General features: G+C 58.5%; 45 protein-coding genes (2 of these 45 cut by a window edge). 37 read left to right on the top strand and 8 right to left on the bottom strand.

Annotation, left to right across the window (positions count from 1 at the left end; translation table 11 throughout):
• Both ABD837_RS12385 and ABD837_RS12380 read left to right on the top strand, forming a co-directional pair.
• On the top strand, positions 1-1272 hold the 3' portion of the coding sequence (locus ABD837_RS12385) for a T9SS type A sorting domain-containing protein (RefSeq protein WP_345054815.1). Its footprint begins 993 nt before the window's first position; only the last 1272 of its 2265 coding nucleotides appear in the window; the start codon falls outside the window, past its left edge; it ends in the stop codon at positions 1270-1272.
• A 280-nt stretch (positions 1273-1552) separates the two neighbouring features.
• The gene (locus tag ABD837_RS12380; RefSeq protein ID WP_345054813.1) at positions 1553-2377 is read left to right on the top strand and encodes a porin family protein; all 825 of its coding nucleotides are present in this window, start codon (positions 1553-1555) and stop codon (positions 2375-2377) included.
• A 185-nt stretch (positions 2378-2562) separates the two neighbouring features.
• On the opposite strand, the gene ABD837_RS12375 is transcribed toward ABD837_RS12380, so the two are convergent.
• On the bottom strand, positions 2563-4584 hold the full coding sequence (locus ABD837_RS12375) for a vWA domain-containing protein (protein WP_345054812.1): 2022 nt from the start codon (positions 4582-4584) through the stop codon (positions 2563-2565).
• Positions 4585-4699: 115 nt separating this feature from the next.
• On the opposite strand from ABD837_RS12375, the gene ABD837_RS12370 reads away from it, so the two are divergent.
• Positions 4700-5389: an RNA polymerase sigma factor gene (locus ABD837_RS12370; RefSeq protein ID WP_345054810.1), complete on the top strand. Its 690-nt coding sequence runs from the start codon at positions 4700-4702 to the stop codon at positions 5387-5389.
• Positions 5376-6596 carry a TonB family protein gene (locus ABD837_RS12365; RefSeq protein ID WP_345054807.1) on the top strand — a complete coding sequence of 407 codons (1221 nt, stop codon included), beginning with the start codon at positions 5376-5378 and terminating at the stop codon, positions 6594-6596. Before ABD837_RS12370 ends, ABD837_RS12365 begins: the two co-directional genes overlap by 14 nt.
• A gap of 60 nt (positions 6597-6656) precedes the next feature.
• Here the strand turns inward: ABD837_RS12365 and ABD837_RS12360 are convergent, their stop codons facing one another.
• Positions 6657-7733 carry a proline iminopeptidase-family hydrolase gene (locus ABD837_RS12360; protein ID WP_345054804.1) on the bottom strand — a complete coding sequence of 359 codons (1077 nt, stop codon included), beginning with the start codon at positions 7731-7733 and terminating at the stop codon, positions 6657-6659.
• A 172-nt stretch (positions 7734-7905) separates the two neighbouring features.
• On the opposite strand from ABD837_RS12360, the gene ABD837_RS12355 reads away from it, so the two are divergent.
• Positions 7906-8673: a hypothetical protein gene (locus tag ABD837_RS12355; RefSeq protein ID WP_345054801.1), complete on the top strand. Its 768-nt coding sequence runs from the start codon at positions 7906-7908 to the stop codon at positions 8671-8673.
• A 98-nt stretch (positions 8674-8771) separates the two neighbouring features.
• Positions 8772-10886, top strand: a complete 2115-nt coding sequence (locus ABD837_RS12350) for a T9SS type A sorting domain-containing protein (protein WP_345054799.1) — start codon at positions 8772-8774, stop codon at positions 10884-10886.
• A 79-nt stretch (positions 10887-10965) separates the two neighbouring features.
• Here the strand turns inward: ABD837_RS12350 and ABD837_RS12345 are convergent, their stop codons facing one another.
• The gene (locus ABD837_RS12345; RefSeq protein WP_345054797.1) at positions 10966-11340 is read right to left on the bottom strand and encodes a dodecin family protein; all 375 of its coding nucleotides are present in this window, start codon (positions 11338-11340) and stop codon (positions 10966-10968) included.
• A 218-nt stretch (positions 11341-11558) separates the two neighbouring features.
• Between ABD837_RS12345 and fumC the strand changes: the two genes are divergently transcribed.
• Positions 11559-12953: a class II fumarate hydratase gene (gene fumC / locus ABD837_RS12340; protein WP_345054795.1), complete on the top strand. Its 1395-nt coding sequence runs from the start codon at positions 11559-11561 to the stop codon at positions 12951-12953.
• Between the two features lie 170 nt (positions 12954-13123).
• Here fumC and ABD837_RS12335 read toward each other — a convergent pair whose 3' ends face one another.
• Complete coding sequence (locus tag ABD837_RS12335; protein ID WP_345054792.1) at positions 13124-13945, bottom strand: hypothetical protein; 822 nt, start codon at positions 13943-13945, stop codon at positions 13124-13126.
• A 147-nt stretch (positions 13946-14092) separates the two neighbouring features.
• On the opposite strand from ABD837_RS12335, the gene ABD837_RS12330 reads away from it, so the two are divergent.
• The 5 genes from ABD837_RS12330 to ABD837_RS12310 all read left to right on the top strand — a co-directional run bounded on the left by ABD837_RS12330 (position 14093) and on the right by ABD837_RS12310 (position 16782).
• Entirely contained in the window at positions 14093-14686 is a 594-nt protein-coding gene (locus ABD837_RS12330; protein WP_345054789.1) for a GNAT family N-acetyltransferase, read from the top strand.
• Positions 14679-15086, top strand: coding sequence for a diacylglycerol kinase family protein (locus ABD837_RS12325; RefSeq protein ID WP_345054786.1), 408 nt, complete (start codon positions 14679-14681; stop codon positions 15084-15086). Before ABD837_RS12330 ends, ABD837_RS12325 begins: the two co-directional genes overlap by 8 nt.
• A gap of 87 nt (positions 15087-15173) precedes the next feature.
• The gene (locus ABD837_RS12320; protein ID WP_345054783.1) at positions 15174-15632 is read left to right on the top strand and encodes a DUF6970 domain-containing protein; all 459 of its coding nucleotides are present in this window, start codon (positions 15174-15176) and stop codon (positions 15630-15632) included.
• Positions 15633-15727: 95 nt separating this feature from the next.
• On the top strand, positions 15728-16219 hold the full coding sequence (locus ABD837_RS12315) for a DinB family protein (protein ID WP_345054780.1): 492 nt from the start codon (positions 15728-15730) through the stop codon (positions 16217-16219).
• 38 nt (positions 16220-16257) lie between these two features.
• Positions 16258-16782 carry a gluconokinase gene (locus ABD837_RS12310; protein ID WP_345054778.1) on the top strand — a complete coding sequence of 175 codons (525 nt, stop codon included), beginning with the start codon at positions 16258-16260 and terminating at the stop codon, positions 16780-16782.
• A gap of 76 nt (positions 16783-16858) precedes the next feature.
• Here ABD837_RS12310 and ABD837_RS12305 read toward each other — a convergent pair whose 3' ends face one another.
• Together ABD837_RS12305 and ABD837_RS12300 are read right to left on the bottom strand one after the other, a co-directional pair.
• Positions 16859-17698: a DUF4382 domain-containing protein gene (locus ABD837_RS12305; RefSeq protein WP_345054775.1), complete on the bottom strand. Its 840-nt coding sequence runs from the start codon at positions 17696-17698 to the stop codon at positions 16859-16861.
• 101 nt (positions 17699-17799) lie between these two features.
• Positions 17800-20832 carry an AsmA family protein gene (locus tag ABD837_RS12300; protein WP_345054772.1) on the bottom strand — a complete coding sequence of 1011 codons (3033 nt, stop codon included), beginning with the start codon at positions 20830-20832 and terminating at the stop codon, positions 17800-17802.
• A 372-nt stretch (positions 20833-21204) separates the two neighbouring features.
• On the opposite strand from ABD837_RS12300, the gene ABD837_RS12295 reads away from it, so the two are divergent.
• The 3 genes from ABD837_RS12295 to ABD837_RS12285 all read left to right on the top strand — a co-directional run bounded on the left by ABD837_RS12295 (position 21205) and on the right by ABD837_RS12285 (position 24945).
• Positions 21205-22452 (top strand): OmpA family protein, encoded by a 1248-nt coding sequence (locus ABD837_RS12295; RefSeq protein ID WP_345054770.1) that lies wholly within the window; start codon positions 21205-21207, stop codon positions 22450-22452.
• A gap of 168 nt (positions 22453-22620) precedes the next feature.
• Complete coding sequence (locus ABD837_RS12290) at positions 22621-23604, top strand: PorP/SprF family type IX secretion system membrane protein (RefSeq protein ID WP_345054767.1); 984 nt, start codon at positions 22621-22623, stop codon at positions 23602-23604.
• A gap of 69 nt (positions 23605-23673) precedes the next feature.
• Positions 23674-24945, top strand: a complete 1272-nt coding sequence (locus ABD837_RS12285; protein WP_345054764.1) for an SUMF1/EgtB/PvdO family nonheme iron enzyme — start codon at positions 23674-23676, stop codon at positions 24943-24945.
• A 62-nt stretch (positions 24946-25007) separates the two neighbouring features.
• Here ABD837_RS12285 and ABD837_RS12280 read toward each other — a convergent pair whose 3' ends face one another.
• Positions 25008-25703, bottom strand: a complete 696-nt coding sequence (locus ABD837_RS12280; RefSeq protein ID WP_345054762.1) for a ComF family protein — start codon at positions 25701-25703, stop codon at positions 25008-25010.
• Positions 25704-25910: 207 nt separating this feature from the next.
• On the opposite strand from ABD837_RS12280, the gene ABD837_RS12275 reads away from it, so the two are divergent.
• The 13 genes from ABD837_RS12275 to ABD837_RS12215 all read left to right on the top strand — a co-directional run bounded on the left by ABD837_RS12275 (position 25911) and on the right by ABD837_RS12215 (position 40455).
• Positions 25911-26324: a carboxymuconolactone decarboxylase family protein gene (locus tag ABD837_RS12275; protein WP_345054759.1), complete on the top strand. Its 414-nt coding sequence runs from the start codon at positions 25911-25913 to the stop codon at positions 26322-26324.
• Positions 26321-26713, top strand: a complete 393-nt coding sequence (locus ABD837_RS12270) for a hypothetical protein (protein WP_345054757.1) — start codon at positions 26321-26323, stop codon at positions 26711-26713. The genes ABD837_RS12275 and ABD837_RS12270 overlap by 4 nt, the downstream gene beginning before the upstream one ends.
• A gap of 55 nt (positions 26714-26768) precedes the next feature.
• The gene (locus tag ABD837_RS12265) at positions 26769-27539 is read left to right on the top strand and encodes an exodeoxyribonuclease III (RefSeq protein WP_345054754.1); all 771 of its coding nucleotides are present in this window, start codon (positions 26769-26771) and stop codon (positions 27537-27539) included.
• Between the two features lie 160 nt (positions 27540-27699).
• The gene (locus tag ABD837_RS12260) at positions 27700-31245 is read left to right on the top strand and encodes a DUF4175 family protein (protein WP_345054752.1); all 3546 of its coding nucleotides are present in this window, start codon (positions 27700-27702) and stop codon (positions 31243-31245) included.
• Between the two features lie 162 nt (positions 31246-31407).
• Complete coding sequence (locus tag ABD837_RS12255) at positions 31408-31854, top strand: ATP-binding protein (RefSeq protein WP_345054750.1); 447 nt, start codon at positions 31408-31410, stop codon at positions 31852-31854.
• 34 nt (positions 31855-31888) lie between these two features.
• Positions 31889-32368 (top strand): rRNA maturation RNase YbeY, encoded by a 480-nt coding sequence (ybeY, locus tag ABD837_RS12250; protein WP_345054747.1) that lies wholly within the window; start codon positions 31889-31891, stop codon positions 32366-32368.
• Positions 32369-32478: 110 nt separating this feature from the next.
• Positions 32479-33204: an arginine-tRNA-protein transferase gene (locus ABD837_RS12245; protein ID WP_345054744.1), complete on the top strand. Its 726-nt coding sequence runs from the start codon at positions 32479-32481 to the stop codon at positions 33202-33204.
• A 203-nt stretch (positions 33205-33407) separates the two neighbouring features.
• A complete protein-coding gene (gene mnmG / locus ABD837_RS12240; RefSeq protein ID WP_345054742.1) occupies positions 33408-35276 on the top strand; it encodes a tRNA uridine-5-carboxymethylaminomethyl(34) synthesis enzyme MnmG in 1869 nt (622 codons plus the stop codon).
• A gap of 229 nt (positions 35277-35505) precedes the next feature.
• Positions 35506-36411, top strand: coding sequence for a class I SAM-dependent methyltransferase (locus ABD837_RS12235; protein ID WP_345054739.1), 906 nt, complete (start codon positions 35506-35508; stop codon positions 36409-36411).
• A gap of 35 nt (positions 36412-36446) precedes the next feature.
• Entirely contained in the window at positions 36447-36677 is a 231-nt protein-coding gene (locus tag ABD837_RS12230) for a hypothetical protein (RefSeq protein ID WP_345054736.1), read from the top strand.
• Positions 36661-38295, top strand: a complete 1635-nt coding sequence (locus ABD837_RS12225; protein WP_345054733.1) for an Ig-like domain-containing protein — start codon at positions 36661-36663, stop codon at positions 38293-38295. Before ABD837_RS12230 ends, ABD837_RS12225 begins: the two co-directional genes overlap by 17 nt.
• Positions 38296-39357: 1062 nt before the next feature.
• Positions 39358-39852 carry a DUF4385 domain-containing protein gene (locus ABD837_RS12220; RefSeq protein WP_345054730.1) on the top strand — a complete coding sequence of 165 codons (495 nt, stop codon included), beginning with the start codon at positions 39358-39360 and terminating at the stop codon, positions 39850-39852.
• A gap of 117 nt (positions 39853-39969) precedes the next feature.
• Entirely contained in the window at positions 39970-40455 is a 486-nt protein-coding gene (locus ABD837_RS12215) for a hypothetical protein (protein WP_345054727.1), read from the top strand.
• A 184-nt stretch (positions 40456-40639) separates the two neighbouring features.
• On the opposite strand, the gene ABD837_RS12210 is transcribed toward ABD837_RS12215, so the two are convergent.
• Positions 40640-42040, bottom strand: a complete 1401-nt coding sequence (locus ABD837_RS12210) for an inorganic phosphate transporter (protein ID WP_345054724.1) — start codon at positions 42038-42040, stop codon at positions 40640-40642.
• Positions 42041-42317: 277 nt separating this feature from the next.
• Between ABD837_RS12210 and ABD837_RS12205 the strand changes: the two genes are divergently transcribed.
• The 9 genes from ABD837_RS12205 to ABD837_RS12165 all read left to right on the top strand — a co-directional run.
• Positions 42318-43820, top strand: coding sequence for a glycine--tRNA ligase (locus ABD837_RS12205; RefSeq protein ID WP_345054721.1), 1503 nt, complete (start codon positions 42318-42320; stop codon positions 43818-43820).
• Positions 43821-44044: 224 nt separating this feature from the next.
• Positions 44045-46492 carry an efflux RND transporter permease subunit gene (locus tag ABD837_RS12200; protein ID WP_345054719.1) on the top strand — a complete coding sequence of 816 codons (2448 nt, stop codon included), beginning with the start codon at positions 44045-44047 and terminating at the stop codon, positions 46490-46492.
• Positions 46493-46659: 167 nt separating this feature from the next.
• Entirely contained in the window at positions 46660-50079 is a 3420-nt protein-coding gene (gene ileS / locus ABD837_RS12195) for an isoleucine--tRNA ligase (protein WP_345054716.1), read from the top strand.
• Positions 50080-50246: 167 nt separating this feature from the next.
• Positions 50247-50918 carry a lipoprotein signal peptidase gene (locus ABD837_RS12190; RefSeq protein WP_345054714.1) on the top strand — a complete coding sequence of 224 codons (672 nt, stop codon included), beginning with the start codon at positions 50247-50249 and terminating at the stop codon, positions 50916-50918.
• Positions 50919-51060: 142 nt separating this feature from the next.
• Positions 51061-51732 carry a lipoprotein signal peptidase gene (locus ABD837_RS12185; protein ID WP_345054711.1) on the top strand — a complete coding sequence of 224 codons (672 nt, stop codon included), beginning with the start codon at positions 51061-51063 and terminating at the stop codon, positions 51730-51732.
• Between the two features lie 164 nt (positions 51733-51896).
• Positions 51897-52301, top strand: a complete 405-nt coding sequence (locus ABD837_RS12180) for a hypothetical protein (RefSeq protein WP_345054709.1) — start codon at positions 51897-51899, stop codon at positions 52299-52301.
• A gap of 143 nt (positions 52302-52444) precedes the next feature.
• Complete coding sequence (locus tag ABD837_RS12175) at positions 52445-54349, top strand: ABC transporter ATP-binding protein (RefSeq protein WP_345054707.1); 1905 nt, start codon at positions 52445-52447, stop codon at positions 54347-54349.
• Positions 54350-54605: 256 nt separating this feature from the next.
• Positions 54606-57101, top strand: a complete 2496-nt coding sequence (gene rnr, locus ABD837_RS12170; RefSeq protein ID WP_345054704.1) for a ribonuclease R — start codon at positions 54606-54608, stop codon at positions 57099-57101.
• A 360-nt stretch (positions 57102-57461) separates the two neighbouring features.
• A protein-coding gene (locus tag ABD837_RS12165; RefSeq protein WP_345054701.1) for a polyprenyl synthetase family protein crosses the window boundary here: on the top strand, positions 57462-57671 show its 5' portion. The gene runs 762 nt beyond the window's last position; the window shows 210 of its 972 coding nt (coding positions 1-210); the start codon lies at positions 57462-57464; the stop codon falls past the right edge of the window.

The raw sequence follows: 57671 nt of genomic DNA, 5'->3' as shown, positions 1-57671 counted from the left end.
TACTCGTCTGTAGGGACTGACGGGGTGCTCCAGGCCTACGCCGAGCAGGGGGCCTACTCCCTAACCCTGGCGGGAATACCAAATCACTACGTGGTGACACAGCCAACCAGCAGCGGGACCTATACAGGCAACTTCAGCGGCACCAGCCAGCTGGTGGATAACCAGGATTTTGGTGTGGCGCCCACCGTCAACCAAACCGACCTGCGCCTAACCCTCACGCCCTACAGTGGGGCGCGAGCCGGCCTCACCACGCGCTACCGCCTCAGCCTGGAGAACGTGGGCACTACCACCATTCCGGCCGGTACGGCGACCCTTACCCTCGCTGCCCAGGCCCAGTATGTGAGCAGCACGCCCACTGGTACAATAGCCGGCCGCGTGGTAAGCCTGGACTATGCTGCGCTGGCTCCTTTTGCCGCGGTGAGCTACGAAGTGCTCTTTAGCTTACCAACCAACACTGCTTTAGGCACCGCGTTATCGTCGTCGGCAGCGGCGCCGGTAACCGGCGATGTGGCCCCAGCCGACAATTCCGCCACGCTGGCCCAAACCGTGGTAGGCCCCTACGACCCCAACAGCATGGAGGTAAACTACCAGCGCCTGACCCCGGCCCAGGTGGCAGCCAAACAGCCCCTCGACTACACCATTCACTTTCAGAACCTGGGGACGGCGTACGCTCAAAACGTCATCCTCAGCGATACCCTCGATTTCCAGAAGCTGAACCCGGCCACCCTCATGCTGGTGGCGCAGTCGCATAACTGTAGCTGGAGCCTCACCAGTATCGGCGCTAACACTGGGCTGCTCACCGTACGCTTTCTAGGCATCAATCTGCCCGAGCAAAACGCCGACGTCATCCGCTCGATGGGCTTCGTGCGATTCCGGGTGCAGCCCCGGCCGACGTTGGCCGTGGGCGAGGTTATTCCGAACCACGCGCGCATCGTGTTCGACTACAACGACGCCATTCGTACCAACACGGCGACTACCACGGTTTTTGTAGCTACCGCCGCGCTGGCCAGCCGCCTCGCTCCTGCCTGGGAAACCTACCCCAACCCCGCCGCCGATGTGCTCAACGTGACTACTTCCCTACCCGCTGCTGGCCTGGTACGCATCCAATTGTTCGATGGGCTGGGTCGGGCCGTTCGCCAGCAAGCCCTAACCGCTCCGGCCGGCCCCCTGCGTCAGCAGCTCGACCTGAGCGGCCTTGCTCCCGGCGCCTACGTGTTGCGCATCACCCCGCCCACCGGCCCGGCCCTGAGCCGCCAGGTGGTGCGCGAATAAGCTTTCCTTCCTCTCCACGGTTGCGAGCCGGGTTGTCCAAGTGGGCAGCTCGGCTTTTTTGTTGTAGCGGTGGGCCAGTACTGGTCGATGCAAGTGGGAGTTTCATCCGTAAACTGCGGAGATTGGTCTGATGGCCGGCAGAAAATACGAGGGGCAGCAAGCGAGCCCCGCTGTTTTTGGCACGGTTTTGCAATACATCCTTGCATCGGCCAAACACCTGGTGCTGCTTCTAGCGCTGCCCCCGGCCGGATTCTTTCACTCGCTCCAACCATTCTTGGTTATGAAAATTTCACGCCTTTCGGGCGGCCTGGCTGTGGCTTGCCTGTTCGTTTCCGCCGCTCTCTCCACTGCCTCGGCCCAAGGTGCCCGCGATGCTTACGGCAACCCCAAGGCTGCGCCTTCGCCCCGCCCCATGGGTTCGTCGACAACCCGCCGCGCTCCCAGCTACTCCAATCAGCCCACGTCTTCTTCGTCGAGCAGCAACTCGGGTAGCAGCGGCGTACGCTTCGGCTTCCGGGCCGGTTTGAATGTGGCCGACCTGCAAGGCGATGCCGTGCAGAGCTTCACTACCCTGGCGGGCTATGCTCCCGACGGTGCCATCAGCAAGCAAATGCGCCCAGGCTTTTATGCTGGTGTGTTCGCCACGCTGCCGCTGGGTCCTGGCTTCGCCATCGAGCCCGGCATTACCTACGCCGAAAAAGGCGCGGTGCTGAAAGGCAACCTGCCCTTCCCGGCCCTCGATTTCCTGAAGGCCAACGTGACGGGCACGGCCCGCCTGGCTTATATCGATGTGCCGGTGCTGGCGAAGGTGTTTATCACCCCAGGTTTCTACCTCTACGCTGGACCGCAGGCGTCGTTCCTGGTGAACGGCAAGGCGCGGGTTGATGCCAGCGTACTGGGCTTCTCGGCTTACAAAGAAGATTTCGATGTGGCGGACCAGCTGCGCAAAGTTGACTTTGCCGCGGTGGGCGGCCTGGGTTACCAGTTCAACAACGGCCTAGGCCTGAGCGCCGGCTACGACTACGGCTTCACCTCGCTCGACGCCAACAACCGCTTCCAGGCCTACAACCGCGTTGCCAAAATAGGCCTAAGCTATTCCTTATAATTCAGCCGATTATCGGCTATTCTATCCCTGCTATTCCTCGTTGCCGATATATTAGTCACTATCCGAGATATGTTAATAAAAGGCCCCACCGCTGCAACGGTGGGGCCTTTCTGGTTCGTAGCGTGGACTTTTAGTCCGCGTCACGTTTGGGCAACACGCGGACTAAAAGTCCACGCTACAGGCTCCTAGCGTATGCCAACGGCGCCGTTGCCGCTCAGGCCCTCGGCCAGCCGCACCAGGCGCACCAGTTCGGCGCGGTAGCCGTCGGCATCGGTACCGCGGGCGCCATTGGCCAGCTTCTCGGTGGCAGCCCAGGTGGCGGCGCCGCGCTGCTCGCTCTGGCGCAACAGCATGCCGAATTGCGCCACCGCGGCGGCAAAGCGGAAATCGGGCGAGGCCTGCTCGATGCTGGCAGGCGTGCCGCCCAGCGCCTGGGCCAGGAGCCTGCTGCTGCTACCCTGCGGCTCTTTGTAGCGCAGCTTCACGGTCAGGATTTCGCCGGCTGTAGTGGCCGAGGCATTGGTAACCGGGGTCTGGTATTTCAGCTTATCAACCAGTGGGTGGGAGCTGCCTACGGGTACAATTTCGTAGAGTGCCGTCACGGTGTGGCCCGCCCCAAGCTCGCCGGCATCCTTGCGGTCGTTGTTGAAATCTTCGGCGGCGAGCAGGCGGTTTTCATAGCCCACCAAGCGGTAGTTGGCCACACGAGCAGGGTTGAATTCGACCTGCAGCTTTACGTCCTTGGCTACGGTGAAAAGCGTGCCGCCGAACTGCGCTACCAGCACCCGGCCGGCTTCGTCGAGGTTGTCGAGGTATGCGTAGTTGCCATTGCCTTTGTCGGCCAGGGTTTCCATGCGGCTGTCGCGCAGGTTGCCGCGCCCGCAACCCAGCACCGTCAGAAACACGCCGCTTTCGCGCTGGTCCACAATCAATTGTTCCATTGCCGCATCCGAGCTTTCGCCCACGTTGAAGTCGCCGTCGGTAGCCAGAATTACGCGGTTGTTGCCTTCCTTTTTGAAGGCTTGCCGGGCCGTGGAGTAGGCCAGGCGCAAGCCCGCGCCACCAGCCGTCGAGCCCCCGGCCTGCAGCCAGTCGATGGCATCGAGGATGACCTGCGGCTGCGAGCCGGGCGTGGGCGGCAGTACCAGGCCCGCAGCCCCGGCGTACACCACCAGCGCCACGTGGTCTTGAGGCCGCAGGTGTTTCACCAGCAGCTTCAGGCCGGCCTGCACCAGGAGCAGGCGGTCGGGGCCGTACATCGAGCCCGATACATCGACCAGAAACACGAGGTTGGCCGGCGGCAGCTGCGCCGTTTCGATGCGCTTGGCCTGCACGCCGATTCGGGCCAGCTGGTGCGCCGGGTTCCAGGGGCACACGGCCAGCTCGGTGCTGATGCGCACGGGGTCGGGCGAAGTGGTGGCGGGTGCGGCGTAGTCGTAACGGAAGTAGTTCAGCATTTCTTCTACCCGCACTGCATCGCGCGGCGGCAGCTGGCCTTCGTTCAGAAAGCGGCGCACATTGCTGTACGAGGCATTGTCCACGTCGAGGGCGAAGGTGCTGAGCGGGTCTTTCTTCGCCTCAAAAAAGACGTTTTCGGACACGTGGACGTAGGTATCGCCGGCGCCAGCCTCGGTCCGGGCGGGCATAACCACCGAGGGGTAAGGCGCAATAATGGCAATGCCCGCAATTTGACCTTGCAGTGCCGGAGCCGGCGCGGCATAAAGCCCATCGGCAGCCGTTTGGGCTGATTTAATTTTGCGTTTTGAGGGCCTAGCCGGCGACGAATAGCCCGCCGCTTTGCTATCGTAGCCCCTTACCACAACCTCACTCAACCGCTTTAAATCGGAGAACAAAGCCAAGTTGATAACCCGACTGCCGCCGATGCGACGCTCCTGCGTGGTGTACCCCAGGCTGGAAATAACGAGGGTTGCCGTCGCTGCATTGGGCACCCAAAGCGAGTAGCGGCCATTGGCATCGGTGCTTATGCCCAAGACAGTGCCTTTCACCAGAACCGTAGCGCCAGGTATGCCCTGCTTCGATTGCCCATCAACCACCAGGCCCGTAATGGTGCGGTGCCGGGTGGTATCGGCGGGCTCGGGCGTGGCGCGCATGGTTGGCGCTTTTGGTTTTTTTTGAGCGAGCACGGACTCCAATGGTGCGAGCAACGCAACGATACCGAGCAGGGGAAGCATCAATAGGTTTTTCATGGCAGCGGGTTTTGGTGAAACGTGCTGACCTGATGCGGGCCCCTGGCCAAATGCACACGTCGGCCGGAAAGAAGGTTCTGCGCATCCCCCGAAATTGCCCTAACTTCCCACCCTTATGTTTTTCCGCCGCTCGCCGTCGCCTTCCGCTGCCGCGCCCCTCTCCGACCAGGAGTTGCTGGCCCGGTACCGCGCGCACGGCGAGGTAGCCGACCTCGGGCTCCTCTACGACCGCTACCTGCCCGAAGCCTTTGCCGTGTGCCGCCGCTACCTCGCCCCACCCGACGAAGACGCCCAGGATGCGACCATGCAGCTCTTCGAGCACTTGGTGAAGGTGCTGCGTACCCATGCCCCCGACAACTTCCCGGCCTGGCTGCACACTACTGCCCGCAACCATTGCCTGATGCAGCTGCGGGCCCGCAAGCGCGCCGGCCCCAGTGCCGGCCCCCTGATTCTCAGCTTTCCGGACGCCGCCGATGTGGAATTGGCCGCCGCTCGGCATCTGCCCAATGCCAGCGAAGCCGCCAACGATGCCGAAGGCGCCGAACAACGCCTCCAAAGCGTAGAAGCAGCGCTGGCTGAATTGCCCCCGGCCCAACGCCGCTGCCTCGAAATGTTTTACCTCGAAAAGAAAAGCTACCGCGAAATTGCCCTCGGTACCGGCCTCGACCTGAACCTGGTACGTAGCCACCTGCAAAACGGCAAGCGCATGTTGCGCCGCCAGCTCGAACCACCCGAAAAAGCCAAACCTACTTCTCCCCTCTCGCTTCCGGCTTCCGACCCCTCGCCCCGCCATGCTGCCCGCTGATTCGCCTTTTGCTTCGCTGCCCACACCCGGCCCGCACCCGGCTACGGTGGAACTGCGTGCCTACGCGGCCGGCACCCTGAGCCAGACCGATGAACACCGCATTGAGGCCCATAGCCTCGATTGTGAGCGCTGCGCCGAGCTGCTCGAAGGCTTCTCGATGAGCGACGCCGCCACTACTGACCAGGCCCTGGCCGGGCTGCGCACGCGCCTACAGGCCCGCATAGCCGAAGACGTGCCGCTCCCCATTGTGCTGCCAGCTGGCCGGTCCCTGTGGCCTCGCCTGGCGGCAGCCGTTGCGCTGCTCGGCGTGGTAAGCGGCGGCATCTGGAGCTGGGAACAACGCTCCGCGCCCGCACCGGTGGCAGTGCAGCATCCGACGGTGAAAAAATCGGTCAAACCTATTGCATCAACCACCACCGTAGCCAGCGTAGCACCCAGCCTTCCGCCCCAGCCTGTTCTCGTTCTTACTGAGAGACCCATCCTTCCCACCCCTCCTATTAATCGGCCACCAATCTGCCCGCCGCTGGACTTGGGGCGTCAGGCCGACTACGCCGCCGTTAGGCGCCCTCAGGCCGCTGGCCCAGACCTTTCCCGCCGCGCGGCCCAGCCCGTTGCATCCGTATTGGCTGAACAAAAAGCCGAGGCCGCCGAAACCACCGACGGCCTGGCTAGTCAGTCCGCCCCTCCTGCTACCGGCACGGAGGCCCTTGCCAGCCGCGTAGCGACTTCCCCGGCTCCCAAGCCAGAGGCAAGCGTAGCCGTTAGGGAAACCGCTGCACCTGCAACGGTTGCTTCAATGGCCGATTCTATCGCAACTCGGCAGCAGGAAGCTATTGCCAGCCGAATGATGAAGGCGAAAGCAGCGCCTGCTAACTCTGCCGCCCTGGTCGCTAATACCCCCATGCCAGCCACGGTGGCTATTGCGCCAGCCCCGGTAGCGGGTACGCCGGCCTTCAATACCTACCTGCGCCACGAAGCCGCCAAATTCGAACCCGAAGAAGGAGCCAAACCTATAAACGGCGTGGTACGCCTGCGCTTCATTGTGGGAGCCGATGGCAAGCTGAGCAACCTGCAAGTGGTGCGCAGCATGCGCGCCGACTACGACGAGGAAGCCCTGCGCCTGGTGTGCGAGGGGCCGGCCTGGCGGCCTGGCATCGCCAACGGCCGCCGGGCGGCCCTACCCATGGAAATCACGATTTCGTTTTGAGGTAGCGCGGACTTTTAGTCCGCGAGTTCTTGGCTAATACTCGCGGACCAAAGGTCCGCGCTACAGCTCAGCACCGGGCTTCAGAGTGCCGGCGTCGACTGACTTCAGGAAGGTGAGCAGGCCTTTGAAATAGGTTTGCTGGTCGTCGTACATGCTCATATGGCTGCCGTTGGGGCAGATGAGGGAGTTGCCACGCTGCACCTTGGTGGCAATCATGCGCATGTGGTTGGGGTCCATGGTGTCGTGCTTGCCGCCGATGCTGAGCACGGGCACGCGCAGCTTGGGCAGGTCGGGCACGCGGTTCCAGTTGGTGAGCTTGCCCAAAATGCCGAATTCGCTGGGGCCCTGCATGGTCACGTACAGCGACTGGTTAATCTTGCCCAGCGAGCGGGTAACCGGCTCGGGGTTGGGCACAATGCGGCACAGGTGCTCGGCATAGAAATTGGGCTCGAGCAAGCCCATGTAGCGCGGGTTGCCGAAGTCCTTTTTGGCTTCCAGCTGCCGTATTTCGGCCAGCACTTCCGGCTTCATTTGCTTGGCTAGCACTTCGTCGGCATACTTGCCATAATCCGGGCAGCTCATCATCATGTTCGAGATAATGAGCCCCTTGAGGTGTTGCTGGTACTTGAAAGCGTACTCCGCGGCCAGAATGCCGCCCCAGCTGTGGCCCAGCAGGAAAAAGTTTGAACTGTCCAGTTTCAGGGCTTGGCGCACCTGCTCTACTTCCTCCACGTAGCGCGGCAGGCTCCACATGGCCGTGTCCTTGGGGTTGTCGGAATTGCCGCACCCCAGCTGGTCGTAATAAATGAACTCGATGCCTTCCTTGGGCAGGAAATTCTCGAAGCACTCAAAATACTCGTGCGTCGCGCCCGGCCCGCCATTCAGCAGCAGCACCTTGATTTTGGGGTTGTTGCCGTACTGCTTGGTCCAGACGTTGAACTTGCCCTTGGGTGTGCTGATGGGAATTACGCGCACATTCCCATCCTGCAGGCCGGTTTCGGAGTTTTCGAAGTAGCTGGCCAGCGTGCCCGAAGCGGCGGGCGTTTCGGCAGTGGGGTTAGGCTGGTTGCAGCCCGGCAGGGCGGCTGTGCCGATTGCCAGCATGGCCAGCAGCACAAGAAGAGTAAGCTTTTTCATGAACTTGAGCGGGAGCAAAGTGGTGGGCATCGGCCGCTGGCGCAAGGTGCCAACAGAGCCATAGCCCGAAAGTGTACTTTTATTTTTAAATATTTTGCTTTGGCATTGCAAATGCGAGGGGGGGGGGGGAATACTTTTGCCCCATCATTCGTCTACCCTGAACTGATATTATATGAAAACCCCAGTTGTACTGGCCCTATTAGGCGGTGCTATGCTTTGGGCAGGCTGCCACAAAGATGCCCCGGTAACACCCACGCCTGATCCCTGCCTCGGCGCCAAGGCCAACCCGCTCAGCTTTCGATTTCTCGAAAATTACGGTACCCCCACCCCCGATACGGCCTTTACCAAGCAAACCATTACGTTTGAGGGGCCTGGTGCGCCTTACACTGCTTACCAGTGGCAGGTGGGCGGTGACCCGCGCAGCTTCACCCAGCGCAAGTTCAGCCTCTACTTCCCCGAGGCAGCCAATGGCACTTACACCGTGCGTTTGATTGCTACCCGCCCGCCCAATCGCCAGTGCTTTGCCAAGGACGACGGTGTGGACACCCTCACACAGACGCTCACGCTCGTGAACCGCACCCAGCAGCGGGCCGCCGTTTATGGCAAATTTCTGGGCAGCAACACCGATGCCCCCCGCGATACATTCACCGTTCGCGTTTTCAGCGGCCCCGACTACCACCAGCCCAACGACCCGGCTGCTGCCCCCTACGACTACCTGCGCAACCTAGGCAAAGGCTGCCAGTCACCTTACTTCGAGCTTGGCCTCACTTGGCGCGGTTTTGACTTCAACTACGGGCGCAACGATTTTAATTGCCTCACAGAAATTGGTACGGGCTACCTCATTACCCGCGACTCGATTCGCATCGATTACTCGCAGTTTGAATCTGACCACACCTTCAAACGCGTGAATCGCGTGTTCAAAGGCCGGCGCGTGCGCTAACACTTCAATTTTACGGGTTTGCGTGTTCAACCGGCTCCGTCTGCAGCTCCGGAGCCGGTTGAACACGCCCCATTTTTTCTTCCATTTCCCTCATTCCTATGAAAAAAATGATACCCGCCCTGGCGGGAGTGCTGGCTATTGCCTTCACCCAACCCTTCGCGACCAAGGCGCAGGCCCCTTGCGACATCAAAGGCATCTATACTGACCCAGCCCAGCCAGCTGTAAACCCCGAGTACCCGGCCCGCACCAATACCTTCAACTGGTATACAGGCCAGGAAAACAGCGGAATGGCCTGGAAGCTGAATAGCCAAGCCATTAATGAACCGAATATTTGGATGCCATGGTGGCAAACCGACAACGCCCAGATAACCCATATTCAGGGTAAGGTCGACTTGCCCAAAGACGGCTGGGAGTTGATGAAGCGCGACTTGGGTTACAACGATGCTGCGCAGCCCATCACGGGGACGCGCAACCCCTATGTCATTCTTTACAACAAGCGTACCGGCATGTTGCGCGTGTTTACGGCCATTGGCGACTTGTTCAACAGCTATCAGTTTGCTGAAATCAAGTTGAAGTTCAACACGAGCGGTTCCTCGCACAAATCGGCCACGCTCAACCGTATGGAAGGCATTGGTACGGCTTTGCTCGATACACCTACGGGAACAGGAGCTGAGTTTGTATCAATCGCGCCTTTCCTTAACTACAAATCGAAGTGGTTTATGGCCGATTTCCCGATGGAATACGACCCGTGCGCCTGCCAGTTTGATTCTAAACTCAAGATAGAAGTTAACCTCATTAGCCAAGCTGATGTAAAGGAACAATCGACGACGACTGGCACACTCGTCACGACCAATTCCAGTAACCCAAGTGCCACTCAAACCGGCTCTGGATTCGACCAGGCTTTGGCAATGGGCAAAAAAGCCTATGGCGCGGTTTCGGCCGGTCAAAAAACTTATAAGTCTCTTGACAGCTGGGCTTCCGGCGTAAAAGGCAAGCTGGGCATAAGCACGGACAAAACGGCCAAATCAGATGCAATTGATGCTCTGAAAAATGTCATGAAGAACAACCAGTTTCTGAAGGCGGGCCTGAACTCGATTCCCTATGTCGGGCTGGCCGTCAGCGCGTTTGATGCTTTCTTCGGTGGCGGCAAGGAGGAAAGCGGCCCACAGCCGGTGGCCCTGCAGCCAATGACGATTGAGATGAATACCGTTACTACGGGCACCATCACAGCGAATTCGCTCTACAGCAATCCCACTTTCAACAACCCGGGCACACGCACCATTAACACGGCCTTGGACTACCCGTATTACAACGAGGCAATGGGCGTATTCAGTCTGGTTGAAAAGCCGGTAGTAGAATATCAGAGCTTTACCACGACCGACGGAACCTTCTACGGGCGCACCACGACTTATCACATCCCCACCAATCTCAAGTACGCCATCAACCCGGCTTCGGGGCTAGAGGTGCAGGATTTCCAAGTGGCCCTCATGCAGGGCGGTAGCAAACTCATCGACCCCGCCCCCGGCGGATGGAACTACGAAGGGTTTGCACCTGTGCCGGGCAGCACCTTTAAAAAATATTTTCTGCGCACCGACTACGTGGATTCAGGCTGCCTGACCAACCAGGTATTTACGCTCGAAACGGATTCTAAAACGGCCTACACGCCTTCGACCCAGCCAGTTTACCTGAAGTTCATTCTCAACCTGAAGCCACGCGTAACGACGGCCACCACCCAGAATGTGCTGGTTGTGCTAAAGTACCCCGTAACCATGCGCTCGGTCAACGAAATCATTGTCGACAACACGGCACCCTGCTTGGCGGTACAGCCACAAATGGCCACGGCCGACGTGCAGGCTGTGTGCTCGGGCAGCACCTACCAAACGGCCGTGGCCCTGCGCCCAACCGGCCCGGCCAGCGCGGGAGTAGTTGCAGCCAACACGGCCGCCATTATCGGCGAGGTGCAAGTGTACCCCAACCCCGCCGCCAATGCCACCACCATTCGATTTGCGGGCACCGCCGCAGGTCAGGCATCGGCCTATGTTACGGACATGTTCGGAAATCAGGTATTGACCATTATGCAGAACGCACCAGTAACCGAAGGGCTGCAGGAGAAAGCATTCGATACGTCGGCACTGCCGCCGGGCCTCTATCAATGCGTGATAACAACCCCGGATGGCAAACGCGTAAGTACTCGCTTAAGTATTACCCGCTAGTTATTACAATTACACAAACCACAAAAAAAGCCCTTGCTTAATCACAAGGGCTTTTTTTTACGTTGCTAATTCTACAAGGCTAGCCGCTGTAGCCGCCGCCGCTTTCGGGCTCGGTGGCGCTGCCGCCCGGCTCCACGTTGAGCCCGGGTATGGCATGGAAATCCACGTCGCTGTAGTCGGGCACGCCGTTGCTGCCGGGCTCCGGGGCTTCGTCGAACGTGCGGTCGATTTCTGACATATCCAGCGCCTCGGTCGGTGTGCCAAAGCTCACTTTAGCTGTGATGCGGTACTCCACGATGCGGTTGTCGCGCACCTTGCAGCTCTGGTCTTTGATGTAGATAGACGAAATATTGGGAATGGACTTGCTGGTTTCGGCCACCGCGCGCTGCAGGGCGTCTTCAAAGCTTTTTTCGGACGAGGCCAGGATTTCAATGACTTGCTTGATGGAGGACATTCTTAAAATGTGAAAATGTGATGGATGAGAAAATGTGAGGATGAAAAACGCCTAGACGCCGCTTTTGCTTATTGGCCTGTACGCTGGGCGGGCTTTTGTGGCTACCCTCGGCCTAATAAATGACATGCTTCTGCATAGGTGTACTTTTGCACCTGGCGCATGCGTCGGCTTTTGCATTTCCATATCCTCACATTAGCACATTTTCACATTTAATTAAAATGGCTTTCCGCACCGAAAAGGACACCATGGGCACCGTGCAGGTGCCTGCTACCGCCTACTGGGGCGCCCAAACCCAGCGCAGCATCGAGAACTTTCCTATTGCCCAGGACATCAACCGGATGCCCAAGGAAATCATCGCCGCCTTCGCTTACCTCAAAAAAGCCGCCGCCTACACCAACCGCGACGCGGGCATCCTCACGGCCGACAAGGCTGACCTCATTGGCCAGGTAGCCGACGAGATTCTGGCCGGCAAGCTCGCCGACTCGTTCCCGCTGGTGGTGTGGCAAACCGGCTCGGGCACCCAGAGCAACATGAACGTGAACGAGGTGATTGCCTACCGCGGCCACGTGCTGAACGGTGGCCAGCTCACCGACGAGAAGAAGGCCCTGGCCCCCAACGACGACGTGAACAAGAGCCAAAGCTCGAACGACACGTTCCCGACGGCCATGCACATCGCGGCCTACAAAATCCTGGTAGAAACCACTATTCCCGGTATCGAGAAGCTGCGCGATGCACTGAAGGCGAAGTCGAAGGATTTCATGCACGTGGTAAAAATCGGCCGCACCCACTTCATGGATGCCACGCCGCTCACCCTGGGGCAGGAGTTTTCGGGCTACGTGTCGCAGCTCGACCACGGCTTGCGCGCCATCAAGAACACGCTGGCGCACCTGAGCGAGCTGGCGCTGGGCGGCACCGCCGTGGGCACGGGCATCAACACCCCGCCCAACTACTCGGTGAACGTAGCCAAGCACATTGCCAACCTCACCGGCCTGCCCTTCATCACGGCTGAAAACAAGTTTGAGGCCCTGGCTGCCCACGACGCCATCGTGGAAGCCCACGGCGCCCTCAAAACCGTGGCCGTGAGTTTGATGAAAATTGCCAACGACATCCGCATGCTCAGCTCGGGCCCGCGTGCCGGCATTGGCGAAATTGATATTCCGGACAACGAGCCCGGCTCCAGCATCATGCCCGGCAAGGTGAACCCCACCCAGTGCGAGGCCATGACGATGGTGGCCGCCCAGGTAATGGGCAACGACGTGGCCATCACCGTGGGTGGCTCAATGGGCCACTTCGAGCTGAACGTGTTCAAGCCGGTGATGATTTACAACTTCCTGCACTCGGCCCGCCTGATTGGCGACGTGTGCGTGAGCTTCACCGACAAGTGCGCCGTAGGCATCGAGCCCATCAAAGCCAACATCAAAAAGCACGTCGACTCATCGCTGATGCTCGTGACGGCCCTCAACCCGCACATCGGCTACTACAAAGCCGCCGAAATTGCCCAGACGGCCCACAAAAACGGCTCCACGCTGAAGGAAACCGCCATTAAGCTCGGCTACGTGACGTCGGAGCAGTTCGACGAGTGGATGAAGCCGGAGGAAATGGTGGGCATGTAAAGACGCGCAATAAGCCGTTTTCAGGCAGGGCTACTGAGACCGTGGAAGAGTGCTTCGCAAGCACCGCTCCACGGGCTCAGTAGCCCTGCTTGGTTTAGGGCTTACTATCACCCGAAAGTTTTTTAGCGGCATTGCAGGTTTGCCCCGTAACCACTGATGCCGCAACTGCGCTAGGACAGCTTCTTCTTCACGTCTTCCACCATTTTCACCAGCTTGCCAATCCCTTCGTTGTTCGTCCTTTTAAGCTCTGCCAGCACCGCAGCCGATATCAGGTTTGGCCAGAAGAGTGGGGAGTTTACGTTGCCGGTGTGGGCTTCGAGCGTGGTAAGCCTTGCGGCGAGCTCTACGCGCAGGGGCTCGGGCACGGCAGGGTCCTGAGAAATTACTTTGAGCTTTTGTAGGCCACGCTGCGGTTGTCCGCCGCGAAGGTCGGCGGCGGCATCGGTGAGGGCATAAGGCCAGTCTATGCCCGTTTGGGTGGCAAACCCAGCCCAATACAGCTTGGCTTCGTCGAACTTGCCTTCCTGCATTTTGGCAATGGCAACGAGCAGGTAGAACACGGTGGCTTCGGTCTTGATATTGCTGGAGGAGCTACGTTTCAACAAGCCATTGCCGCGGTCGGCCTCTTGCTTGGCTAGGGCATTCCAGCCGTGCTGGTACATGGTAATGGAGCGCAGCGAGCTAGCCAGAAACTGCATTTCTTCGTCCGGATTACCCTCTAATATCGATGCTTCGGCAAAAGCCATAACGGGCTTTCCGGCCACTGCCCACATGTACCCGAGCAGGGCGTGGGCGTATTCCGGCCGGATGGCAGGTATCGAATCGGGCCGTTGTACGTTGTAAACCTTCACCATCGCACCCACCGTAACCAGTGAGGACGTCTTGTAGGTCGTGTAGATGAAACCCGACGTTTCATCCTCATACAGCTGCCGTTCGGTTTTATTTTTGGAGCAACCGGCCAACGCCAAAAACATCAATGCAATTCGAATCACAAGTTTTATTCTAATATTTAATTGTACCAATGTAACCGCCAAAGCTAGGGCTATTATTCTTCTGTCGCGAACCGGAGCACCGTTTTAGCCGCAGCTTTTCTTTTTTACCAAGCATCTTTGCCGGCCGGTTCACTTGCTCACTTCTGCATGGATTTTTCTGCTCCTATTGTTCTCGAAAACCGCCGCGCCCGCCTGCGCCCGCTCGAACTCACCGATTTTGAAGCCCTGAAGGCGGTGGCAATGGATGCCGACCTCTGGAAATACACCCTCACGCGGGGCGACGACGCGGTAAGTCTGGCCGCCTACCTACGCCAGGCCATTGAGGCCCGCGAGCAAGGCCTGCGCTACCCCTTCGCCATCATCGACCGCGAAACCGGCGAGGTGGCCGGCAGCACCAGCTACTACAGCGTGAGCGAGCCCGACCAGCGCCTGAGCATCGGCTACACCTGGGTGGGCACCAAATTTCAGCGCTCGGGCCTCAACCGCGCCTGCAAGCACCTGCTCCTCCGGTACGCTTTCGATGGGCTGAACGCGGAACGGGTGGAGCTGGAAACCGACTCGCGCAACCAGAAGTCGCGCACGGCCATGGCCCGCATGGGCGCCACCGAAGAAGGCACCCTCCGCAGCCACCGCCTCACGCAGGGTAATATTCGGCGCGACACTGTCATTTTCAGCATTATTCGGCCCGAATGGCCGGCGCTACGCCAGTCTACTTTTCAGGAGTTCGAGGCGCGTGGCTGAGTTTGGGCAACCCACTCCCGACCGGCTGCGCCCGCCCGACGGCTTGTGGCGCCGACGCGTGGCCAGCTTCGGCCACGCCGGCCGCGGCGTGTGGAGCGCACTGCGCTCCGAAGTGCACATGCGCTACCATGCGGTGGCTACGGCAGTAGTAGTCGGGCTGGGATTCTACTGCAGCATCAGTCGCCTGGAGTGGGCGCTGGTGGCCTTGGCCGTGGCCGGGGTATGGACGGCCGAAATGCTGAATACGGCCATCGAAGCGCTGACCGACTTGGCCTCGCCCGACTTCCACCCGCTGGCTGGCAAGGCCAAAGACATTGCTGCCGGGGCCGTGCTGCTGGCCGCCGCCGGGGCGGCCGCCGTGGGGGCGCTGGTGTTTGGCCCGCACCTGTTTTCGCGCTGATTCCGAGGGCTGACCTCAACCATTGCCCGCGCGGGGCGTACCCTAAACCGGCCTTCCGCTTGCCGGGGCTTTTTTCCGCTGATACTTATGCGTCTGCTTTCCTTCACTGCCACCCTGTTCCTGTTTTCGGCCTGTGCCCACCAACAGGTGAGCGTGACCACGCCCACCACGCCGCCCCCCAGCGGCAGCGTATCGGGCACCGACACCCCCGCCCCCACCAGCACCAACACTGTCGACCCCGTGAATCGTTACGTAGCCGAATCCGACACCACCGCCCGTCCGCCGTGGCTGAAGCAGCGCATTGCCGCCGTGCTGGCTGAGCGCAAGCGCAACCCCATCACCCGCATCCTGCGCTACGATTACGGAGGCAAAACCGTGTACTACATCTCCGCTCCCTGCTGCGACCAGTACTCGGACGTGCTCGATACCAAGGGCAAGCTCATTTGCCACCCCGACGGTGGCATCACGGGCAAGGGCGACGGCCAGTGCGCCGATTTTGAAAAACGTAAATCCAACGAAAAACTGGTCTGGCAAGACCCGCGCTAGGAATTATGAATTATGAGTTACGAATTATGATTTGCCGTTTTGGTAAGTGGTGGTTCGACCTCATGATTTATAACCTATAATTCATAATTAGACAGATGATTAACACCATTGCCAAGCTCGGCGCCTTCAACGTCTGGGCCAACGAAACCCTGCTGCGCCGCCTCGATTCGTCGGTAGCAGCCGGTAAAGAAATTCCGCCCGTAGCGCTGCGCCTGTTCAGCCACGTACTCAATGCGCAGGCCATTTGGATTGCCCGCATTACTGGTACGCAAAGCCCCGTGAAAGTATGGCAGGAGCATGACCTGGCCGGCTTGCACCACTGGCACGAGCAAACGTCGGAGCGCCTGCGCGAGCTTTGCGAAATCATCGACGAAACGGAGCTCAACCGCCACATTCAGTACACCAACTCGCAGGGCGATGCCTTCGATTCGCTGGTGAGCGACATCCTTACCCATGCCGTGACGCATGCCAGCTACCACCGCGGCCAGGTAGCCTCCCGCATGCGCGAAGGCGGCCTGGAACCCGTTAATTCCGACTTCATCACCTACTGCCGCGAAATGAGCGGGCAGGTGCAGCCGCAGCTGTAAGCAGCTGGTTTTCTTCTTTTTCAACGGTAGGCACGCGTATGGTTTGCATCGTCATGGGAGTTTCGGGCTGTGGCAAAACCACCGTTGGCCAAGAGCTAGCGCAGCAGCTAGGGCTGCCGTTTTACGACGCCGACGACTTCCACTCGGCAGCCAACATCGAGAAGATGAGCCACGGCACGCCCCTCACCGACGACGACCGGCGCGATTGGTTGGCCACTCTGGCCACCGACTTAGGTAAATGGGAAGCTGCCGGCGGGGCCGTCCTGGCGTGCTCCGCCCTGAAGGAAACCTACCGCACCACGTTGCAAAACGGCGTCCATAGTCCCATGCATTGGGTCTTCCTGGATGGTCCGCGCGAACTGCTGCTGGAGCGCATGGGTGGCCGCAAAGGCCATTACATGCACCCCGACATGCTCGACTCGCAGCTGGCTACCCTGGAGCGCCCAACTTACGCGCTGTGCCTATCCATCACGGCTACCCCCGAAGCGCTGGTGCAGCAGATTGTGGTAGCCAAAACCCAGGATGCCGCTTTCGGCACCAAGCCCGCCGGGCAGTTGGCTTAAGTTTAGTCTGTCCGCTTATCCCTATAAAAAAAGGCTGCCCGTTAGAGCAGCCTTTTTTTATGAAAAAATCCAGGAGTTAGTTGAGGCTGGTATTGCCTAGCAGCGTCACCTGGTCGTTCAGCACCGTTACGCCCGTGCGTACGACGGTACGGTACGCTGGCTGGCCCGTAGGAGCCGTGGTGCTGGGGAAGTATTCGACGCGGTAGGTACCGGCTGGCAGGCCACCAATCTGGTAAGCGCCCGACGCGTCGGCTGAGGTACTCACGGTATCGGGGCCGAGGATGGTGCTACGGATGGCCAAAATCTGGGGCTTGGCCGCCGCAGGGGCCACGGTGCCGCTGATGCCACCGCGCAGGTCCTGCGCCACTACCCGAATAACGGGCTTGAGCAGGTAACGCTCTTTTTTGTCGTTGCCGGGCTTCCAGTTGCCACGCTCCACAATGGACTTGGCCACGTCGAAATCGAGCAGCAGTTGGAAGGTTTCGCGCTGCTTCAGGGTAGCTTTGTCCAACTTCAGCTTCACACCCGAAGTCTGGCCGCTGGGCGTTTTCAGGTCGTACTGCTGGCCGTCGCGGCCCACCACGTAGCTATTGGGCCCAAGGATGAGGCGGATTTCCTTGAGGTCGCCGGGGGCAAAGTCGTCGCTCACCAGCAGGGCCGAGCGGCCATTCACGTAATCAAGCACGTTGATGGCCTGCGGGGTGAAATTCAGGGTTTTCCAGCCGTCGGGGTTGCCGTCATCCTTCAGGTGCACTTCAATCTGCTGCACGTCGAGCACCACACGTTGGAAGTCGCCGGGCGCATCCATTAGCCGTACCTCAAGCTTCGAAGTATTGGCCGCATCGTCGGATTTTGAGCAGCCGGCCAGACCTAGCAGGGCCACAGCCGCAAAGGGTAGCAAACGGGTAAGTTTCATATGGTGGGAGTTAATCAGTTATTGAATAAATGCAACTTACTAGCTACCAATCAGGTATCTAAGCCGCATACTCCAATAATACTGCCAGAGTTGCCCGCCAGCTAGTGCTTGGTCGTATCGGCAGGCTCTGGGTCAACGGGTTTCGGCTTGGGCTTGGGCTTGTTAAAGAGGCTGTTAAACCCTTTCGAAAGTTGTTCCTTCGCCTTGTTAGCCGCGTCGATGCGCTGCTGCTTTTTATCGAGCTCAACTTGGGCGGCGGCTTCTTCAGCCGTTTGCCCGGCCCGACGGATGCTGTCTTCCTTGCTCACGGCGCGGGGCTTCACGCCCAGCAGGTCCAGGGCCTTCTGCTTGGCTACGGCCTTCACTAGCGTCTGGCCCTGCGCCTTCATGCTGCCGCTGGTCAGCTTCACAATCGGGGCCTTCACCGTACCGCCAATTTCGAGGCCCAGCGTCACCCGGTCAGTACCTTGGATGTTCTGCACGCCTGTTAGCTTGGTGAGCTGGCTATTCAGGGCATTGCCCAGCTTGCCAGTGGGCGTGTTGATAGCGGTGACGTAAGCCAGGGCCCCCGTCAGGCTGTTCTGCCCCCCCAACGTCATTTTGATGTCGCCAATGGTCAGGTCAAACGGCTGCACCACGAGGTTGCCATTCACGATGTTGGCCTGAATTTTCTTGTTCAGCACCACGAAGTTCTTCAAATCGGGAAGCGTGGTAAGGTTAGCAATTTTAGTTAGGGCATCCGACTGCCCCACAGCTGCCCGCACCACGTCAAACAAGCCCTTGCCCGAAAGCGTGGCCAGGTTCGGGAACATGTCGGGCCCCATCTCGCCGCTCACGCTAAAGTTGGTGCCGAATACGCCTTCCACCTGGCTGGCCAGCGGCACCAGCGTCTTAATGGTATTGAAAGCGGAAAAAGCCTTCTGGAAATTCAAATCCTTGATGTTCAACCCGAAGTTAAACTTGGGGTGCGCCAGGTTCTTGCTGCTGTAGCTACCCGTGGTGCCAAAAGTGGCGCCCAGGGTATTAAAGGCGAGGTTTTTGAGCGTAGCTGTCTGGTCGTTTACGGTTACCACACCGCCGACATTGCTCAGCTTCAGGTTGTCGTAGGTTACGTTATCGACGTGGCTGTTCACCACCAAATCAAAGAACTTCGGAATCTGGAGCACGCCGTTGGCCTTGGCTGGCGCCGCCCCCCCGGTGGCCGTGGGCTTGGCCGATACCTCGTCCACCATCCATTCGTTCACGTTAAAATTGTGCGAGTTCACCGTCAGGTTGCCCTTCAGCGCCTGCCCCGGCGTGAACAAATAGCCCAGGTAGTTGCTGATGGTGCCCGAAGCCGCAAAATCCGAGCTGCCGGCCACTCCGTTCAGGCTTTGCAGCGCAATCTGGTTGTTGTTGAAAGTGGCCGTGCCCGAGCTGATTTTCACGCCCTGCGGCAGGTCCTTGCTTTTATAGGTCACGTTGGTCGCGCGCACTGTGCCGCTGGCCACCACGTTCTGGTAGCGGCCCGCCTCCACGTCGGCCATGTTGCCTTTGGCGGCAATGTCGCCCGCCACGCGGCCCGTTACTGTCATGCCCTCAAGGGGGAAAATCTTCGTGATTTTGGTCAAGTCCACCGTACCGCGCACGTTGGTGTCGAACACGGGCTTGTCAATGTTGTGCGCGCTCAAGCGGCCTTCCAAGGGCTCGCCTTCCAGCACCATCTTAAACTGCGGCAGGTTTATCTGCGTGTCGTTCACCTGGCCCGTTGTATTCACCACCGTGCCGCTCAGGTTGATGTTCTCAATCGGAGCAGGGAATTTGGCCGATTTCACGTAGCCATTGACGAGGCGAATAGCGGCGTTCACCACCGGCATCTGCGTTTTCGAATACACCCCCTTAGCGGTGCCGTCCACGAAGAACTGGCCGCGCATGGCCAGGTCCTTCACCGGGTACACCTTCAGGGCTTCTTCCAGGTTCACGTTGGCTTTTACGCGGCCATTCACCTTCATTGGGTTCAGGCCGTCGATGGCAATGTTGCCGTCCACCGGGTCGGGCCCAAGGTCGAGGTGGAACTGCGGGATATTCACTTTCACGTCGTTGGTTACGCCCGTGGGGTTGCTCACCTGCATCTTCAGGTTGATGTTCTTGGCCGCGCGGGGCAGCTCGGGGTATTTAAACTGGCCGTTGGTCACGGTCAGGTTCACGCCGTAGCCGGGCAGCTGCGTGGCCGTCTGGGTGCCCTTGGCATAGCCATCAAATGCTACCTTGCCGCTGGTTTCAATGTTCTTGAACTTCTCCGTGAACACGCCCGGCACCAGGCTAAGCAACGTTTTAAAATCTGTCTCCAGCGCCTTGAACGTCACATCGTAAGTAATATCGGTCGCATTTGGCAAACCAATTACTCCTGCAAAGCTGAACGGAAAATCGTTGAGCTTAAACTTGTTGTCTTTAAAGGTATAGAGGCTTTTGCCCAGGTCCATCTGCATGGTCACGTCGGCATCGAGCTGCTTGTCGGTCACGTAAGCCACGTTGTTGTAGCTCATGTCGAGGTCGGTGGCCGTCGTCTGCGACTTCATATCGAACACATTGCTGGCAAAGTCCCCGCTGCCGCTGTGGTTCACGCCGCGCGCCTCCATGCGGAAGGGCAGCGTCAGGTCTTCGTAGCGCAGGTGGGCATCGGTCAGCTTCCAGCCCTTAATGGCTAAGCTCACCTGGCTGGTATCCTGCCCCTTGGCCGCGGCAGCCGAGTCCGAAATCACCACGTCCCAGTTGGCAAGGCCACTTTTCAGGCGGCGCAGGCTCAGGTCGGGTCGCTCCAGTTCCACCGTATTAATCTTAATTTCCTGACCTTTAATTACCGTCATCACATCGAGCCCCACCCGCAGGTTGGGCAGGAAGGCCAGCGTATCGCGGCTGAACGAGTCAAGCCCAACAACCCGCAGGTTCTTGATATCCAGCGTCAGGTCTGGGAAGGAATGTAGAATGCTTACGTCGATATCGGCCGGGTTGTACAGTACCTGGGCCCGCACGCGCTGGGCAATCTGCTTGTCGGCGAGTGCCCGCAGCTTGTCTTTGAAGAGAAAAGGTGCTGCTACAGCTGCCAGAAGCAGCACAACAATCAACCCGGCCACACCCAACAGTATTTTCCGCATAATTCAGGTTCTTATCAGTTCCAAAGCAAAAGTAGCCGGCCCAGCTTAAGGCTCGCCTCGCAACAGTGTCAGCACCATCCACCAGATGTAGAACTGCATAAAACCCTGTTCCGTTGCAGTACCCCTTCGCCACCACCGAGCTTTAACCGGTGTTGAAAGCGTATTCAAGGCCCTTTTTAGAGAAGCCTGCGCATCGAAAAGCCTGTAAAAACCATTTCACCCTATTCAATAAATTACAAAAAATTATCAAATTTTCATACCAATTATTTTGCCTTATATTTGAGCCTGATTGTGTTTGCTGCTGGCTAACTGCTACTTCAACGGGTTGGTCAACTGCTGTTCCTACTATCCTATTTTCTGCTTTTTATCGCCATGAAGCGTATTCCATTCCTGCTGCTCGCTTTGCTTGCCTTGGCTGCGCAACCCGGCAATGCCCAAACGTCGCCGCTCAGCCTTACGGGCAATGTGCAAACTGAAACGCAGCAGGCGTTGCCAGGCGCGGCGGTTACGGTTATTCACGTGCCGTCGGGCAAGCGCTACTCGGCCGCGTCCAACAGTTCAGGCCGTTTCGTGGTAACCAACCTGCCTGCTGGCGGCCCCTACCTGATGCAGATAGGCGAGGGTGGCTACCGCCCCCAAACGATGGAAAGCATATTCCTTGAGAACGGCAAGACGGCCAATTTCAGCGTCACGCTGTCTCGGATAGGCTCTGCCAGCAAAGGCCGCGCCGGCCGCACCAGCGCATCGGGTACAACCGCAACTGCAGCCAGCGCCCCAGCCGAGCACCTCGCATCCGAGAGCGAGGTAGGGGGGCCGGTGCTGTTTGCCGCCAACACAGCTACCGGCGGGCAGGCTCCCATCACCAGCAGCCGGCGCTACCAGCCCGTACCGCAAATCATTAGCTCCCCGGCACCGTCCTACACCTCCAATTCGGCGACCGTGGCAGCCCCAGCTCCCGCCGCTCGGGTTGCTACGCCACCTGCTGCTACGCCAGTTGCCGCCACTCCTGCTGCCCCTGCCGCGGCTCGCAGCCCCTACCGCGTGGGTGGCAGCCGCTACCAGCCCCGCCGCATCACGCCGCCAGCCCAGGATTTTATCGTGCCGGGCCATTACGACGTCAAAAGTGGCAACTACCTGTACGACACCGGTGCTCCTACTACCCTGAAACTGCCCGGTGGGGCCAGCATCGCAGGCGTGGGAGTCAACTCCACCGAGAGCCTGCTCCACCGCTTTCTGTCCGACCCCACCAAGCACGTCGACACCCTCGATTTGAGCCGTGGCTGGTACAACTTCGACCGCGTGTTTTTTGAAACCGGCAAAGCCACCCTCACGCCGGAATCGATGAGCCAGTTGCGCAACGTAGTAACGCTGATGCGTGCCTACCCCTCGGCCCGCGTCAAAATCGGGGGCTACACCGATAGCACCGGCACCTACAAAGTAAATAAGATGCTGAGCGAAGCCCGTGCCCGCACGGCCTGGGCTAGCTTGGTCGAAATGGGCATCAGCCCATCCCGCATCGATGCCCGCGGCTATGGGCCACGCTACGGCATTGCCCCCAACACCACCGAAGAGGGCCGGGCCATGAACCGCCGCCTCAGCGTGAAGGTGCTGGTAAAGTAGCCGTCCTTCCATCGGACGGCTTGGTAAGCTGCTGCTACCTTCGCCCCACCGCGCACTAATCGGCGCAGCAGTGGCGTTACCCTGGTTCCCATGGCTGAGTTTTGGCTTTCTGTATTGCAAACACATGCTCGTTGGCTGAATTGTACGGCCCCTTTGCTGGCATTGGTCTTGGCCGGCGCCACTACTATCCAGGCGCAGGATGTGTACTTCACGCAGCCCTACGCCACGCGCTTGCACACCAACCCGGCCTTCACGGGCTTGGTCGATGATTACAGCGTGACCCTAAGTTTCCGCAACCAGTTGCCCACACTCGCCGGCTCTTTCGTAAGTACCCAGCTCGCTGCCGACCTACGCTCTACTTCCCCTGGCCAGCACCACGCCTATGGCCTGCTCCTAAACCAAGACCGTACGGGGGCCGTGGGCTATACCAGACTCGAAGTTGGTGGGCTTTATGCATACCACACCCGGCTGCGCGAGGGCTTGGCCCTGAGTGGCGGGCTACGCGCCAGCTACGGCCGCCAACGCGTTGGATATGACAATTTCGTGTTCGGTGACCAGATTGCCGAAGACGGCAGCGTGCGCGGTCCCAGCGCCGAAGCCCTCGATTTTCTGCCCGCTAACTACTTCAGCGTGGGTGTCGGAGCCGTGCTTTATTCGGCTCGGGGCTGGTTCAGTGTGGCTGGGCAGCACCTCAATCAGCCCAGCTTGGGTTTCCGGCAGCAGGCCGAGTTGCCGATGCTGCTGAGCGTAGCTGGTGGCTATAAGTTTTTCATCATCGAGCCTGGTACTGGCCTGGCTACCCGCGAATTAAGCTATACTCCTGTGGTAGGGGTTAGCCGGCAGGGTGGCTCCACTCGCACCGAAGCCGGAATCTACGCCACCGTGTCACCTATCACAGCCGGAGCCGTATACCGCAATATTTCCCTGCCTGGCAGCGTTGCGCGGCAGCATGTGCTTGCAGCTGTGGTAGGGTTACAGGCCGGAGGCCTGCGCCTCGGCTATAGCTACGACGTAGGCATAAGCCGCTTAAGTGCTGACTTAGGTGGTGCTCACGAAATTACTTTAGCATTGCGTGCGTTTGACCGTTTAGAAAATGCTCATCGCCGCCTAAAAAGGCGGGTTTACCCGGTTGCCCCTTGCCCCGCATTTTAATTTTTTGTACTATTGTGTCCTGATTGCCCTTTCTAACCCCTCCGAACACATCTTCATTTTAACTTTGTTATGAAATTACTTAATTATCTGTGCTTGGCAGCTATGGGCCTAACGGCTCTTGGAGGCTGTAATAAGAACAAGCAGCCTACCGCTTCCAAGCCGGGCAAGTATTCTTCGACGACGGGTATTGAATACAATACTGAGAAGGGCATGGCAGTAGCCAACTTCAAAAAGATTCCCGAAGGCCCGGGTCTGGTATTTATCGAAGGTGGCCGCACGGTGCTGGGTTCGCAGGAAGAAGACGTGACTATGTCGCACGACAACATCGAGCGCACCGTTACCATCGCCTCGTTCTACATGGACGAAGCTGAAGTTGCTAACATTCACTGGCTCGAATATCTGCACTTCATCCGCACCGACTCAGCCGAGGAGTTTTACAAGTCGGCTTTGCCCGACACCACGGTGTGGGCGCGCGACCTGTCGTTCAACGACCCCTACGTAACCTATTACCTGCGTTACCCCGGCTTCCGCTACTTCCCCGTAGTGGGCGTGAGCTGGCTGCAGGCCGACGACTACTGCACGTGGCGTACCGCTAAAGTGAACGAAAAATTAGCCGGCGACGGTGGGGAGACCAAGTCGGGTGGTTTGGGTGGTCTTTTCAAAAAGAAAAACAAGGCTTCGGCCGAAGGTGCTGAAGGTACAACCGGTACTGCTGGTGCGCTGGCCGATGGTAAGGGTGGCGCTTCGATTGAGAAAGGCAACACCCTGCCCAATTACCGCCTCCCCACCGAGGCGGAGTGGGAGTACGCTGCCCAGGCGCTCGTAGGCACTCAGGAAACGGGCAACGAGAACCAGGAAGAGAAGCGCATCTATCCTTGGGATGGTAACTCAACCCGCAACGCATACGGCAAGAAGCAGGGCCAGTTTTTGGCTAACTTCAAGCGTGGCCGCGGCGACTATGCTGGTATTGCCGGCAGTCTGAACGACGGTGCCATGATTACGGAGTACATCTACTCGTACCCCCCCAACGACTACGGCCTCTACAACATGGCCGGCAACGTGAATGAGTGGGTACAGGATGTATACCGTCCCCTATCGTTTCAGGACGTAGAAGACCTGAACCCCTTCCGTCGCAACGGCGTAGCTGACCCCGCCGACAAATACGATAAGAAAGGCTATCAGTCGCTGATTGACGACCACGTGCGTGTGTACAAAGGTGGTTCGTGGCGCGATGTGGCCTACTGGCTCTCGCCCGGCACCCGCCGCTTCATGGCCGAAGATTCTTCGACGGCAACCATCGGTTTCCGTTGCGCCATGATTAACGCCGGCTCGAACAAGTAAGCTGTTTGATTCAAAAAAGAAGGCCACTCCTTAACCGGGAGTGGCCTTCTTTTTTGCCACTGTCAAGCGCAGGCAATGGTTGCAATGCTGATTTCGGTGGCCCCGGCAGCTAGCAACGCTGCACCGCAGGCTTCGAGGGTGGCGCCCGTGGTCAGCACGTCATCTACCACCAACACGCGGCGGCCAATGATGGCGGTAGGGTCGTCGACTTCGAATACACTCGCTACGTTTTCCCAGCGCTGCACGCGGTTCTTTTTCGTCTGGGTTTTGGTGTTGGCGGTGCGACGTAGTCCACTATCGACGGTAGGCACTTTCATACCTTCGGCAAGGCCGGTGGCAAAGGCTGCGGCCTGGTTGTAGCCGCGCTTGGCCAACTTGCGTGGGTGCAAGGGCACGGGAATGATGAGGTCGAAGTCGGCTGCGATACCGGCGGTGTATAGTTCGGCCCCATATAACTGGCCGAGGGCAGTGCCGACATCCCGCTGGCCCTGGTACTTCAACTCATGCAGCAGGTGTTGTACCCGGCCATGACGCACAAAGCGCAGGTAACTGAGGGCATGGCGGATGGGCAACTTGCCCCAGAAGCGGCGGCCCAACGGGTTTTGGTCGGCGGGCAGGCGGTGGTAATCGGTGTAGGGCAGTTCGGCCCGGCAGCAGGTGCAGAGGTGGTTTTCGCCGGTTACGAGGGGCTCGCGGCAGGCCAGGCACAGCCGCGGATAGATGAGGCCAAGGAAATCGGACCACAGAGTGCGGAGCATGGCGGTAGAGTGGGGAAGGGTTTGGAAGTAATTTTGGAGAAGCAATGTAGCCCGAACCCGCGCATTATGCTGAGCCATAAGGGCTATGCAGGGCGCCGGCAAGCACCTCGCTCGCTTCGTTGTTATCATATTGGTTACTGTTGCAGCCAAGTCGCTTCGGCTGCACTCAGCCGGACTATTCTTTTTTCTTCGCCTATCCAACTAAACATGTCTCAAGTCACCGAATTCAACGAGTACCGCCAGCGGATGAATGCCACCATCATGGCGGCCGACAACAAGGTTATCAAGCGGTTTTTCAACCTCGACACCAACACCTACGCAGCCGGGGCGCTCGACGTGAAAACCAAGGAAATGCTGGGCCTGGCCTGCTCCATGGTGCTGCGCTGCGACGACTGCATTAAGTACCACGTGGGTAAATGCTTCGAGGAAAAGCTCACCGACGAGGAGATTTACGAGGTGTTTGCCATTGCCAACATCATTGGCGGCAGCATCGTGATTCCGCACTTCCGCCGCGCGGTGGAGTACTGGGAAATTCTGAAATCGGAAGCTGGCGCTGAAACTCATGACGGCGCGGCCCTGGCTGCCCACAAGGCCGAACACGACGGCCAGCCCAACGCATGAGCGAGGACCACAACCATACGCCCCCAGCCGAGCACTCCGAAGCCGAAGCTGATTTCGATGCCCGTTGGGAAACCCTGATGGTGGAGATGGAGGCCCGCTTTGCCAAGCGCCCCGACCTGAATGCGCTGCTCCTGCTTATCGGTATTCAGGAGTTAAACCAAGGCATTACGGTCTTCACTAAAGAGCAGAAGCAGGACCTGATGCACATTGCTACCTGCCGGCTCTTTAGCCTCAGCGGCCACTACGAGCAGACGCACGTAGACGCCGACGGCTGGCCGCATTATAAGTTGCTGCGCCCCGTGCCCTTCGCCAACCTGAAAGAGCAGGAGCGGATGCTGAAATGGCACGTGCTGGAGTATTTCGCGCTGGACCCGGGCGACAGTCTGTAAATTACTTAGGGCGTCCCGCTTCAAGCATGAGGAGCAGGACACCCTTTCAGAAAACATGAAAATCGTTTCTTACAACGTCAACGGCCTGCGCTCGGCCCTGAGCAAAGGGCTGCTGGACTGGGTAGCCGAGGCTGCGCCCGATGTGCTGTGCCTACAGGAAATCAAAGCTGGCCGTGAGCCAATGGATGTGTCGGGCTTTGAAAAGCTGGGGTACCACGCCTACCTGTACCCGGCCCAGAAGCCGGGCTACAGCGGCGTGGCCACCTTCGCAAAGGTGAAGCCCAAGGCCGTAGTGGAAGGTTGCGGCCAGAGCTGCTACGACGACGAAGGCCGCGTGCTGCGCCTCGATTTCGATAACGTCTCGGTGCTGAACACCTACATGCCCTCCGGCACGAGCGGCCCCGAGCGGCAAGCTTTTAAAGTTGAATGGCTGCATTTTTTTCGCAAATACGTAGCCCAGTTGCGCGCCGACGGCAGCACGCCGCCGCTGCTCATCGGCGGCGATTTCAACTGCTGCCAAACGCCCATCGACCTGCACAACCCTAAGGCCAACCAGAACAGCCCAGGCTACACGCCGGAGGAACGCCAATGGTTTGCCGATTTTCTGAGCGACGGGTTGTTCGACACTTTCCGGCACCACCACGGCGAGGCCCCCGGGCACTACTCGTGGTGGAGCTACCGGGCCGGTTCGCGCGGGCGCAACGTGGGCTGGCGCCTGGACCATTGGCTGGCCGATGCGGCTTTGCAACCACGTCTGAGTGGTGCGGGTCTGTTGCCCGACGTGGTGCACTCGGACCACTGCCCCGCCTGGGTGGAAGTGAGCTAGGAAATGCTTCAGCTTGCGCGCTGTGAAACTACCTGACCGGCTTGGCTGGTTATGAAGGCAGAAGCCGCTTACTGTTCGTGCAAAAATCGCACAGAAAGGCGGCCGGGGCACAAGCTAAAGCATGTGCTGCGTTGTATCTTTCCCGACTAAGACCTGATTTATGGCGATGCTGATGGAGCGCGGCGCTACGGCGGCCGAGTACCCCGCTCTGGCGCGGGTACGAACGGAGCTGGAAGCGTTCAAGCGCAAGTTTTACCTCAACCTGCTGGTGCGTGGTGGTCTGGTAGCTGGTGGGCTACTGCTCACGTTTTTCGTGGTATTCAACGGGCTTGAATACTTCCTGTACCTGCCTACGGTAGTGCGGGCCGGGCTGCTATTTGGCTTCATCGGCCTCACAATTTACAGCTTTGCCCGCTGGATTTGGACGCCGCTGGCGGCCCTCACCAACCTACGCCGGCTACTGAGCGACGAACAGGCCGCTCGTCGGGTAGGAGAGATTTTCCCGGAAGTGCAGGACCGCCTGCTGAATGCCTTGCAACTGCAGGGGCAGGCCCGCGACAACGCCCTGATTGCGGCCAGCCTGGAGCAGCGTGCCGCGCAGTTCGGGCAGTACTCGTTTGCTGAGGGAATTAACATTCAGCAGCAGAGCAAGCCATTGTGGAAATATGCGGCCATTCCGGCGGCGGCGGTGCTGGCGCTGCTGGCCTTTTACCCCAGCTTTCTGGTGCAGGGCACCGAGCGCATCTGGCACTACAAGCGGGCATATTCGCCCCCGGCACCGTTTCAGTTTTTGATTAAGAATACCAAGCTGACGGCATTTCGGGGCGAAGACTTTACGCTGGATGTGGGCGTGGCGGGAGCGGCATTGCCAGCGGAGGTCAGCATTGCTTTTGAGGATGGTGAGCGGCGGCTAAGCAAGGTAACCGGGCACGGCGACCAGTTCCGCTACACGTTTGAGCAGCCGCAGGGCGACGTGGCATTTCAGTTGAAAGGGGCAGGGTTCGCTTCGCCCGAATACCAGCTTACGGTGTTGGAGCGGCCCAATCTGCGCGATTTCAAAGTCAGCATTGCTTACCCGCCTTACACTGGTCGGCCGGCCGAAACTGTTGAAAATGGCGGTAACCTGACGGTACCCGAGGGCAGCACCGTGCGCTGGGAGTTTGCCACGGCTGCGACCGATGAGCTGGCGTTGGTTTTTCAGAACCCCGACGAAACGCTGGCTGCTACCGGCGATGACGGCACCTTCACGGCCGAGCGGCGCATCATGCGTTCGCAGCCCTATCTGCTGCGACTGAAAAACCCGGCCAGCCTGAACCGCGACCCCATTTCCTACCAGCTCACCGCTGTACTCGATTTGCCGCCCTCGCTTACCCTGGAGGTTTTTTCGGATACGGTTACGCGGCGCTTTCTGGCGTTGGGTGGCACCGTGCGCGACGACTACGGCCTGACCCGCCTTGAGCTGCACTACGCCTTACGCCGCACGGGGCAGGGGCCTAATTCGGCGCCTAGCCGCCAAGGCGCAACTCCGCTGGGCTTGCCCCGCGAAAGTGCCGGCACCTATGCCTACACTTGGAACCTGAGTGCGCTGAATATGCAGCCTGGCGACCGCCTCGAATATTTTGTGGAGGCCTGGGACAACGACGGCGTGCACGGCCCCAAGGCAACCCGCACCCGTCCGGTGGAGTTTCGCTTGCCCAGCCGGCGCGAGCTGCGCCAGGAATTGAACGCCCAGGCGCAATCTGTGGCCAGCCAAATGAGCCAGGCCGCCAAGCAAAGCGAGAAGCTGGAACGCGAGCTAGCCAAAACCCAGGACAAACTAAAGACCAAGCGCGACCTGAGCTTTCAGGACCGCAAGCAGCTGGAGAACATGCTGGACCAGAAGAACCAGATGAACCAGCAGATGGAGCAGATGCAGAAGATGTTCGAGCAACTACAGCAGAAGCAAGACCAGCTCAGCCCCAAAAGCGAAGAGCTGGCCAAGAAGGCCGAGGAGCTAAAAAAGCTGATGGCCGACCTGCTCGACCCCGAGACCAAGAAGCTCTACGAAAAGCTGCGCAAGCTGCTGGAAGAGCAAAAGACGCCGGATGCCGAGATGCAGAAGCTGCTGCAACAGCTCGAAAACAAGGAAGACACGCTGCAAAAGGAGCTGGACCGCGCCCTTGAAATGTTCAAGCAGATGCAGCTGGAACAGAAGGCCGAGGAAACTGCCAACAAGCTTGAGGAGCTGGCCAAGCAGGAAGAACAGCTGGCTGAAAAAACCGCGCAGAACGACAAGGAAAACCCCGATAACAAGGCATCAAACCAGGACCAGAAAGCCAAGCAGGAACAGCTGAAACAAGAGCAGGCCGAGAACCAGAAAGAGTTTGAGGACCTGAAAAAGGAGCTGCAGGACCTGAAGCAAATGGACAAGGAGCTTGGCGACCAGAACGGGATGGACGAGCAGAAGCCCGAGCAGGAGCAGACCGACCAGGACATGCAGGAAAGCCAGCAGAGCCTGAGCAAAAACCAGAACAAAAAAGCCGCTGGCCAGCAAAAAAGCGCCGCTGCCCGCATGAAGAAAATGGCGCAGAAAATGCGCGACCAGATGAGTGAGGAGGAGACTGACCAGGCCCAGCAGAACATCGACGACCTGCGCAATATCTTGGACAACCTACTCACCCTTAGCTTCGACCAAGAGCAGCTGATGAAGGACTTCCGCAAGGTGGACCAGAGCGACCCGCGCTTTGTGCAACTGGGCCAAACGCAGCGCAAGCTGCGCGACGACGCCAAAATCATTCAGGACTCCCTCTACGCCCTGGCCAAGAAGGAGCCTAAAATCCAGAGCTTCGTGACCCGCGAGGTGGGCGAGATGAACGGCCGGATGGACGAGTCGCTCACCCACATTCAGCAGCGCGACCTGAGCCGGGCCACCGCCACCGAGCAGCAGGCCATGACCAGCATGAACAACCTGGCCCTGATGCTGCAAAGCTCCCTCGACCAGATGCAGCAGGAAGCCCAGGCCGGCAAAGGCGCCCCCAAAGACGGCCAAGGCAAACCCGGCAAGAAGAAGGGCAAGGGTAAAGGCCAGGGCCCCGGCGGCAAGCCCGGCCCCGGCAACATGGGCAAAATGCAGCAGCAGCTCAACGAGCAAATTCAACAGCTGTCGAAATCCGGCAAGTCGGGCCGGGAAATGTCGCAGGAACTGGCAAAGCTGGCTGGCCAGCAGCAGATGCTGCGCCAAGCCATGCAGCAGTTGGATAAGTTGCAGCAGGGTGGCAAGCCCGGTGGGTCGCAGGGCCAGGGCGGCGGGCAACCCGGCCAGGGACAGCCCAAAGATGGCAAGGATGGGAAAGACGGCAAAGAAGGTGGCAAGGATGGGAAGGACGGCAAAGGTGACCAGGGCGCGGGCGGCACCGGCGACATCAAGAAAATGATGGAGCAAACCGAAACCGACCTTGTGAACAAGCGCCTGACCGAGGAAACCATGATGCGCCAGCAGCAAATCCTCACCCGCCTGTTGGAAGTGGAAAAATCGGCCCGTGAACGCGACCAGGATACCAAGCGCGAGGCCCAGGCGGCTCAAACGAAGCCTCCGGTTTTCCCGCCGGCGTTCGATAAATATCGCGTCAGCAAGGAACGCCAGACCGAATTACTACGTAGTACACCCCCGAACCTGACTCCGTATTACCAGCGTGAGGTGGGCGAGTATTTTCAGAAAATTAAATAAACCGAACCCTAGTCCATCCTTCCGCCCCCCCGTTCCGTTAATTAATTAGTGCACTGTTAGAACCAGGCTTTTGAGGATAGCAGAAATAGTTGCGGCGCTTTGGCGTTAAAAGACTATTTTTGCCGCCCCAAACCGCTGCCGCTCTTCCCATCAAATCACCTTATGAAGCAGGTAAAAATTCAGATTCCGTCGCTTGTTGAAAATATCCGCGTCGTTGAAAGCTTCATCGATAACTCTAAGGATACCTTTCAGATTGAGGACGATATCTACGGCAACATCATGGTGGCCGTAACTGAAGCGGTAAACAATGCTATTCGCCACGGCAATAAGTTCGACAAAGACAAGAACGTCTACCTGTCGCTTTACGTGGAGCCGCAACAACTTAAATTTGAGATTGAAGACGAGGGCGCCGGCTTCAATTTCGACAACCTTGACGACCCTACCGCTCCCGAAAATCTGGAGAACCCGGGTGGTCGCGGCATATTCCTTATCCGTCACCTGGCCGATGAGGTGGAGTTCAGCAAAGAAGGCCGCTGCCTGTTGCTCACCTTCCAGCTCGCGCCCGCGCCTACCGACCAAGCCTCGACTGCTGACCATATCGCCGCTTAAAGCTGCCTGAATCCGCATGAACAGCACCCCGCCGATGGGCCCTCCCCATCACGAAAACTTCCCTCCCGGCGAGCTGCACCACGAAGCCCCCGGCATCGAGTTCATGGTGGAAGATGCACCCGATTTCGAGCTGTCCGACGCCGAAGAACTGTTGGGGTGGATTGAGCGCGTGGCCAAGGTGCACGAGCACCGCATTGTGCAGCTCACGTACATTTTCTGTTCCGACGACTACCTGCACCGGCTTAACATTCAGTACCTCGACCACGACACGCTGACGGACGTCATCACCTTTGACAACTCCGATGACGCCGACATTCTGGAAGGCGACATTTTTATTAGCGTGGAGCGGGTGCGCGATAATGCCCACGACCTCGGCATTCCGTTCCGCGACGAGCTGCACCGCGTGATGATACACGGGGTGCTCCACCTGCTCGGTTACCACGACAAAGACTTGCTGAGCCAGACGGCCATGCGCGCCAAGGAGGACTACTGCCTGGCGTTGCGCAGTTTCTAGCACCGCTTTCGCTTTTTCCGAACAATCAACTGGCGCCCGCTTCATGCGGGCGTTGGCATTTCTGAATCTGGCCAGCTTCAGTAGCTGCGCCCCGTTGCCCGCCCCGCGATATGGCTGCCTCTTCATCTGCCGAGTTTCCCGTCATCCGAGGCGATGCGCTGGATTTTTACCTCGCCCAGGGCTATTACCGCATGCAGCAGGACCTGTTTACCTGCCAGTTTGTGCCTTTCGATGGCCGCCTCTACACCGCCCACTGGCTGCGCATCGATTTGACTCGCGTGCAGTGGGGCCCCGAGCAGCGCCGGCTACTGCGCCGCAACGCCCGTTTTACGGTCACCGTCCGTCCCTTCCGCCTCACCGAGGAATACGAGGAACTCTACGCCCGCTACCGCGCCGCCATCACCTTCGATGCCGCTCCCACCATTGAGGAGGTGCTGCTGGGTGGGTCATCGCACAACGTCTTCAACACCCAAATCATCGAACTGCGCGAAGAGAGCCGCCTTATCGCCGCTGGCATTCTCGATTATGGCGAGCGCACCCTGGCCGGTATTCTAAATTTTTACGACCCCGCTTACCACAAACATAGCCTCGGCAAGTACCTCCTGCTGCTGAAAACGGACTATGCCCGTCGACTGCACCTCGACTATTATTACCCCGGCTATTTGGTGCACAACTACCCCAAGTTCGATTATAAGCTCTTTGCCTGTGCGGCTGCCACCGAAGTGTTCGACAGCATTAGCGGCCGGTGGTTGCCTTATTCAAGGGAGGCAGTGGACGCTAATTCCGCCGAGCTGTTCGCCGAGTGGCTGCCGGAAGATTTGCAGGGCTTCGTCTAGCTACCAAACCTAATAGCTGTAAGTAGCATTGTGTGAAGCTGGTTGCTGGTGCCGAATTACGTAATTTTGTAGCTAGCAACACCAGGCGGGATTTTATCGCGCAAGGTTTTAGTGAAGTTGAAATCAAGTTTCGCAAAGCTTGGTTCTAACTTTTATCGCCTTGGCGAGACTCCATTTTATATTTCGCGATACTTCGCGCTCTTATGTTTCAGCAAGAAGAATACGACGTCATTGTAGTGGGCGCAGGCCACGCGGGCTGCGAAGCTGCCGCCGCTGCTGCCAACCTCGGCTCGAAAGTGCTGCTGGTAACGATGAACATGAACACCATCGCCCAGATGTCGTGCAACCCGGCCATGGGCGGCGTAGCCAAGGGCCAGATTGTGCGCGAAATCGACGCGCTGGGTGGCCAGTCGGGAATCATCACCGACCAGACCATGATTCAGTTTCGGATGCTGAACCGCTCGAAAGGCCCCGCCATGTGGAGCCCGCGCGCCCAAAGCGACCGCATGCGCTTCGCCGAAGCCTGGCGCCTGACGCTGGAAGGCATTGCCAACGTGGACTTTTGGCAGGAAGCCGTGACCGGCATCGTGGTGGAAAACGATACGGCGGTAGGTGTAAAAACGGCCCTCGGCATCGAGTTCCGAGGCAAGTCGGTGGTGCTCACGAATGGCACCTTCCTGAACGGTCTCATCCACATTGGCGAGAAGAACTTTGGTGGGGGTCGGGCCGCTGAGAAAGGCAGCCGCGGCATTACCGAGCAGTTGGTAGAGTTGGGCTTTGAAGCCGGGCGCATGAAAACCGGCACCCCGCCCCGCGTCGACGGCCGCAGCCTCGACTATTCCAAAATGGAAGCGCAGGGCGGCGACGAAGCGCCCAGCAAATTCTCCTACCTCGACACGCCGCGGCTGGTCAACCAGCGCCCGTGCTACATCACCTACACCAACGAGCGGGTGCACGACATTCTGCGCGAGGGTTTCGAGAAGTCGCCCATGTTCCAGGGCCGCATCAAGGGTCTGGGGCCACGCTATTGCCCAAGCGTGGAGGACAAAATCAACCGCTTCGCCGACAAGGACCGCCACCAGATTTTCGTGGAGCCTGAGGGTTGGAGCACCGTGGAATGCTACGTAAATGGCTTCAGCAGCTCGCTGCCGGAAGATGTGCAATACCGGGCCCTACGCGAAATCGCGGGCTTCGAGAATGCCAAGATGTTCCGGCCCGGCTATGCCATCGAGTATGACTTTTTCCCGCCGACCCAGCTGGCGCTCACGCTCGAAACCAAGCTGATTGCGGGCCTGTATTTCGCGGGCCAGATTAACGGCACTACGGGCTACGAAGAAGCAGCCTGCCAGGGCCTGATGGCTGGCATCAACGCGCATAACAAGGTGCACGGCAAGCAGCCGTTTGTTCTTAAAAGGAGCGAGGCGTACATCGGTGTGCTCATTGATGACCTGGTAAACAAGGGCACCGACGAGCCCTACCGCATGTTCACGAGCCGGGCCGAGCACCGCATTCTGCTGCGCCAGGACAATGCCGACCTGCGCCTCACGCCGCTGGGCCACGAGTTGGGTCTGGCTTCGGATGAGCGCCTGGCACGCGTGCGAATGAAAGAAGCTCAGACGGCTGAAATCAGTGTGCTATTCCAGAAGTTTGCCATTGAACCGGCCGAAATCAACCCGCTCATGGTAGAGTTGGGCTCGGCCGAAATCCACGAAAAAACCCGCGCCGTGAACCTGCTGCGCCGCCCCAACGTGGAGCTGGCCGACCTGCGCCGCGCCTTGCCAGCGTTGCAGGAAGCATTGGCTGCTTACGATGCGGAGGCGCTGGAGCAGGCCATCATCAACATCAAGTACGAAACCTACCTGCAGAAGGAGCAGCAGCAGGCCGAGCGCATGCAGGAGCTAGAAAACTTCGTGATTCAGGGCCGGCTCGACTACCGCGCCATGCCTGCCCTCAGCCACGAAGCCCGTGAAAAGCTCCTCAAAATTCAGCCCGAAACCATTGGTCAGGCTTCGCGCATCAGCGGCATTTCACCTGCCGACGTGTCGGTGCTGATGGTGTATTTGGGGCGCTAAATTGATTTACCAAACGTCATGCTGAGCGCAGCCGAAGCATCTCTATCGCCCAACTAATCAAATGTTAGTATGGCGGTAAAGATGCTTCGGCTGCGCTCAGCATGACGTTCCATTTTTGCCTAAGACAGCCCTCGTGCTGTTCCTGCCAAAATCTTGCGAACTTTGCCCGGCTACCCAATACGTCGTGCCGCACCTATGCCGGCCGGCTTTTGCCCCTTTAGAAGTATCTGTGTCTTACGAACGAATTGACAATTGCCCGGTTTGCGGCAAATCCGAGTTTCGCAACAAACTGGTGGTTGAAGACCGGACGGTGAGCCACGAAAGCTTTGCCATCGTGCAGTGCGCGGCGTGCAGTTTTCAGTTCACCAATCCCCGGCCCGGTGAGGCTGAAATAGGTAAATACTACGAGTCGGAGGCCTATGTGTCGCACAACAGCGCCGCAGCCGGGCTGGTGAACCAGGCCTACAAGGTGGCGCGGTTTTTCACGATGCGCCGCAAGGTGAGCCTGCTAAACAAGCTGGCCCCGCGCCGGGGCAAACTGCTGGACTATGGCTGTGGCACAGGGCATTTCCTGGCCGCTGCCAAAGCAGCCCGCTGGCAGGTGGCCGGCTTGGAGCCCAACGCCCGCGCCCGCGACGAAGCCAGCCAGCGCCTTGGCCAGCCAGTAGGACAGGAGAACCTGACCCAGTTTCAGCCCGGCACCTTCGATGCAATTACGCTCTGGCACGTGCTGGAGCATGTACATACGCTGAATGCAACCCTGGCGCAGCTGGTGACTTTGCTGAAGCCCGATGGCATACTCCTCATTGCCGTACCCAACGTTGAAAGCCTCGACGCCCAGCACTACCGCGAGCTGTGGGCCGCCTACGATGTGCCGCGGCATCTGTATCACTTCGCGCCCAAAACCATGGCCCAGCTGCTCAAAAAGCACAAGCTGGCCATCCGCCAGACGCTGCCGATGCCGCTCGATGCTTATTACGTGAGCATGCTCAGCGAAAAGCACAAAGCTGAACGCGCCGGCGGGTTGCTTACCGTGCTGAAGGCCGGCTACAAGTCGAACCAGTACGCGGCGCAGCACGAGGGACAGTATTCGAGCCTGTTGTACGTAGCCGGGCGGCGCACTCCCGCGGCCTGATGCGGCCGGCGACGCGGTGGCGGTTACTGGTTGCGATGGGCCTGCTGGCTACCGCTGCCCGTGCCCAAACCGTGCCCGTGCCATTGGCCGATTCCATCAAAAAGCCACCGCCGACCTTTGTGGCCGATACTGCCCGGCACGTGGTCGTCGTTAGCGCCACCGAGCCGACCAATGAAGTGACGCGCCGCACGGGGCTGCGCATCGGGGCGGCCATTGTTGTTCTTACGCTCACCACGCTGCTGTTGTATAATGTCCGTTCGCGCTGAATTGCTGGCTTTGCTGGCGCTGGTTGCCTTGCTTGAAAGCTGTGCTGCCGTGGCCCCGCCTTTGGGTGGCCCGCGCGACCGCACGGCGCCCCGCCGCATCAGCAGCTCGCCCGACAGCGCCGCGCGCAACGTGAAGCAGCAGTTTGTGCGACTCAATTTCTCGGAGCCCGTAGTAACCAAAGACCTGAGCAAAAACCTGCTCATTACCCCGCAGCTGCCCGAAGACAACCCCTACAAGCTGCGCGAAGACCGCAGCTCCATCACGCTGCTCTTCGAAAAGCCGCTCGACCCGAACACTACGTACAGCTTCAACTTCCGCGAGGGAGTGGTCGACATCACTGAGGGCTTGCCGGCCAAAAATGCTGCCCTCACTTTTAGCACCGGCCCGCAGCTCGATTCGGGCAAAGTAAGCGGCTCGCTTACCGATGTGCTTACGGCCCGGGCGGTGGAGGGTGGCAGCATTGGCCTCTACCGCGTGGCAGATACCGCCGGCGTGCGCAAAGGCCGGCCTTACTACACGGTGCTTACCGATAAGGAAGGCAAATTCAGTCTGAACTTCCTCAAGGCCGGCGATTACAAACTTTACGCCGTAGCCGACAAGAACAACAACGGGCGTTACGACGACGGCGAGAAAATCGCCTACCTGCCCGCGCCCATTACCATTGCGGGTAGCACCGCGGCGGCGGTGCCCCTCGTGCTCACGCAGCCCGACCAGCGGCCACCCCTGCTCACTACCCGAACGCCGAGTCCCACTCAATTGCGCTTGAGCTACAACGAGGGACTGCGTGCCGCCAGTTTGGCTCCATTGCCGCCCGCTACCAACGGCCCCGCCGTGGCCGAAGCTACCCAGCTAACCGAGCGCGGCCGTACCGTGGTGGTGTATAAAACTCCGGCCGTGGGCGATGGCCGCTTCCTGCTCACGGCTACCGACAGCACCGGAAACACCAGCCAGGACACGCTGCAGCTCAAGTTTCCGGTGCCTCCGGCTACGGCCAAGAAAACGGTTAACCCGCCGCTTTACTCGGTTGATGGTGCCCCTCGCACCGTATTTCCAGAAGGCCAGGTGAAGTTTCAGTTTAACGTGCCGGTGCGGGTAGCCACCGACAAGCCCTTTGGCACCTTGGTTGAAGACTCGGTCCGCCGCCGCCCGCTTCGCCTGCCCGCCGATGGTACCCTGAGCCCCGACCGCACCCAGCTGGCCGTGCGCTTCAACGCCAAGGCCAAAAACCGCCTCGACATCATCCTCGACAGTACGGCCGTCACCACCATCACGGGCCAAAGCCCGCGTTTGAAACCGCTACGCCTGGGCCTCAGCGAGCAGGATGTATCCACTAGCCTCTCGGTTACCATCAGCACCAAGCTGAAGAGCTACGAGCTGCAATTACTCGACGATAAATTCCAGGTTGTGGCCAGCCTGGCTTCGCCCAAGGGCACTTATACGTTCACCGACATGGCCCCCGGCACCTACCGCCTGCGCGTGCTCATCGATGCCGACGGCGACGGCCGCTGGCGTGGCGGCGACCCCAAGCTGCTCCTGTTGCCCGAGCCGGTGTTTCTCGCGCCTAAGCCCGTGCAAATCCGCGCTGGCTTCGACATGGTGGAGCCCTTGACATTCTAAGGAGCTGGTTCGCCTATCGTTTCAGGGCTTTCAAAGTAAGTATAGCTGCATAATTATATCCCATCATAGATGGGCATAGACCCAGTTTTTAACAGCAAGAAGCACAGTTGCGGCTCCAGTCACCGTTTCCGGCTTGCTGACACACTCGAACGACTGCTCATTGGGGCCCAGGGCTGCCATAGTTTGTGAATGGAGTCGTTAAGGCGAGTTGATGGTAAGCAGTAACCCCGCCTCCAATTGCTTTCTGGTACCCCAACTACTACCCGAAGAGTGGGGCTAGCTGGTTTGACCTGCGGCCTGCAGGCTTGCGGAGCCCATAACTAAGCCGCTTGCGCTTTCCCCATCCCACTCGAGCACCTTCTTTCAAAAACGGGTCTACTGCCCCTGCATTTTCCACAATAGTGGAAAACTCAACCCTTTTTGCAGTTACTGAGGCCGGTTTTTGGTTGATTTCCCCGCGTTTTCCACGGGGTTTTCCACATCACATTCTAGGTCGGTAGGTTTTCGGGGATAACTCAGGGGAAACCTGCGGGTAGTGCGGGGATAAGTGGAGTAGAAGTTTTTTTGGTTGGAAGGCTGCCTGCACAGGGCAAAACGGCCGGGGATAACCGGGGATAACTTTCCCCCGTCAAAACGCCTTCCCACAGCCTGCTTTTTGGTGGGGAAAGAAATTTGGGGAAAGCTGGTGGAGATGTTGAAAAACGATACAATCGTTTAATAAACAGTGCGTTATTTTCCACAATCCTGGTGTATAGCTCGTGGGAAAGACAGTGCTTTCCCCCACGTTATCCACGCTGGGGATAACGTGGCGAGCTTTTCCACTTATCAACTGACCTAATGAGTGGAAATAAAAAGAGTTTTTAGAAAAAAAATTTAATCAAAAAGTAAGACTGGGGAAAACCCGGTTCAAGGGTTTTGGCTTGAGGGGAAAAGAAAATTCGGTTCAGCCCCTCATGCTTCCGTCCAGAAACCACACCCGGGATTTTGAATCCTGAAAAAGCGGACCTGCGGTTTTTGCTGGAATCCGTAAGGGTTGTGCACAAAGCCCCAACACTTCTCCCCATGCCGTTCGACTACACCCTCGATTTCCACACCGTCGATTTTCGCCAGCACCCCGAGCTCTATCGGGTGGGGAGGGGCGAGCAGGGCGTGCTGCTGGTACAGCCCTACAAGGGCGAAATCCTGCCCCACTGGCGCTTCAAAAACGCAGTGACAGCCCGGGAGTCCTCCGTAACGATTTACGGCCTGTTTGAGGCCTATTTGAAGGCCCAGGACTTTGTGGGCGCCGACATGGCGCGCAAATTCATTCAGATGGGCTACACCCGGGCCCGGCGTTACGCCAACCACGCCGGCGGCAAGAAATACGATGGCCCCGTGCCGGCCGACAAAAAAGGCCAGAGCGGCGCGCACGGCCGGGCAGAGTTGCCTCGCAATCCCCATCCCGATGTGGATAAAGTGGAAGCCGCTGCCATTTTCAAGCGCACCTGGGACGAGGCCAAGGTCAACCCCGAATACATCCGGCAGAAAGAAGCGTTTATTGAGAAATATGGCAAATAATGATTAGTGGTTAACGGTTAGTGGTTAATAGCTTGCTATGGTGCAATCATGAACCACTAACCGTTAACCACTAATCATTCAACCCTACCTTTGTCTACTATTCTTCACCCCAACCGCATGAGCACTCCCCAACCCTCCAGCATCGAGGAAAACGAAATCATTCTGGGCACCGGCATGGGCCCACTGCGCTTCGGCGCAACCATGGACGAGGTGCGTACCCTCGTGGGCGAGCCCGAGGAAATTGAAGAGTCGGAAGACGACGACGAATTCGAGCACCAGGCCTGGAACTACCACGAAGAAGACTACCTGCTCTCGCTGTATTTCGACCGCGAAGACGACTTCCGCCTGAGCTGCATCGAAACCGACAACCCCGGTATGCGCCTATACGGCGAGGCCATTCACGGCATGAGCATCGACCAGGTGAAGGCCCTAATGGCCCGTCATCAGCAAGCCGAGCCCGAGCAGGAAACCATGGAAGAAGGTGCCGTTCGTCTGTCCTACGAGAAGTCGATGATTGACTTATACTTCGAAGAAGGCGAGCTCCAATTCGTCAATTTCGGCGTGTATATCAGCGACGACATGGAAGTACAGTGGCCTAAATAAATAGGGTTATCCACATTTTGGTCGTTTTCGGCTGTGGATAAGTGGATAAGACAGTGAAAACTGGCTGTTTATCCCCGTGTCTGGACAGTCGTCCCATCTTGAAACCTTTGACGCAACTGAGCGCATAAAAAAACCCTGTTCCATATTGGAACAGGGTTTTTTGTGTTTTGACTTGTCGAGCTTACTATCCAGCCATCGCCCGGAACAGCAGGAACAGCAGGCCGGAAAGCACCATTGTAACCGGCAGGGTGAGCACCCACGCCAGGGCGATGTTGCGCACGATACCGGGGTTAATATTCTTCACGCCGCGGCTGGCCACCATGGAGCCGGCAATGGACGAGGTGAGCACGTGGGTGGTAGAGGCGGGCAGCTTCATCTGGGTGCCCACCCCAATGATGAGCGCCGCCACCAGTTCCGAGGATGCGCCCTGCGCATAGGTCAGGTGCTCCTTGCCGATGCGCTCACCAATGGTTTTTACGATGCGCTGCCAGCCGATAGTCGTGCCCAGGCCAAGCGAAATAGCCACCAGCATCGGTACCCACCAGGGCGCATAGTCGGTGAAGGACTTCATTTCCTTCATGGACCCGTCGAACAGTTTGCGGTCGGCGGTGCTGAGGCTCACCTTATCGGAACCGAGCAGGCTTTTGGCGCGCTCGCCGATGAGCAGCACATCGCGGCGAATCTCGAAACGGGCCGTCTTGGGCAATTCTTCCACGCGGGTTTTGCCCGCAAACACCCGGTCCAGGTCGGCGGTTTGGGCTTGCACTTCGGCCATCAGCTTCTGGTCGGCTGGGCTGAGCTCGTCGCGGTTCACGCGGCTCATCACCAGCTCTACCTGGCTCAGCGAGGCGCGCAGGTCGAGCGGATTCTTGGATTGGTCGAGCGCGAAGAAGGAAGGCACGATGCCGATGAGAATGAGCATTACCAAGCCCACGCCCTTCTGCCCGTCGTTCGAGCCGTGGAAGTAGCTCACCATGGTGCAGGTTAAAATCAGCAGCAGGCGAATCCACAGGGGTGGGGGCTTGCGCTTGTGCGGCTCCTTAAAAATAGCCTTGCTGGGCACAAAGCGCTTGAACAGAAACATAACGCCAATGGTGAGCGCAAAGCCCAGCAACGGCCCTACCAGCAGGGCAACGCCGGTTTCGCTGGCCTTGGACCAGTTCACGGTGGAGTGCGAACCCGGCAGCAGAGAGTAGACAATGCCCACGCCCAGAATGGACCCAATGAGGGCGTGCGAGCTCGATGCCGGGATGCCGTAGTACCACGTGGCTACGTTCCAGATAATGGCCGACAGCAGCAACGCGCCCACCATGGCAATGCCGTGGTACACGTTCTGGTCAATCAGGCTTTCGACGGGCAGCAGGTAAATAATGCCCATGGCTACGCCGATGCCACCCATCAGCACGCCGATGAAGTTCCAGAAACCCGACCACATCACGGCCACCCAGGGGCGCAGCGTGTTGGTGTAGATAACTGTGGCTACCGCGTTAGCCGTGTCGTGAAAGCCATTGACGAACTCGAACGCGCAGGCTGCCAGCAGGCATAAGCCGAGAAGCAAGAGTACGTGAGGTTCTAAACCAAACATAAAAGGCGGTTTTGTGGGAAATTGATTGTAATCATGGGTCAAAGGTAGGCAGGTAGCTCACAGACGATGTATTATCGAATTGTGACCCCAGAGTGAGTATTTTAAAAAAGAACGTGCTGCTGAAGGTAGCTGAAGCCTTTGGTATGCGGTTGCTAATCCTGCTCCTGAAAGGCGTTATGCAGGAGCGAAACTTCGGCAAGCTCAGCATAGCTGCCTTGATTTCGCGCCTTCTACGCACAAGTTTCAGCTTCAGCCGCATCGGGCTACTTTTGCGGGCATGAATCCAGCATCAGAACCCGCGCAACTAAAAGATATAGTGGCCCACGCCAAGGAATACGGCTTCGTGTTTCAATCCTCAGAAATCTACGATGGCCTGGCCGCCGTGTACGATTATGGCCCCAACGGCGTGGAACTGAAAAACAACCTTAAGCGCCTGTGGTGGGACGCCATGACCCAGCTGCACGGCAACGTAGTGGGCATCGACGCCGCCATTTTTATGGACCCGCGCACCTGGGAGGCTAGCGGCCACATTGCCGGTTTCAACGACCCCCTCATTGACAACCTCGACAGTAAGAAGCGATACCGCGCCGACGTGTTGCTCGAAGAAAAAGCCGCCGAGTACGAAAACGCCGGCGACCCCGCCCGCGGCGCCGCCCTCACCGCTGAGATGGGCCGCCTACTCACGGCCAACGACCTGGCCGGGGTGCGCCAGCTCATCCTCGATGAGAAAATCCTTTGCCCCATCTCCAAAACTGGCAACTGGACCGAGGTACGGCAGTTCAACCTGATGTTCTCCACCCAGGGCTCGGCCGTGGATTCGGACGCGCCGCCCGTGTACCTGCGCCCCGAAACGGCCCAGGGCATTTTCGTAAACTTCCTGAACGTGCAGAAGTCGGCCCGCATGAAGATTCCGTTCGGCATTGCGCAAATCGGCAAGGCCTTCCGGAACGAGATTGTGGCCCGGCAGTTCATCTTCCGGATGCGGGAGTTTGAGCAAATGGAGATGCAATTCTTCGTGCGCCCTGGCACCGAAGGCGAGTGGTACGACACCTGGAAAGCTTCACGCCGCCGCTTCCACGAGGCGTTGGGCCTGCCGGCTGAAAAGCTGCGCTTCCACGACCATGATAAGCTGGCCCACTACGCCAAAGCGGCTGTGGACATTGAGTACGAATTTCCCTTTGGCTTCAAGGAAATGGAAGGCATCCACTCGCGGGGTGACTTCGACCTGACCCAGCACCAGAACCTGAGCCGTAAAAAGCAGCAGTATTTCGACGCCGACATTGACCCCGCCACCGGCAAAACCTACGGCAACTACGTGCCCTTTGTGGTGGAAACCTCGGTGGGTGCCGACCGCCTGTTCCTGGCCACGCTCTGCAACGCCTTCCAGGAGGAAACTATCACGGAAGGGGAGGGCGAGACCCAGCAAACCAAGTCCCGTACGTTCCTGAAGCTGCACCCGGCAGTGGCCCCGGTGAAAGCCGCTATTTTCCCGCTCGTTCGCAAAGACGGCATGCCCGAAAAGGCCCAGGAAATTTTCGACGCGCTGAAATACGACTTCCGCCTCGTGCTGGAAGAGCGGGATGCCATTGGCAAGCGCTACACCCGCCAGGACCTCATCGGCACGCCCTTCTGCATCGTGGTTGATGGCCAGACGCTGGAGGACAACACCGTGACCGTGCGCCACCGCGACTCGCGCGAGCAAACCCGCATGCCCATCTCGGAGCTGCGCGCCTACATCGGCGAAGCGGTGAGTCCCCGCCGCATCTTCGAGCAGCTGTAGTAACTCGGTTCGCTCGGGCGCGGACTCGCAGAGCCCACGCTACAGGTGATATTCAGAATATAAAAAGCCCCAACTCAGCAGTGAGTTGGGGCTTTTTTAATGAGTTTGCCACACCTCAAGGTCTGTTGCAACAGCAGGACGGACTGCCGCGCTCCAATACGTTCTGCTCGCAATGACAAACGCAGGCCGCCCCTTCGCGTAACTTTGCCTCTTTACAGGACATTATGTGGGAACAACTTGCGGTCTTCATTATCCGGTTTCGCCTGTCGCTAATCGCGTTGCTGGCCATCATCACCGTGTTCATGGCCTGGAAGGCCAAGGATGTGGAGATGACCTACGACTTTGCCCAGGTGGTGAGCGAGAAGGACCCAGACATGATTTACTTCAAGCAGTTCAAGCAGCGGTTTGGAGAAGATGGTAACGTGCTGGTTATTGGCTTGCAGGACAGCTCTATCTACAAGCTGAATAACTTCAACGAGTTCCGCCAACTCACTGATACACTGACCAAAGTCCAGGGTGTAAATGGTGTGCTCAGCGTGAGCAAGCTGCTCAACATCAGCAAAGACACGGCTACGAACAGCTTCAAAGCGACCCCAATTTTTAAAAACCCGCCGCGTAGCCAACAGCAACTCGACAGCCTGATGCGCGTGGTAAACAATGTCGAATTTTATAAGGGCCAGCTCATTAGCCCCACCACGGGGGCCACGCTGCTGGCTCTTACCATGGACCCGAAGTACCTGAATTCATCGAAGCGCCAAGCGGTGATGAACAAGATTCTGGGCTTCTCCGGGCAGTTTGAAAAGAAAACCGGCATCAAGCTGCACTACGCCGGCCTGCCCTACGTGCGCTCCACGATGACGAGCAAGGTGGCAGGGGAGATGAAATTCTTCACCATTCTGGCCATGATTGTGACCGGAATTACCCTGCTGGTGTTCTTCCGAACGTGGTCGGCGGTGGTGTTTCCGCTCATTGTGGTGGGCGTCACCGTTATCTGGTGCATTGGTTCGATTGTGTTGCTGGGCTTCAAAATCAACCTGCTCACGGGGCTGATTCCGAGCATCATCATCGTTATCGGCATCCCGAACTGCACCTACCTGCTCTCGCGCTACCACTACGACTACCGCAAATCGGGCAACCAGATGCTGGCCATGACGCGGGTAATCCGCAAAATCGGCCTCGTGACCCTGATGAACAACACGACCACCGCCGTGGGCTTCATCGTGTTTGCCTTCACCGACATTGCCATTCTCTATCAGTTTGGCCTGGTGGCCACCATCAACATTTTCGCGGCCTTCATCATCAGCTTCATCCTGATTCCGGCCGTGTTTACCTTTCTGCCGCCGCCCACGCCCAAGCAGCTGGAGCACCTCGATGCCACGCCGCTTACCAAGCTGCTGGAGTTTTTCGACCACCTCGTGCTGGAGCGGCGGCCCACCGTCTACATCGCTGCGCTGGTGCTCGTGGCCGGGGCTGCCATCGGCATTTCGCGCATCGATTCGGTGTCGTACATGGTGGATGACTTACCCAAGAAAAGCTCCGTCAACGCCGATTTGGCCTTCTTCGAGCGCCACTTCAATGGCGTGATGCCGCTGGAATTTGAAGTCGATACCCACAAGAAAAAAGGGCTGTTTAAGCTCAAGAACCTGGAGAAAATCGACCAGTTCGAGAAGTTCCTGCGGACCCAGCCCGAACTGTCGCCGCCCGTTAGCCTGGTTACTTTCCTCAAGGCCAGCACGCAGGCTTTCTACAACGGCAGCCCGGAGTTTTATCGATTGCCCGATAATTCGGAAAAAAACTTCATTCTCAGCGCCCTGGCCAACTCCTCAAAGAGCGTGGGTGGCGCGGGCATGAATAGCAAGCTGCTCCGCTCCTTCATGGACAGCACCGGCCAGAAGGCCCGCATCAGCCTGAAAATCGCAGACATCGGCTCCCAGAACCTGGATACGCTGATGAACACGAAAATCATCCCGGAGATGAATCGCATCTTCAAAGGCACGGGCATGGACATCCGGCCCACGGGTACAACCATCATCTTCACCAAGGGCAACGAGTACGTCATTCACACCCTGCGCGACAGCTTGTTCATGGCCTTCGGGCTGGTGGGTTTGGTGGTGCTCATCCTGTTCCGGTCTTTCAAAACGGTGCTTTTTGCTCTTATTCCCAATGCCGTCACCCTTGTCCTCACGGCCGGCATCATGGGCTATTTCAACATCGCGCTCAAGCCCAGCACCGCCCTGATTTTCGTGATTGCGCTGGGGATTGATGGGGATAACTCCATTCACTTACTGGCCAAGTTCCGCCAGGAAATGGCTCTGAACGGCCAGCGGGTGCGCGAGGCCGTGTCGGTGACGCTGAGCGAGGCCGGCACCAGCATGATTTACACCAGCATCGTGTTGTTTGTAGGTTTCAGCATCTTCGCATTCAGCGAATTTGGGGGTACTAAAGCGCTAGGGTTGTTGATGGCTGCCTCGTTGCTGATAACGAACTTCTCCAACCTGATACTGTTGCCTTCTTTGCTTGTCACGTTTGAGCACGCAAAAGGTGGTGACATGAATACCAACGCCCTCATCCGGCACTACGACGAGTCTTATCACGAAGAGGACGATGATATCGACCTGAACCTGAAAGAGATGCACAAAGCCTCCGACTACGAAGGCGACTATTCGATTTAAGAACTAGAACCGACTGAAATTGACTAACCACTCCTAGAACGTCATGCTGAGCGTAGCCGAAGCATCTCGCGTGCAGCAGTAATCATTATCGATTGTAACGAAGCGGTAGAGATGCTTCGGCTGCGCTCAGCATGACGTTTTAATTGGCTGATTGAAAGCCCTAATTCATGAAATACCCCGAATTTAAGCAGCCGCTCAATTACGGCCAGGTGGGCGAGGACATCCTCGCCTGGTGGAAGGAGCACGGCATCTTTGAGAAGAGCGTGAGCAGCCGCGAAGGCCAGCCCACGTTCGTGTTTTACGAAGGTCCGCCCTCGGCCAACGGCGCCCCCGGCATCCACCACGTGATGGCGCGCACGGTGAAGGACATCTTCTGCCGCTACCAGACGCTGCTCGGCAAGCAAGTGCCCCGCAAAGGCGGCTGGGATACCCACGGTCTGCCCATTGAGCTGCAGGTGGAAAAGGAGCTGGGCATCACCAAGGAGGACATCGGCAAGAAAATCAGCGTCGAGGAGTACAACCAGCGCTGCCGCGAAACCGTCATGCGCTTCAAGGCGCAGTGGGACGACCTGACCGAGAAAATGGGTTACTGGGTCGACCTCGACGACCCCTATGTGACCTTCGAGCCGGAGTACATCGAAAGCTGCTGGGCGCTGCTCAAGAGGCTTTATGACAAGGGCTTGCTGTACAAGGGCTATACTATTCAGCCCTACTCGCCGGCCGCCGGCACCGGCCTTAGCTCACACGAGCTTAACCAGCCCGGTACTTACCGCGACGTGAAGGACACGACCGTGGTGGCGCAGTTCAAGGTGAAGCCGGGCGCGGCTGCCGAGAAGCTGTTTGCCTTGGCTGGCGATGACGCCAAGGTGTTCATCCTGGCCTGGACAACCACGCCCTGGACCTTGCCCGCCAACACGGGCCTGGCCGTGGGCAAGAACATCCCGTACCAACTCATTCGCACCTTCAACCCCTACACCTACGAGCCCATCAACGTGGTGCTAGCCAAGGCGCTGGTAAGCCGCTATTTTAACGAAAAAGGCGCGGCTGCTCCACTGGAAGGCTACGCCGAAGGCGACCACAAGGTGTTGCCCTGGCGCGTGCTGGGCGAATTCACGGGTGCCGACCTTATCGACATCAAGTACGAGCGGCTGTTTGACTTCACGCCTTTTGAAGGTGAGGAAAGAGGCTTCCGCGTTATCAACGGCGACTTTGTAACCACCGAAGACGGTACGGGCATCGTGCACATCTCACCCACGTTTGGCGCCGATGACTTCCGGGCCGCGCAGTTGGCAGATATCCCGGCGCTGATGGTGCCGGATGCTGACGGCAACCTCGGCCCCATTGTAGACCGGACGGGCCGCTACGTGCCTCAAATGGGTGAATTTGGTGGCCGTTGGGTGAAAAACTACGACGGCCACGACGAAACCGGCGCTGACTATAAGACGCTGGATGAGAGCATCGTCATCAAGATGAAGGGCGACGGCACGGCCTTCAAAGTGGAGAAGTACGAGCATACCTACCCGCACTGCTGGCGCACCGACAAACCCGTGCTCTACTACCCGCTCGACTCTTGGTTTATCAAGACCACGGCGGTAAAGGACCGGCTCATCGAACTCAACAAAACCATCAACTGGAAGCCCGAAAGCACCGGCACCGGCCGCTTCGGCAACTGGCTCGAAAACCTGGTGGACTGGAACCTGAGCCGCTCGCGCTACTGGGGCACACCGCTGCCCATCTGGCGCACCCAGGACGGCACGGAGGAAGTCTGTATTGGCAGCATCGCGCAGTTGAAAACGGAGATTGACAAGGCTGTTGCGGCCGAAGTCATGACCCACAACCCCTACGCCAACGGCGAGCAAATCGACCTGCACCGGCCTTACGTGGACGATATTTTCCTCGTCTCGCCCAGTGGCCTGCCCATGTACCGCGAGCCTGACCTCATCGACGTGTGGTTTGACTCGGGCGCCATGCCCTACGCACAGTGGCATTACCCCATCGAAAACGACGAGAAATTCCAGAAGAACTTCCCGGCTGATTTCATTGCTGAAGGTGTGGACCAGACCCGTGGCTGGTTCTTCACGTTGCACGCCCTAGCCGTGATGCTGGAAGACTCCGTGGCCTTCAAAAACGTGATGGCCAACGGCCTCGTGCTGGCCAAGGACGGCCAGAAGATGAGCAAGCGCCTCGGCAACGCCGTGGACCCGTTTGCCACCATCAAGCAGTACGGCCCCGATGCCACCCGCTGGTACCTCATCGCCAACGCGCCACCGTGGGATAACCTCAAGTTTGACCCGGCTGGCGTGACCGAGGTGCAGCGCCGTTTCTTCGGCACGCTGTTCAATACGTACTCGTTCTATGCGCTTTACGCGAATCTGGATGAGTTTCAGACCAGCGAATTCAACCGCATTCCGCTCTTGGAACTGAGCGAGCTGGACCGCTGGATTCTGAGCAAGCTGCAGTCGCTGATTGTGGAAGTGCGCGGCCACCTCGACGACTACGACCCCACGAAGGCCGCCCGTGCTATCCAGGACTTTGTCACGGACCAGCTTTCGAATTGGTACGTGCGCCTCTCACGCCGCCGTTTCTGGAAAGGCGAGCTGACCACCGACAAACGCGCCGCCTTCGAGACCCTGAACGAGTGCCTGCAGACCGTGGCGCAACTCATGTCGCCCATCGCACCCTTCTTCGCCGAGTGGCTGTACCGCAACCTGACCTTCGGTGAGTTAAGAGTTAATAGTGAAGAGTTAAAAGTTGAAAATTCCGCAACTCTTAACTCCCCTGAATCTGTGCATCTAACGCTGCTCGTGGAAGCCGATGCAACCCGCATCGACCCCAAGCTGGAGGAGCGCATGGAGCTGGCCCAGCGCATCAGCTCGCTGGCGCACTCGCTGCGCAAAAAGTCGGTGCTGAAGGTGCGGCAGCCCCTGCAGCGCATCCTGGTGCCGGTGCTGAACGATACGACCAAGGAGCAGGTCGGCCTCGTGGAGGATTTGATTTGCGCTGAAATCAACGTGAAGCATGTTGAGTTTCTCGATGATACAAGCGGCGTGCTGATAAAGTCGGTCAAGCCCAATTTTAAAGTGCTTGGTCAAAAATTCGGCCCTCAAATGAAGTCTGTAGCTGGTAGAATTCAGCGTATGACAGAATCTGAAATTGAGCGCATTCAATCCATGAGCGGCGTCGTGATGGATGTTGACGGTATGGAACCGGTAATGTTTTTGCCTGAGTATGTCGAAGTTAGAACCCAAGACCTGCCCGGCTGGCTCGTGGCCACCGACGGCCCCCTCACCGTGGCCCTCGACGTGACCCTGACCGACGAGCTGCGCCAGGAAGGCCTCGCCCGCGAGCTGGTGAACCGCCTCCAGAACCTGCGCAAAGACTCGGGCCTGGAAGTACAGGACAAAATCCGCGTCACGCTGGCCGATGGACAGCCCGAGCTCACGGCCGCTGTGGCCGCGTTCGGCGACTACATCCGCACCGAAACGCAGGCCCTCGCCCTCGACTTCGCCGCCGATGTGAACGGCGGCTCGGTGCTCGAATTTGATGACTACTCCGTGCCGGTTCGGTTGGAGGTCGCAACTGCCTGATGTTGAATGACTCGTCGAGGCCCTGAAACCCCGGCGAGTCCTCGGCCGCACAAACGCTCAATAAGCTCGTCTTTGGCGGCATAAAACATCAGACAGTCAGTTATAAAAGGTATAAAAAGGCGGTAATAAAACAGGCCGTCGCTCTCGCCACTTTTGGCAACGTCTGAATGCACCCAATCCTCACGAACCGCCAGCAATCAGCGGCCAAATTCTTCCTGTTGGCGCTGTTTGTCATCGCCATCGACCAGATTTCGAAGTGGGCCGTGCACACCTACATGCAGCCCGGCATGAGGGGGGAAATTTCCCTTATCGGCCATTGGGCCAAGCTGCACTACACGCTGAACCCCGGCATGGCCTTTGGCGCTGAACTGCCCGCGCCGTATGGGAAGCTGTTTCTCAGCGGGTTCCGCTTGCTGGCCGTCTTTGGCCTGAGCTATTACATTATTCGCCTTTGCAAGCAGCGCGCTTCGGGTGGCTACATCGCCTGCATGGCCCTAATTTTGGGCGGCGCCGTGGGCAACCTGATTGACTCCATCTTTTACGGCGTTATCTACAGCAATGCCCCATTTGGCTCGCCTACGCGCTGGTTCTATGGCCAGGTGATTGACATGCTCTACTTGGACATTTACGAAGGGTTTTTGCCCCAAAGCTGGCCGCTGGTAGGAGGGAAGTACGTCTCGCTCTGGCCCATCTTTAACATCGCCGATTCTTCCATTTTCATTGGGGTAGCCTTAATTCTGCTCAATCAGAGCAAATTTTTTAAGCAGGAAGAACCTGCTGCTGCCCCTGCCACGCACAGCGAGCCCTTGGTAGCTCCCGACTCGGAGAACCTGGCATAGCACACCCTTAAAAACAAGAAGTACGTCACGCTGAGCTAAGCCGAAGCATCCACCGCTTCGGCTTAGCCCAGCGTGACGTTCTTTTTTTATCCGGTTTATTTGTCTTATTGCCCATTTAATCCGCTCTCGGGCAGCTTCCGAAATGCATCCAACCTTCACTACCCGCCAGCATTCCGCTGCTAAATTCTTCCTGCTGGCCTTGCTCATCATCGCACTCGACCAGTTCTCGAAATGGGCGGTGCATACCTACATGGAGCTCGGTTCAGGCGGTGAAATCCCGATTTTTGGCCAGTGGGCGAAGCTGACGTACACCCTGAACCCTGGTATGGCTTTCGGCGCCGAGCTGCCCGCGCCCTACGGAAAATTGGTGCTCACCGGCTTCCGGATGCTGGCTGTGAGTGGGTTGATTTACTACATTATTCGCCTGTGCAGGGAGCGTGCTTCGGGTGGCTACATCGCCTGCATGGCCCTGATTCTGGGCGGCGCCGTGGGCAACCTGATTGACTCCATCTTTTACGGCGTCATCTACAGCAACGCTCCTCTAGGCTCGCCCACGCGCTGGTTCTACGGCCAGGTTATCGACATGATTTTCGTGCCGCTATACGTGGGGTATTTCCCCAAATCCTGGCCCATTATCGGCGGGACGTACAGCAACGGCTTCCCCATCTTCAACATTGCCGACTCCTCCATCTTCATCGGCGTGGCCTTGATTCTCCTCAATCAAAGCCGTTTCTTCAAGCAGCAGGAGGAAAACCAAGCCGTTGCTACAGAACGCGCCCCGCTAGTAGCTCCTGATTCTGAGAATCTGGCGTAGCTCTAACCAGACTGTCATTCTGAACGAAGTCGAAGAGTCTCCCCCACTTTGTTACGAGGTGAAATGCGCTTGAGCTTATGCCTAAATGGAGAAATCTAAACGGGATTCCCCACAACATCACTCAAAGTTTCTTTGGGACAGAGAGGTACTATAGCCGCGGCTACATGGGCGATTGGTTGTTACACGCAGCAAGAAAGTTGAACCTGACAAACGCATCCCTCAATGTACTGGAAGCCACTTTTGAGCCTGCCGAGCTGAATCTTTATCCTCTCGTTTTTCACGCGAAAAGCTTGAAAGCAATAATTGATAAGGAACTGCTTGCAAATGGATTCGACACAGAGTTTATAACTGAAGCTCATATCAGTTTTCAATTCTTAAATCCCAAAATCTATTGGGTTGGAATCTACTGCTTTCCTTCCCTTATTGATAAAACAGGCAGACGTTACGAGCCAGGACGAATAATCGCAGAAGGGCTTGAGCCTTACTTTGACCCTTTTGATAATCAGAATTATTTATCCAGTTGGATAAGTAATTCTGATTATCAAGCTAAAAGCTTCGTTTTGGGCTGAGCGAAATATGATAAGTGTTGCGCGGTATAGATGCTTCGACAAGCTCAGTATGACGTTCTTGCGAAATGAAAGCCGCGTTTCGCGTGTTTCCTTAGCCAGCTGACCTTCTCACGAAGCCTTAACTCTACCCCGATTTCCCTCCTGTGCCCAACCCACTGCTCACCGTTTCCAACCTCACCATTGATTTCTCCAGCCACCGCGGCGACGTGCGGGCCGTAGACAACATCTCTTTTGAGCTGAATCGGGGCGAGACGCTGGCCATTGTGGGCGAGTCGGGCTCGGGCAAGTCGGTTACTTCGCTGGCGCTGCTGGGCCTTATTCCGATGCCTCCCGGGCGCATTGCCAGCGGCAGTGCCGTGTTCCTGTCCGAAAAGCTGGGCCAAACCGACCTGCTGAAACTCTCCGAAACTGACCTGCGCCAGGTGCGCGGCAACGACATCGGCATGATTTTCCAGGAGCCGATGACTTCGCTGAACCCCGTGTATACCTGCGGCAGCCAGGTGGTGGAGGCCCTGCTCATACACACCGACTGCACCCCCAAGACGGCCAAGGCCCGCACCATCGAGTTGTTCACCGAAGCGCAACTGCCGCGCCCCGAAAGCATCTTCAGCAGTTACCCCCACGAAATTTCGGGTGGCCAGAAGCAGCGCGTGATGATTGCCATGGCCATGGCCTGCCGCCCGGCCCTGCTCATCGCCGACGAGCCCACCACCGCCCTCGACGTGACGGTGCAAGCCCGCATGCTGCGCCTGATTGACGACCTGCGCCGGCAGCACAACACCGCCGTGCTCTTCATTACCCACGACCTCGGCGTAGTGGCCGAAATCGCCGACCGCATTCTGGTGATGTATCGAGGCAAAGTAGTGGAGCAGGGGAGGGTGCTGGATATTTTTTCAAATCCGCAACATCCGTACACAAAAGGCCTTTTGGCGTGCCGACCGCGCCTCTCGGTGGGCAAAAAACGCCTGCCCGTGGTGGCCGATTTCATGCGGGAAGACGCCAGCGGTGAATTATTGGCCCAACCCGAGCCCGTTGTTTCGCTTCCTGGTGAGGCACTTGCGGAATCGTCGCCCGCCGTGGAGGAACAGCAGTTACGGGATAAAATTGAAACCGCCAAAACGTTCCCCGTGGAACATGCGGGTTTTAGCGATGTTCCACGGCCTGCCGAGCTTATTTCGGAGCCAGTGTTAAGCTCCTCCGTGGTGGCAGTGCCGGCCGGTTTAGAGCCACTGCTCCAGGTCCAGAACCTCCAGGTGTACTTCCCCATCCGCAAAGGCTTATTCCGCCGGGCTACCGACTACGTGCGGGCTGTGGATGATGTCAGCTTCACGCTCTACCCCGGCGAGACCATTGGGCTGGTAGGGGAGTCGGGTTGCGGCAAGACCACGCTGGGCCGGGCGCTGCTTCGCCTCACGGAACCAACGGCGGGCAGCATCCTGTTCGAAGGAACCGACCTGGCCCGGCTTTCCACCGGTGAGTTGCGCCGCCGCCGGCGCGATTTGCAGCTGGTTTTCCAGGACCCCTACGCTGCCCTCAACCCCATGCTGACGGTGGGCGAGGCTATCTGGGAACCGATGCGCGTGCACAACGTGGGCGGCGCCCGCCAACAGCAAAAGGCGAAAGTGCTGGAGTTGTTGCGCACCGTGGGGCTGCGCGAGGAGCACTTTCAGCGCTACCCGCACGAGTTCAGCGGCGGGCAGCGGCAGCGCATCTGCATTGCCCGGGCGCTGGCCTTGCAGCCCAAGCTGATTGTCTGCGACGAGTCGGTTTCGGCCCTTGACGTGTCGGTGCAGGCGCAGGTCCTCAACCTGCTCAACGACCTCAAACGCGAGTTCGGTATCACCTATCTTTTCATCACGCACGACCTTTCCGTGGCCCGGTTTATGAGCGACCGGCTGCTGGTCATGCACCAGGGCCGCATCGTGGAAAGCGGCCCGGCGGCGGCCATCTACGCCGCTCCCCAACACGAATACACCCAAGGCCTGCTGGCCGCTATTCCCAAGGACAGCCTGGCTGACATCGAAGCCGCCGTGGCCAGCCGAGCCTAGCTGCCTGTAGTGTGGACTCTGTGAGTCCGCGCTACAGGCAGCACGATACCTAATACCTTGCGCTCCCAGATGCGACTTGCGTAGCACCAGGTTCTAGTCGCTACCCCACCCGGCGCTTCCCTGCGCGGACTCTTAGAGTCCACGCTACAACCTAGCGGCTCCGTCCGCGTTCTACATACTGGTCCATCTATATGGGCCTCACCTTTTCCGCTCTCGCCGCCTGCGACCAATCAACTTTTCGGCGGCCGCTTTTTACATGAATACCCCCGAAAACTCCGGAGCTCCCCGCGCCAAGCGCGAAAAGCCCGAACCAGAGACCATCACGCAAGACCAGGTTCTGCGTGTCTTCGCCGACAACCCCACCAAAGTCCTTGCCTACCGCCAGCTCTCGCGCCGCCTCGGCGTCACGACCAAAGGCCAGCGCGAGGAAATCTTCGCCCATATCAAAGTCCTCCGCAAGCAAGGCCTCATTACGCTGCTTCAGAACGACGAATACCGCTTGGCTGATGCGGAAGCCGTAGCAGCCGCTTTGATGCCGTCTAACGCCCGGAAATCGGGCAAAAAAGCTGAATTGCCAGTGCAGCCGCCCCGCAACCGTTCGGTGCAGGCCAACTTTGGCCAGGACCCCATCATCCACCGCCGCCGGTCGGCGGGCTTCGACTACGTTGATGGCGATGACCGTCCCGAGCGGGCGCCTTCTAACACGGTCATTGGTACCGTTGATTTGGCTACGCCCAACTTCGCTTTCGTCGTGCCCGAGGGCGTTGATGGGGGAGATGACATTCGCGTGTTCACCGACCAACTCAAGTTTGCGCTGCAGGGTGATGTGGTGCGGGTGCGTCTGCGCAGTGGCTCCCGCGACGGCCGCCCAATGGGTGACGTGGTGGAAGTGCTCAAGCGCACGCGCCCCGAAGTGGTGGGCCGCCTGCAGGTGCAGGGCACGCTCGGCTTCGTGAAGCCGGACAACCGCAAGGTCTACTTCGATGTGTTTGTGCCGCCGCACCTGCTGCACGATTCCCACAACGGCGACAAGGTGCTGGTCCGAATCACCGAGTTTCCGGAGGACAGCAACCGCCAACCGGTGGGCGAGGTCATCCGCAACTTCGGCGAGGCCGGCGGCAACGAAGCCGAGATTAACGCCATCATGGCCGAGTTCGGCTTGCCCTTCGAATTCCCTGAGGAAGTGCAGACCGAATCGGAAGGCATCAGCGAGGTGATTGAGCAGGATGAAATTGCCCGCCGCCGCGACTTCCGCAACATCACCACCTTCACCATCGACCCCGCCGACGCCAAGGACTTCGATGATGCCCTGAGCATTCAGAAGCTGGAAAACGGCCACTGGGAAATCGGCGTGCACATCGCCGACGTAACCCACTACGTGCGCCCCGGCACCGAGCTGGAGCGCGAGGGCAAGCACCGGGCGACCTCGGTGTACCTGGTCGACCGCGTGATTCCGATGCTGCCCGAGCGCCTGAGCAACGGCCTCTGCTCGCTGCGACCCCACGAGGACAAGCTGACTTTCTCGGCCGTATTTGAGCTCGATGAAGACGGCAAGCTTTACGAGTCGTGGTTCGGCAAAACCATCATTCACTCCGACCGTCGCTTCAGCTACGAGGAAGCGCAGGAGCGCATCGAAAGCAAGGAGGGCGAGTACGCCGAGGAGATAAACATCATGAACGACATGGCGCATAAAATCTGCGCCCAGCGTTTCAAGCAAGGTGCCATCACCTTCGAAACCCAGGAAGTGAAGTTCCGCCTCGATGAGAACGGCAAGCCCCTTGGCGTGTACGTGAAGGAGCGCAAGGACGCGCACAAGATGATTGAGGAGTTCATGCTACTCGCCAACCGCAAGGTGGCCGAGTTCGTGTTCAATCTCAAAAAGACCAAGCCGCGCTTCACCATGGTGTACCGCACCCACGACGCCCCCGAGCCCGAACGCCTCCAGACCTTCGCCCTCTTCGCCCAGAAGTTCGGCTACAAGCTGAAGCTCGACAACCCGAAAAAGGTAAGCACCGAGCTCAACAACCTGAGTTCCGAAGTGGTGGGCAAGCCCGAGCAGAACGTGCTCCAGGGTCTGGCCATCCGGACCATGGCCAAGGCTATCTACAGTACCGAGCCCCTCGGCCACTTCGGCCTGGCCTTCGACCACTATTCGCACTTTACCTCGCCCATCCGTCGCTACCCCGATATGATGGCCCACCGCCTGCTCGAGCATTACCTGCTCGGCGGCAAGAACGTGCCCGTCGAGCCCGTGGAAGAAGAGTGCAAGCACTCCTCGGCCCGCGAAAAAATGGCGGCTAACGCCGAGCGTGCCAGCATCAAGTTCAAGCAGGTGGAGTTCATGCTTGATGAAGTCGGCAACACGTTCAAGGGCGTGGTGTCAGGTCTTACCGAGCGCGGCATGTACATCGAAATCGAGGAGAACAAGTGCGAAGGCATGGTTCGCCTCTCGGACATTCCTGGGGATGAATTCGAACTCGACAAAGACAACTACCGCATCGTGGGGCGCCGCACCAAGCGCATCATCCAGTTCGGCGACGTGATGGATGTGGTAGTGAAATCGGCCAACCTCCTCGACCGCACCATCGACTTCGAATTGGTGGATGACCGGCCCGATTTCGTGAAGCAGCGTGAGGCGGACGAGCGCAAGAACCGTGGCGGTGGAGCTCCCCGCGGCTACCGCGACTATGACAAGGGCAGTAGCAAAGGCGGCATGGCGAAAGGTGCCCACAAAGGCAACAAGCGCCGGTAAGGGTCGACTGTGATTGCGAGGAGGCACGACATTCCGCGCATCAAGCGGCGTAAGTCCGTCCTCCCAATGCGACCTAACCTGGGTTGTGACAACGCTCCCGCTGGCGGAGCCTCACCCCCGGCCCCTTTCCAAAAGAGAGGGGAGCCTGACGAATTTCTCTCGTGGCTTTAAGCCCCGGCTCAGTCCAGAGTCGGGGCTTTTTGTTGGTGGCGACCGCGTTTGTCAAACCCAAAAGGCCTCTCGACTCCCCTCTCTTTTGGAGAGGGGCCGGGGGGTGAGGTTCCGTCAGTCGCGCCGTAAGAGCAGCCCAATTCACTACCGCCATCACTATGCCAAACGCCTCCGTTCTTTGCACCCAATATGACCCCAGCCGATTTCCCCGCTAACATCACCGCCGCTCTTGCGCAACTTAGCTACGGCGAGCAGCCCGAGACCCTCTACGCCCCCATTCGCTACATTATGGGCCTGGGCGGCAAGCGTATCCGGCCGCTGCTCACGCTGCTCGGCGCCCATCTCTTCACCGACGAGCTAAGCGGCATCATCAAGCCCGCGCTGGCCACTGAAGTCTTC

Source organism: Hymenobacter glaciei (assembly GCF_039539585.1).
In the GTDB taxonomy this organism is placed as follows: domain Bacteria; phylum Bacteroidota; class Bacteroidia; order Cytophagales; family Hymenobacteraceae; genus Hymenobacter; species Hymenobacter glaciei.
This window is presented reverse-complemented; position numbering and strand designations above follow the sequence as displayed.

Coding starts and splice junctions, on each gene's coding strand:
- ABD837_RS12380 (WP_345054813.1), top strand. CDS start 1,553: ATGAAAATTTCACGCCTTTCGGGCGGCCTGGCTGTGGCTTGCCTGTTC.
- ABD837_RS12375 (WP_345054812.1), bottom strand. CDS start 4,584: ATGAAAAACCTATTGATGCTTCCCCTGCTCGGTATCGTTGCGTTGCTC.
- ABD837_RS12370 (WP_345054810.1), top strand. CDS start 4,700: ATGTTTTTCCGCCGCTCGCCGTCGCCTTCCGCTGCCGCGCCCCTCTCC.
- ABD837_RS12365 (WP_345054807.1), top strand. CDS start 5,376: ATGCTGCCCGCTGATTCGCCTTTTGCTTCGCTGCCCACACCCGGCCCG.
- ABD837_RS12360 (WP_345054804.1), bottom strand. CDS start 7,733: ATGAAAAAGCTTACTCTTCTTGTGCTGCTGGCCATGCTGGCAATCGGC.
- ABD837_RS12355 (WP_345054801.1), top strand. CDS start 7,906: ATGAAAACCCCAGTTGTACTGGCCCTATTAGGCGGTGCTATGCTTTGG.
- ABD837_RS12350 (WP_345054799.1), top strand. CDS start 8,772: ATGAAAAAAATGATACCCGCCCTGGCGGGAGTGCTGGCTATTGCCTTC.
- ABD837_RS12345 (WP_345054797.1), bottom strand. CDS start 11,340: ATGTCCTCCATCAAGCAAGTCATTGAAATCCTGGCCTCGTCCGAAAAA.
- fumC (WP_345054795.1), top strand. CDS start 11,559: ATGGCTTTCCGCACCGAAAAGGACACCATGGGCACCGTGCAGGTGCCT.
- ABD837_RS12330 (WP_345054789.1), top strand. CDS start 14,093: ATGGATTTTTCTGCTCCTATTGTTCTCGAAAACCGCCGCGCCCGCCTG.
- ABD837_RS12320 (WP_345054783.1), top strand. CDS start 15,174: ATGCGTCTGCTTTCCTTCACTGCCACCCTGTTCCTGTTTTCGGCCTGT.
- ABD837_RS12315 (WP_345054780.1), top strand. CDS start 15,728: ATGATTAACACCATTGCCAAGCTCGGCGCCTTCAACGTCTGGGCCAAC.
- ABD837_RS12310 (WP_345054778.1), top strand. CDS start 16,258: ATGGTTTGCATCGTCATGGGAGTTTCGGGCTGTGGCAAAACCACCGTT.
- ABD837_RS12305 (WP_345054775.1), bottom strand. CDS start 17,698: ATGAAACTTACCCGTTTGCTACCCTTTGCGGCTGTGGCCCTGCTAGGT.
- ABD837_RS12300 (WP_345054772.1), bottom strand. CDS start 20,832: ATGCGGAAAATACTGTTGGGTGTGGCCGGGTTGATTGTTGTGCTGCTT.
- ABD837_RS12295 (WP_345054770.1), top strand. CDS start 21,205: ATGAAGCGTATTCCATTCCTGCTGCTCGCTTTGCTTGCCTTGGCTGCG.
- ABD837_RS12285 (WP_345054764.1), top strand. CDS start 23,674: ATGAAATTACTTAATTATCTGTGCTTGGCAGCTATGGGCCTAACGGCT.
- ABD837_RS12280 (WP_345054762.1), bottom strand. CDS start 25,703: ATGCTCCGCACTCTGTGGTCCGATTTCCTTGGCCTCATCTATCCGCGG.
- ABD837_RS12275 (WP_345054759.1), top strand. CDS start 25,911: ATGTCTCAAGTCACCGAATTCAACGAGTACCGCCAGCGGATGAATGCC.
- ABD837_RS12270 (WP_345054757.1), top strand. CDS start 26,321: ATGAGCGAGGACCACAACCATACGCCCCCAGCCGAGCACTCCGAAGCC.
- ABD837_RS12265 (WP_345054754.1), top strand. CDS start 26,769: ATGAAAATCGTTTCTTACAACGTCAACGGCCTGCGCTCGGCCCTGAGC.
- ABD837_RS12260 (WP_345054752.1), top strand. CDS start 27,700: ATGGCGATGCTGATGGAGCGCGGCGCTACGGCGGCCGAGTACCCCGCT.
- ABD837_RS12255 (WP_345054750.1), top strand. CDS start 31,408: ATGAAGCAGGTAAAAATTCAGATTCCGTCGCTTGTTGAAAATATCCGC.
- ybeY (WP_345054747.1), top strand. CDS start 31,889: ATGGGCCCTCCCCATCACGAAAACTTCCCTCCCGGCGAGCTGCACCAC.
- ABD837_RS12245 (WP_345054744.1), top strand. CDS start 32,479: ATGGCTGCCTCTTCATCTGCCGAGTTTCCCGTCATCCGAGGCGATGCG.
- mnmG (WP_345054742.1), top strand. CDS start 33,408: ATGTTTCAGCAAGAAGAATACGACGTCATTGTAGTGGGCGCAGGCCAC.
- ABD837_RS12230 (WP_345054736.1), top strand. CDS start 36,447: ATGGGCCTGCTGGCTACCGCTGCCCGTGCCCAAACCGTGCCCGTGCCA.
- ABD837_RS12225 (WP_345054733.1), top strand. CDS start 36,661: ATGTCCGTTCGCGCTGAATTGCTGGCTTTGCTGGCGCTGGTTGCCTTG.
- ABD837_RS12220 (WP_345054730.1), top strand. CDS start 39,358: ATGCCGTTCGACTACACCCTCGATTTCCACACCGTCGATTTTCGCCAG.
- ABD837_RS12215 (WP_345054727.1), top strand. CDS start 39,970: ATGAGCACTCCCCAACCCTCCAGCATCGAGGAAAACGAAATCATTCTG.
- ABD837_RS12210 (WP_345054724.1), bottom strand. CDS start 42,040: ATGTTTGGTTTAGAACCTCACGTACTCTTGCTTCTCGGCTTATGCCTG.
- ABD837_RS12205 (WP_345054721.1), top strand. CDS start 42,318: ATGAATCCAGCATCAGAACCCGCGCAACTAAAAGATATAGTGGCCCAC.
- ABD837_RS12200 (WP_345054719.1), top strand. CDS start 44,045: ATGTGGGAACAACTTGCGGTCTTCATTATCCGGTTTCGCCTGTCGCTA.
- ileS (WP_345054716.1), top strand. CDS start 46,660: ATGAAATACCCCGAATTTAAGCAGCCGCTCAATTACGGCCAGGTGGGC.
- ABD837_RS12190 (WP_345054714.1), top strand. CDS start 50,247: ATGCACCCAATCCTCACGAACCGCCAGCAATCAGCGGCCAAATTCTTC.
- ABD837_RS12185 (WP_345054711.1), top strand. CDS start 51,061: ATGCATCCAACCTTCACTACCCGCCAGCATTCCGCTGCTAAATTCTTC.
- ABD837_RS12180 (WP_345054709.1), top strand. CDS start 51,897: ATGGGCGATTGGTTGTTACACGCAGCAAGAAAGTTGAACCTGACAAAC.
- rnr (WP_345054704.1), top strand. CDS start 54,606: ATGAATACCCCCGAAAACTCCGGAGCTCCCCGCGCCAAGCGCGAAAAG.